General features: G+C 65.8%; 48 protein-coding genes (2 of these 48 running past the window's edge). 27 read left to right on the top strand and 21 right to left on the bottom strand.

What is annotated here, in order from left to right:
• The 11 genes from D2V04_RS14350 to D2V04_RS14295 all read left to right on the top strand — a co-directional run.
• A protein-coding gene (locus D2V04_RS14350) for a LysR family transcriptional regulator (protein WP_119514412.1) crosses the window boundary here: on the top strand, nt 1-369 show its end. It extends 537 nt beyond the left edge of the window; only the last 369 of its 906 coding nucleotides appear in the window; the start codon falls outside the window, past its left edge; its stop codon occupies nt 367-369.
• A 148-nt stretch (nt 370-517) separates the two neighbouring features.
• A complete protein-coding gene (locus D2V04_RS14345) occupies nt 518-1,528 on the top strand; it encodes a Rieske 2Fe-2S domain-containing protein (RefSeq protein WP_182849767.1) in 1,011 nt (336 codons plus the stop codon).
• A gap of 62 nt (nt 1,529-1,590) precedes the next feature.
• Nucleotides 1,591-2,391 carry an acetoacetate decarboxylase family protein gene (locus D2V04_RS14340; RefSeq protein WP_119514410.1) on the top strand — a complete coding sequence of 267 codons (801 nt, stop codon included), beginning with the start codon at nt 1,591-1,593 and terminating at the stop codon, nt 2,389-2,391.
• A complete protein-coding gene (locus tag D2V04_RS14335) occupies nt 2,391-3,260 on the top strand; it encodes an SDR family NAD(P)-dependent oxidoreductase (RefSeq protein WP_119514409.1) in 870 nt (289 codons plus the stop codon). Before D2V04_RS14340 ends, D2V04_RS14335 begins: the two co-directional genes overlap by 1 nt.
• Nucleotides 3,254-4,603 (top strand): MFS transporter, encoded by a 1,350-nt coding sequence (locus D2V04_RS14330; protein ID WP_119514408.1) that lies wholly within the window; start codon nt 3,254-3,256, stop codon nt 4,601-4,603. The genes D2V04_RS14335 and D2V04_RS14330 overlap by 7 nt, the downstream gene beginning before the upstream one ends.
• 132 nt (nt 4,604-4,735) lie before the next feature.
• On the top strand, nt 4,736-5,485 hold the full coding sequence (locus D2V04_RS14325) for a cytochrome c oxidase assembly protein (RefSeq protein WP_119514407.1): 750 nt from the start codon (nt 4,736-4,738) through the stop codon (nt 5,483-5,485).
• The gene (locus D2V04_RS14320; RefSeq protein WP_228766465.1) at nt 5,482-6,153 is read left to right on the top strand and encodes a cytochrome b; all 672 of its coding nucleotides are present in this window, start codon (nt 5,482-5,484) and stop codon (nt 6,151-6,153) included. The genes D2V04_RS14325 and D2V04_RS14320 overlap by 4 nt, the downstream gene beginning before the upstream one ends.
• Nucleotides 6,154-6,837: 684 nt before the next feature.
• Nucleotides 6,838-7,188: a c-type cytochrome gene (locus tag D2V04_RS14310; RefSeq protein WP_407672113.1), complete on the top strand. Its 351-nt coding sequence runs from the start codon at nt 6,838-6,840 to the stop codon at nt 7,186-7,188.
• On the top strand, nt 7,181-8,215 hold the full coding sequence (locus D2V04_RS14305) for a cytochrome c oxidase subunit II (protein ID WP_119514405.1): 1,035 nt from the start codon (nt 7,181-7,183) through the stop codon (nt 8,213-8,215). Before D2V04_RS14310 ends, D2V04_RS14305 begins: the two co-directional genes overlap by 8 nt.
• Nucleotides 8,212-10,758, top strand: coding sequence for a cbb3-type cytochrome c oxidase subunit I (locus D2V04_RS14300; RefSeq protein WP_119514404.1), 2,547 nt, complete (start codon nt 8,212-8,214; stop codon nt 10,756-10,758). The genes D2V04_RS14305 and D2V04_RS14300 overlap by 4 nt, the downstream gene beginning before the upstream one ends.
• Complete coding sequence (locus tag D2V04_RS14295) at nt 10,755-11,033, top strand: hypothetical protein (protein WP_119514403.1); 279 nt, start codon at nt 10,755-10,757, stop codon at nt 11,031-11,033. The genes D2V04_RS14300 and D2V04_RS14295 overlap by 4 nt, the downstream gene beginning before the upstream one ends.
• On the opposite strand, the gene D2V04_RS14290 is transcribed toward D2V04_RS14295, so the two are convergent.
• The 12 genes from D2V04_RS14290 to D2V04_RS14240 form a co-directional block, all read right to left on the bottom strand.
• Entirely contained in the window at nt 11,030-12,064 is a 1,035-nt protein-coding gene (locus D2V04_RS14290) for a sodium:calcium antiporter (RefSeq protein ID WP_119514402.1), read from the bottom strand. The genes D2V04_RS14295 and D2V04_RS14290 overlap by 4 nt on opposite strands.
• Nucleotides 12,065-12,102: 38 nt before the next feature.
• The gene (locus tag D2V04_RS17990; RefSeq protein ID WP_182849811.1) at nt 12,103-12,279 is read right to left on the bottom strand and encodes a hypothetical protein; all 177 of its coding nucleotides are present in this window, start codon (nt 12,277-12,279) and stop codon (nt 12,103-12,105) included.
• Between the two features lie 135 nt (nt 12,280-12,414).
• Complete coding sequence (locus D2V04_RS14285; RefSeq protein ID WP_119514401.1) at nt 12,415-12,864, bottom strand: DUF421 domain-containing protein; 450 nt, start codon at nt 12,862-12,864, stop codon at nt 12,415-12,417.
• Nucleotides 12,865-12,873: 9 nt separating this feature from the next.
• Nucleotides 12,874-13,374 carry a hypothetical protein gene (locus tag D2V04_RS14280; RefSeq protein WP_119514400.1) on the bottom strand — a complete coding sequence of 167 codons (501 nt, stop codon included), beginning with the start codon at nt 13,372-13,374 and terminating at the stop codon, nt 12,874-12,876.
• A 26-nt stretch (nt 13,375-13,400) separates the two neighbouring features.
• Nucleotides 13,401-13,898 carry a hemerythrin domain-containing protein gene (locus D2V04_RS14275; RefSeq protein ID WP_119514399.1) on the bottom strand — a complete coding sequence of 166 codons (498 nt, stop codon included), beginning with the start codon at nt 13,896-13,898 and terminating at the stop codon, nt 13,401-13,403.
• 256 nt (nt 13,899-14,154) lie between these two features.
• On the bottom strand, nt 14,155-16,560 hold the full coding sequence (locus D2V04_RS14270) for a membrane-bound PQQ-dependent dehydrogenase, glucose/quinate/shikimate family (protein WP_119514398.1): 2,406 nt from the start codon (nt 16,558-16,560) through the stop codon (nt 14,155-14,157).
• Nucleotides 16,561-16,715: 155 nt separating this feature from the next.
• Nucleotides 16,716-17,132, bottom strand: coding sequence for a CBS domain-containing protein (locus tag D2V04_RS14265; protein ID WP_119514397.1), 417 nt, complete (start codon nt 17,130-17,132; stop codon nt 16,716-16,718).
• 189 nt (nt 17,133-17,321) lie between these two features.
• Nucleotides 17,322-18,509, bottom strand: coding sequence for a zinc-dependent alcohol dehydrogenase (locus D2V04_RS14260; RefSeq protein ID WP_119514396.1), 1,188 nt, complete (start codon nt 18,507-18,509; stop codon nt 17,322-17,324).
• Nucleotides 18,509-19,165, bottom strand: a complete 657-nt coding sequence (locus tag D2V04_RS14255; protein WP_119514395.1) for an SRPBCC family protein — start codon at nt 19,163-19,165, stop codon at nt 18,509-18,511. The genes D2V04_RS14260 and D2V04_RS14255 overlap by 1 nt, the downstream gene beginning before the upstream one ends.
• Before the next feature lie 166 nt (nt 19,166-19,331).
• Complete coding sequence (locus tag D2V04_RS14250) at nt 19,332-20,060, bottom strand: Crp/Fnr family transcriptional regulator (RefSeq protein WP_119514394.1); 729 nt, start codon at nt 20,058-20,060, stop codon at nt 19,332-19,334.
• The gene (locus D2V04_RS14245) at nt 20,054-20,428 is read right to left on the bottom strand and encodes a response regulator (RefSeq protein ID WP_182849766.1); all 375 of its coding nucleotides are present in this window, start codon (nt 20,426-20,428) and stop codon (nt 20,054-20,056) included. The genes D2V04_RS14250 and D2V04_RS14245 overlap by 7 nt, the downstream gene beginning before the upstream one ends.
• The gene (locus tag D2V04_RS14240; RefSeq protein WP_182849765.1) at nt 20,421-21,650 is read right to left on the bottom strand and encodes a sensor histidine kinase; all 1,230 of its coding nucleotides are present in this window, start codon (nt 21,648-21,650) and stop codon (nt 20,421-20,423) included. Before D2V04_RS14240 ends, D2V04_RS14245 begins: the two co-directional genes overlap by 8 nt.
• A gap of 250 nt (nt 21,651-21,900) precedes the next feature.
• On the opposite strand from D2V04_RS14240, the gene D2V04_RS14235 reads away from it, so the two are divergent.
• On the top strand, nt 21,901-22,518 hold the full coding sequence (locus D2V04_RS14235; protein WP_119514391.1) for a response regulator: 618 nt from the start codon (nt 21,901-21,903) through the stop codon (nt 22,516-22,518).
• Here D2V04_RS14235 and D2V04_RS14230 read toward each other — a convergent pair.
• Nucleotides 22,504-24,756, bottom strand: coding sequence for a sensor histidine kinase (locus D2V04_RS14230; RefSeq protein ID WP_182849764.1), 2,253 nt, complete (start codon nt 24,754-24,756; stop codon nt 22,504-22,506). The genes D2V04_RS14235 and D2V04_RS14230 overlap by 15 nt on opposite strands.
• 259 nt (nt 24,757-25,015) lie before the next feature.
• Here D2V04_RS14230 and D2V04_RS14225 point away from each other — a divergent pair, with 259 nt between their 5' ends.
• On the top strand, nt 25,016-31,771 hold the full coding sequence (locus D2V04_RS14225; protein ID WP_119514389.1) for an autotransporter domain-containing protein: 6,756 nt from the start codon (nt 25,016-25,018) through the stop codon (nt 31,769-31,771).
• A 75-nt stretch (nt 31,772-31,846) separates the two neighbouring features.
• On the opposite strand, the gene D2V04_RS14220 is transcribed toward D2V04_RS14225, so the two are convergent.
• The 3 genes from D2V04_RS14220 to D2V04_RS14210 are packed head-to-tail and all read right to left on the bottom strand — an operon-like array spanning nt 31,847 to nt 35,179.
• Nucleotides 31,847-33,016, bottom strand: coding sequence for an acyl-CoA dehydrogenase family protein (locus tag D2V04_RS14220; protein WP_119514388.1), 1,170 nt, complete (start codon nt 33,014-33,016; stop codon nt 31,847-31,849).
• Between the two features lie 13 nt (nt 33,017-33,029).
• The gene (locus D2V04_RS14215) at nt 33,030-33,899 is read right to left on the bottom strand and encodes an alpha/beta fold hydrolase (RefSeq protein ID WP_119514387.1); all 870 of its coding nucleotides are present in this window, start codon (nt 33,897-33,899) and stop codon (nt 33,030-33,032) included.
• 11 nt (nt 33,900-33,910) lie between these two features.
• On the bottom strand, nt 33,911-35,179 hold the full coding sequence (locus tag D2V04_RS14210; RefSeq protein WP_119514386.1) for an acetyl-CoA C-acetyltransferase: 1,269 nt from the start codon (nt 35,177-35,179) through the stop codon (nt 33,911-33,913).
• Nucleotides 35,180-35,283: 104 nt separating this feature from the next.
• On the opposite strand from D2V04_RS14210, the gene D2V04_RS14205 reads away from it, so the two are divergent.
• The 3 genes from D2V04_RS14205 to D2V04_RS14195 are packed head-to-tail and all read left to right on the top strand — an operon-like array spanning nt 35,284 to nt 38,386.
• Nucleotides 35,284-36,045, top strand: a complete 762-nt coding sequence (locus D2V04_RS14205) for a crotonase/enoyl-CoA hydratase family protein (RefSeq protein WP_119514385.1) — start codon at nt 35,284-35,286, stop codon at nt 36,043-36,045.
• On the top strand, nt 36,045-37,196 hold the full coding sequence (locus D2V04_RS14200; RefSeq protein ID WP_119514384.1) for a CaiB/BaiF CoA transferase family protein: 1,152 nt from the start codon (nt 36,045-36,047) through the stop codon (nt 37,194-37,196). Before D2V04_RS14205 ends, D2V04_RS14200 begins: the two co-directional genes overlap by 1 nt.
• 26 nt (nt 37,197-37,222) lie before the next feature.
• The gene (locus D2V04_RS14195; RefSeq protein WP_119514383.1) at nt 37,223-38,386 is read left to right on the top strand and encodes an acyl-CoA dehydrogenase family protein; all 1,164 of its coding nucleotides are present in this window, start codon (nt 37,223-37,225) and stop codon (nt 38,384-38,386) included.
• Between the two features lie 12 nt (nt 38,387-38,398).
• Here D2V04_RS14195 and ribB read toward each other — a convergent pair whose 3' ends face one another.
• Both ribB and D2V04_RS14185 read right to left on the bottom strand, forming a co-directional pair.
• Nucleotides 38,399-39,694: a 3,4-dihydroxy-2-butanone-4-phosphate synthase gene (gene ribB / locus D2V04_RS14190; RefSeq protein WP_119514382.1), complete on the bottom strand. Its 1,296-nt coding sequence runs from the start codon at nt 39,692-39,694 to the stop codon at nt 38,399-38,401.
• A 71-nt stretch (nt 39,695-39,765) separates the two neighbouring features.
• On the bottom strand, nt 39,766-40,533 hold the full coding sequence (locus D2V04_RS14185) for a Crp/Fnr family transcriptional regulator (RefSeq protein ID WP_119514381.1): 768 nt from the start codon (nt 40,531-40,533) through the stop codon (nt 39,766-39,768).
• Nucleotides 40,534-40,650: 117 nt separating this feature from the next.
• Between D2V04_RS14185 and D2V04_RS14180 the strand changes: the two genes are divergently transcribed.
• On the top strand, nt 40,651-41,325 hold the full coding sequence (locus D2V04_RS14180) for a response regulator transcription factor (protein WP_228766464.1): 675 nt from the start codon (nt 40,651-40,653) through the stop codon (nt 41,323-41,325).
• 61 nt (nt 41,326-41,386) lie between these two features.
• Here D2V04_RS14180 and D2V04_RS14175 read toward each other — a convergent pair whose 3' ends face one another.
• Both D2V04_RS14175 and D2V04_RS14170 read right to left on the bottom strand, forming a co-directional pair.
• On the bottom strand, nt 41,387-44,062 hold the full coding sequence (locus tag D2V04_RS14175) for a TonB-dependent receptor domain-containing protein (RefSeq protein WP_119514380.1): 2,676 nt from the start codon (nt 44,060-44,062) through the stop codon (nt 41,387-41,389).
• A gap of 113 nt (nt 44,063-44,175) precedes the next feature.
• A complete protein-coding gene (locus D2V04_RS14170) occupies nt 44,176-45,729 on the bottom strand; it encodes a hypothetical protein (protein ID WP_228766508.1) in 1,554 nt (517 codons plus the stop codon).
• A gap of 275 nt (nt 45,730-46,004) precedes the next feature.
• Between D2V04_RS14170 and D2V04_RS14165 the strand changes: the two genes are divergently transcribed.
• From D2V04_RS14165 to D2V04_RS14120, 10 genes are all read left to right on the top strand, one after another.
• Nucleotides 46,005-46,364, top strand: coding sequence for a hypothetical protein (locus tag D2V04_RS14165; RefSeq protein WP_147391832.1), 360 nt, complete (start codon nt 46,005-46,007; stop codon nt 46,362-46,364).
• Between the two features lie 169 nt (nt 46,365-46,533).
• Nucleotides 46,534-47,148, top strand: a complete 615-nt coding sequence (locus tag D2V04_RS14160) for a lytic transglycosylase domain-containing protein (RefSeq protein ID WP_228766463.1) — start codon at nt 46,534-46,536, stop codon at nt 47,146-47,148.
• Nucleotides 47,149-47,151: 3 nt separating this feature from the next.
• On the top strand, nt 47,152-47,454 hold the full coding sequence (locus tag D2V04_RS14155; protein ID WP_119514377.1) for a TrbC/VirB2 family protein: 303 nt from the start codon (nt 47,152-47,154) through the stop codon (nt 47,452-47,454).
• Between the two features lies 1 nt (nt 47,455).
• The gene (locus D2V04_RS14150; protein WP_119514376.1) at nt 47,456-47,740 is read left to right on the top strand and encodes a type IV secretion system protein VirB3; all 285 of its coding nucleotides are present in this window, start codon (nt 47,456-47,458) and stop codon (nt 47,738-47,740) included.
• A 25-nt stretch (nt 47,741-47,765) separates the two neighbouring features.
• Nucleotides 47,766-50,195 carry a VirB4 family type IV secretion/conjugal transfer ATPase gene (locus tag D2V04_RS14145; protein WP_119514375.1) on the top strand — a complete coding sequence of 810 codons (2,430 nt, stop codon included), beginning with the start codon at nt 47,766-47,768 and terminating at the stop codon, nt 50,193-50,195.
• Nucleotides 50,192-51,361: a type IV secretion system protein gene (locus D2V04_RS14140; protein WP_119514374.1), complete on the top strand. Its 1,170-nt coding sequence runs from the start codon at nt 50,192-50,194 to the stop codon at nt 51,359-51,361. Before D2V04_RS14145 ends, D2V04_RS14140 begins: the two co-directional genes overlap by 4 nt.
• Nucleotides 51,358-52,131, top strand: coding sequence for a TrbG/VirB9 family P-type conjugative transfer protein (locus D2V04_RS14135; protein WP_119514373.1), 774 nt, complete (start codon nt 51,358-51,360; stop codon nt 52,129-52,131). The genes D2V04_RS14140 and D2V04_RS14135 overlap by 4 nt, the downstream gene beginning before the upstream one ends.
• A complete protein-coding gene (locus D2V04_RS14130) occupies nt 52,131-53,249 on the top strand; it encodes a TrbI/VirB10 family protein (protein WP_228766462.1) in 1,119 nt (372 codons plus the stop codon). Before D2V04_RS14135 ends, D2V04_RS14130 begins: the two co-directional genes overlap by 1 nt.
• Before the next feature lie 9 nt (nt 53,250-53,258).
• The gene (gene virB11, locus D2V04_RS14125) at nt 53,259-54,263 is read left to right on the top strand and encodes a P-type DNA transfer ATPase VirB11 (RefSeq protein ID WP_119514372.1); all 1,005 of its coding nucleotides are present in this window, start codon (nt 53,259-53,261) and stop codon (nt 54,261-54,263) included.
• Between the two features lie 259 nt (nt 54,264-54,522).
• The gene (locus D2V04_RS14120; protein ID WP_119514371.1) at nt 54,523-57,444 is read left to right on the top strand and encodes a TonB-dependent receptor; all 2,922 of its coding nucleotides are present in this window, start codon (nt 54,523-54,525) and stop codon (nt 57,442-57,444) included.
• 58 nt (nt 57,445-57,502) lie between these two features.
• On the opposite strand, the gene D2V04_RS14115 is transcribed toward D2V04_RS14120, so the two are convergent.
• Nucleotides 57,503-57,671, bottom strand: the end of a protein-coding gene (locus tag D2V04_RS14115) for a queuosine precursor transporter (RefSeq protein WP_119514370.1). The gene runs 578 nt beyond the window's last position; only the last 169 of its 747 coding nucleotides appear in the window; its start codon lies beyond the right edge, outside the window; its stop codon occupies nt 57,503-57,505.

The raw sequence follows: 57,671 nt of genomic DNA, 5'->3' as shown, positions 1-57,671 counted from the left end.
AAACCGGCCGATCTGCGCAATCACGACTGCCTGACCGACCTCACCGCCACCATGCGGTTCAACGACGATGTCGAGGTCAAGGTCTCGCCGCGCTGGCGCAGCAACAGCGGGATCTCGCTGCGCAGCGCGGTGCGGCAGGGCATCGGCATAGCCAGCCTGCCGATCTCGATCATGCGGCAAGGCCTGGCCGACGGGACGGTGCTCGCGCTGGAGGAGGATTGGGCCTATTTCGATCGCGAGTGTTGGGTCGTTTACTCGCCAGGGATCATGGCCGCCTCGACCCGCGCCTTCATCGATTTCCTCGTGCGTTACGTGAACCGCGAGAAGGTCCGCCCGTCGCTCGCGGCCAAGCTGGCGGCGCGTTACTAAGCGGTTCGCGATTGTCCGCTCACATGCACGAAGAGTGCGCGACCGAAGCCTTCCGCACCGGACCCCAGCGGTTATTCTGCCATCCAACGAACAGACAGGTGTGTTCGCCGGGCGGGCGAGCAACGCCGGAGAAGAGAGGATAGTGATCGTGCCCCAGGTGGAACGTTTCCCCATGCCCATCCCGTTCGGCTGGTTCTGCGTGGGCTATTCGTCGGACCTTGCCGTAGGCGACGTGAAGCCGCTCCGTTATTTCGGCCGCGATCTGGTGCTGTTCCGCAACGAGCAGGGCGAGGCCGGCCTGCTCGACGCCTACTGTCCGCACCTCGGCGCGCATCTCGGTTATGGCGGGCGGGTCGAAGGCGATTCCATCCGCTGCCCGTTCCATGCCTGGCAGTTCCGGCCCGACGGATTCTGTTCGAAGATTCCCTATGCCAAAGCCTTCCCGCCGCGCGCGAAGCGTGAGCCGCTGGCGCAATCCTATCCCGTCACCGAAAATTCCGGTGTGATCTGGGCGTGGTACCACCCCGACGACGTCGCACCCGAGTTCGACGTGCTCGACTATCCCGAATTCGTGGACCCGGAATGGGCCGCGCCGACCAAGCGCGAATGGCGCTTCGCCAGCAATCCGCAGGAGATCGCCGAGAACGGCGTCGATGTCGCCCACTTCGCCTACGTTCACTCGATGGACGCGGTGCCCGAGGGCGAAACCAAGTACGAAGGCGTGCGCCGCCATTCGTTCGTGCACGGCCACCGCACGATCCCGTTGCCTTCGGGCGAGGTCAAGGAAGTGCCGTACTCGGTGGAGACCGTGCAGAACGGCGCAGGGCAGAAGTTCACCCGCCTCAAGGGCCTGGTTGAGTTGAGCCTGCTGGTTCTCGCCACCCCGGTCGAGGCCGACGACGTCGAACTGCGCTTCTGCTTCACGCACCCCAAAGTCGAGCCCGGCTCGATGGAGGAGAAGGTGGTGCAGGAAGCGATCGCCAACACCTGCGGCCAGAAGGGCGTCGAAGGCGACATTCCGATCTGGGAGCACAAGATCCACCGCGCGCAGCCCTACCTGTGCGACGGCGACGGCCCGATCCTGCGTTTCCGCCGGTACTTCGAGCAGTTCTATGCCGAGGGTCCGGAAGGCGGCCGGCTGAGCGTCGCTGCCGAATAGGCACGGCGCGGCCGGGTGCGGCCAGAAATTTCGAACAGAACGAACGAGAGAGGAGAAGTCTTATGTCCAGGCTCCGCTATGTCGAGGGTCCGAGCGATAACCGTGGGGCGGGCATGCTGCGCAACACTGTCTACGGCGTCCGCGCGACCTACGAGACCGACCGCGAGGTGATCGACGCCCTGCTGCCGCGCCCGCTCGAAGCGCTCGAGCGACCGGAGATCTGGCTGCAGATGGTCCACGTCGCGATGCACCGGAGCGAGGACGAGACGATCGAGATCGGTGCGCTCACCGCGACCGTTCCCTGCACGCACGAGGGCGCTCCGGGCGCCTACTGCTTCCACATGGCGATGGAGGGCGAAAGCGTCGTCACTTCGGGCCGCGAACGCTACGGCGAGCCGAAGAAGATCGCCGAGACCCATTTCGAGCGCGACGGCGACCGCATCCGCGCGACCTGCACGCGCCACGGCATCCCCTATTTCGAGATCGAGGGCGCGATCGGCGACAAGATCGACGAGCCGCTCGAGTTCGAGGAGCACATCTTCTGCTACAAGGGGCTGCCCTCGATCAGCACGCCGGACGAGTTCGACGGCGACGTGTTCCTCACGCGCCTGAACTGGCAGCGCAAATACACCGACCGCCGCGCGATGAACGGCACGATCACCCTGCGCGAGTCGCCGTGGGATCCGCTCGCCGACATTCCGGTCCGCAAGCTCCTCGACATGCAGTACGTCGAAGGCGGCACGGCCACCGGCGGTCAGCTCTTGCGCACGGTGCCGGGCGAGTGGATCGCGCCGCACTGGGTCGGCCGGATGGACGATCCGCGCAACGCCGGCATCGAACTCGGCCAGCGAAAGGCGGCCTGATGCAGGATTTCTCGGGCCGCGTCGCGGTCGTTACCGGCGGAGCCAGCGGCGTCGGCAAGTGCCTCTGCACGCAGCTTGCTGAGCAGGGCGCGCATGTCGTGATCGTCGACATCGATCCCGGGCGGATCGAGGCGACGCGCAGCGCGATCGAGGGTGCCGGCAGCGGCCGCGTGCTCGGCATGGCCTGCGACGTGACCCGCGAGGAGGACGTGCGCGCGCTGGCGGAAAAGGTCTTCGCGGAGTTTCCGACCGTCCACCTGCTGTTCAACAACGCAGGAGTCGGTCTGGGCGAGGCGGCCAAGAAGATGTGGGACATTCCCATGAGCGACTGGCGCTGGGGACTCGACGTCAATGTCCTCGGCGTGGTCCACGGGATCGCCGCCTTCGTGCCGCGGATGCTCGCCGCCGGAGAGGAAGGGGTGGTGATCAACACCTCGTCCACCAACGGCGGGCTCCGTTCGCTGCCCAACACACCGATCTACGCGGCGACCAAGGCGGCGGTGACGAGCATTTCCGAAGTGCTGCACCAGCAATTGCTGCGCGAAGGCGGCAAGCTGCGGGCCGCGATCTTGTTCCCGGGACCGCATACGGTGAACACCGGAATTCTTGCGTCTGGCGAAGTGCGACCGGCGCAGTATGTCGACAATGAAGATCAGAAGAAGGTCGCCTACCGCACGATGGACGATTTGCTGAAAACGACCGGTCTGCAGATGAAGCTGACCGAGCCGGAGGAAGTTGCCGAATTCGCCCTCGCTGGCGTCCGGTCGGGACGCTTCTGGCTGATCCCGGACAATCCGGACGGCGACAAGATGATCGCCGTCCGGACCGAGCAGATCCTTGCTCGGCAGGACCCGCCTTCCGCATGGTAGCCGCGTCACCAACGCTATCGGCAGGGGATGGCGCCGCTCCGCATCGGGGCGGCGCTTTCCGCTGGCTGGTGGTCGCGATCCTGTTCGTCGGCTATTGCTTCAGCGCGATCGACGCGCGCGTGCTGACGCTGATGGTCGAGCCGATCCAGAGAGATCTCGGCCTGTCCGACTTCGAGATGGGGCTGCTGCAGGGCTTCGCCTTCTCGATCCTCTATTCCATGGCCGCGCTCCCCATCGGCCGCTACGTCGATCGTGCGAAGCGCCGTTCGATGCTGATCTTCTGGGGTGTGCTGTTCTGGTCGCTGATGACCGCGATGTGCGGCTTTGCGAGCAGCTTCGTCGGCCTGTTCATCGCCCGCGTCGGCGTGGGCGTGGGCGAGGCGACGCTGAGCCCGACCGCCTATTCGCTGATCAGCGATTATTTCGAACGCAAGCGGCGGGCGCTGGCGATCAGCTTCTATGCAATCGGCTATCCGATCGGTGGAGGGCTCGCGCTGCTGATCGGCGGCTGGCTGATCACCCACTTTACCGATCAGGGCGGGCTCATCCTGCCTCTGCTCGGCGATTTCGAGCCGTGGCAAGCAGTGTTCCTCTGCGTCGCCGCGCCGGGCGTGCTGATCGCGGCGGCAATGCTCCTGATCCGCGAGCCGCCACGCCAGGAACTGGCGAAGGAGCTGGCGCAACAGAGCACGCTGCGCGAGGGGTTCGACTACGTGATGCAGCGCAAGGTGCTGTTCGGCTCGTTGATCGGCTCGCTCGGACTGATCGCGCTGCTTGCCATCGGTACAGCGCTGTGGTTCCCGACGTTCCTCATCCGCACTTACAGCATGAGCCCCGGCGACGTGGGTATCTACTACGGCGGAGTCATGCTGGTGTTCGGCACTGTGGGCACGCTGTTCGGCGGGTGGCTCTCCGGGCGATTGATGCATTCGGGACGGGCCGACGCGAACATGCGCATCGTCCTGTTCTCGACGCTTCTGAAGGGCTTTCCCCTGATCCTGGCGCCGCTGATGCCGAGCGCAACGCTCGCGCTGGCGATGATGGCGCTGGGAACGCTGATCGGACAGGCCTCGCAAGGAGTGATGCTGGCCGCGATCCAGGACGTGACGCCGAACCAGCTTCGCGGGCAGGTCACGGCGATTGCGCTGCTGGCGGTCAACCTGCTCGGCATGGGTCTGGGCGCGAGCGTCATCGCGGCGATCACCGACTTCGGCTTCGGCGACCAGGGCGCGCTGCGCTACTCGATCGCGATCACCGGCGCCGTCACGCTGCCGCTGATCCTGATCATGCTGGTTGCGGCGCTGCCGCACTACCGCCGCGCGGTGGAGCAGCTCGCGAGCTGACCGCCCGATGACGGACTTCGACCGGGCTCGGCCTCGCGAGGGGCCGGGCCCGGCGCTGCCATCGGGATGTTTCGCGAAACCAGGTGCCGTGCCCGGCGTTGGGAGACGTATGAGGGCGGCGGTTGATCCTTGATGGCTGGCAGGGCGCAGATCTGGCTCACCTGGTGCGGCTCCGCGCCGGAACCTGCCGAACTCGCCTCGCGCTGGAACTGGGACCCGTGGCTGCTTGCCGCGATAGCGATTGCCGCGGCGGCGCACACCCTGCTCACCCCGCGAGACCGGACCCGGGACGCGGCCTTCGCCGGTCTCGTACTAGCGGTTCTTGTGCTTTTCGTTTCGCCGTTCTGCGCGCTGAGCGCGGCGCTGTTTACCGCGCGGGTAGTGCATCATCTGGCGCTCGTGTTCGTGGCCGCGCCCCTGGTCGTGATCCTGTGGGGCGGAACCTTGCTGCGCTTGTCGGGATCGTTGGCTATCTGGACGGCCATTCAGGCGCTGGTGTTTTGGGCGTGGCATGCGCCTGCGCTCTACGCCGGGGCGCTTTCGCATGATGGCCTGTTCTGGGCGATGCAGCTCTCGATCACCCTCTCCTCGGCCGTCTGGTGGGCCAAGCTGATGCGGGCGCCCGCCGCCGGTGCGGTCGCCAGCCTGCTGGTGGCAATGGTCCTGATGGGGCTGCTCGGCGCGCTGCTGACGTTCGTGCCGCGGCCTATCTACGAACCGCACCTCCTGACCACGCAGCCCTGGGGCTTCACCTCGCTGGAGGACCAGCAGATCGGAGGTGTGGTGATGTGGGCCCCGGGATCGCTGATCTACCTGCTGGCGGCGATGGCGATCCTGTTCCGCAGGCTGTTTCGCATGCCCACTGTGGAGTCCCTTCGGTGAGGGAGACCATCGCCGAGTGGGCGGAGGACTATCGCGGCCGCGGCCGCTACACGCCCGTCGGAGTCGCCTTCCACTGGGTCATGGCGGCGGTGGTCATATTCCAGCTCGTCTCCGGCTGGATGATGCAGCGCTATCCGGTCGGCGCCGACAAGATCGAGGCTTACCGGCTGCACAGCGAGATCGGGCTGACGCTGCTGTTGCTGGGCGCGCTGCGGCTTCTCTGGCGGCTCATGGTGCCGGGCCCGATCAATGCAGCCGACAAGATGGGCTGGAAGACCTCGATGGCCCACGCCCTGCACATCATCTTCTACGCCTTGTTCGTGATCCTGCCGCTGACCGGATGGATCATGTGGTCGTCGATCGATCCGCCGATGCCGCTCAGGCTGGCCGGGCTGGTCGAGGTGCCGCCGATGCCCTTTGCGGACCTGACGCCCGAATGGCGCCTATGGCTGCTCGACTGGTCGGAGGACGCCCATGCGGCCGGTGTGATCCTGCTGACGTTGCTGATCCCGGTGCACGCGGTCGCGGCGGTCAAGCACCATTTCTGGGATCGTGACGATGTTCTAGAAGGGATGCTGCCCGAGGTTCCCGACGATGCGTCGCATCCGGCAGGCGCGCAGCACACGCCGCCACAGCTCGAAGTTCCCGTTCGTGCAAAAGGCGACTGACCTCGCCCATCGCTCCCTGGGGATCGCCGTAGCGACGGCCGCTGCGCCAGGCGCGCAACTGGCTCTCGTTATAGGCCGCCGTTTGCCAGGCGAGCGGCGGCCCGGCAGCACCCGCGCCTGCGAGATCGCGGCCGTGGCACGCGGTGCAGGCCGGCAGGTCGCGGGAGGGATCGCCCGAGAAGACGAGTTGCCGCGCAGCGGCAGTGCAGGCTTGCCTGTTCGCGGCAGCGCCGGGCGGCGGCTCCATTTCGGCATAATAGCTCGCGACGGCATTGCGCGCATCCCACGAAAGGCGTGCGGCGATTGCCTCCATTTCCGGGTGCCGGCGCTGGCCTGCCTCGTAGAGCTCGAGTTGGCGGACGAAATAGCCCGGGTCGAGCCCGGCCAGCTGAGGCGTCAGCTCGCCGTCGCCTTCTCCTTCCATTCCGTGGCAGACGATGCAGGCGTTGGCGGCGCCGGCATCGCCGCCGGACAGGGCGATCAGTTCGCCGCTCTGCTCGAAAGGATTGGCGACGGGCGCCGTGTCGGTGCAGCCCGTGGAGAGCATTGTCGCGGCCATTGCGAAGGTCGTGTTCTTCACTCTCCCCATCGTGGGCAGGAACCGGCGCCGGGCGTGAACGGTTCCCCAGTCTGATGGGGGAGCGCGATGCAACGATCGGATCTCGTCGAGTATGGCAAATCGCAGTGGCGACTTTGCTGACGGTGGTCGCGTGCAAGCCGCCGCCCGATGACCGAACGTCGCTGTCCGCCGACGCCGCCGAACGCGGCAGGGCGGTGATCGAGCGCGTCTCGTGCGGGTCCTGCCACGTGATGCCCGGCATCGACTGGCCGCAAGGGCGTGCCGGGCCTTCGCTGGAGGGATTCGACGATGTCGGTCTGATCGCCGGCGCACTGCCCAACACGCCCGGCAATCTGGCGGCCTTCGTCCGCGATGCGCCGGCCGCGAAGCCGGGCTCGACCATGCCGGCGATGCCGATCACGGCCGCCGAGGCACAGGATGTTGCGGCCTATCTCTATGGAATGAACGATGAATAAGGGCGCAGCGTCCGGCATCATGGAGGCGCTGTGGGGCTGGCCGCCGCCCGTGCTCGACCCGGCGGGGCCCTATGCGAGCAGTATCACGACGCTGGCCTGGGCGCTGTTCGCCATGGGGGTGCTGGTCACCGGGATCGTGATCGCCGCGCTCTACGTCGCGATCAAGGGGCCGGAGCGCTGGCGGGAGAAACTGGGTGGCGAGAAGGCCGTGTGGATCGGCGGGATCGCCTTTCCGGCCGTGGTCCTCACCGGCCTGCTGATCTGGGGGCTGGCGCTCACCGCATCGCTGACCGAGCCGATCACCGGCCGCGAAGCCCGCGTGCGGGTCACGGGCGAGCTATGGTGGTTCCGCGTAGAGTATCTCGACCCCGCAGGCCGCGTGATCGTGCGCGACGCAAACGAGTTGCATCTGCCGCTGGATCGGCCCGTGGTGCTCGAACTGCGCTCGGCGGACGTGGTTCACAGCCTCTGGATACCGCATCTTTCGGGCAAGATGGACATGGTGCCGGGGCGGATCAATCAACTGCGGGTCGAAGCGAGCCGGACCGGCAGGTTCGGCGGCGTCTGCGCGGAATATTGCGGCGGACCCCACGCGCTGATGGGGTTCGTAACCCAGGTCCATGAAGCAGCGGACTATGATCGCTGGCTGGCGGCCCACGCGGCGCGGCAGGCGGAATCGGTCTCGCCCGGCATGGTGCCGGGAGCACCGGCCGATGTCCCGCGCGACCCCGCCGCGCCCCAGCGCTACGACCCCGCCCAGGGGTGGAGGCTGTTCCGCGATACCGGCTGCGCCGCCTGCCACCGCATCGCCGGCACCGAGGCGAACGGCCTCGCCGGCCCCGACCTCACCCACGTCGGCAGCCGGCTGAGCCTGGGCGCCGGCATCCTACCCAATCATCGCGGTACGATGATCGGGTGGATTGCCGACAGCCAATCGATCAAACCCGGCAACCGCATGCCGAGCTACGACCGGCTCTCCGCCGAGGAACTCGGCCATATCGCCGCTTTCCTGGAAGCGCAGAAGTGAGCGAAACCGGCTTCGACCACGCGCTCTACGACCGCTTTCCCACCTCCGGTCCGCGGCCGGAGGGGGAACTGGAAAAGCTGGAGAAAGCCTGGCGCGTTCCGCCGGGGTGGGGCCTGCTGACTGAGGTCAACAACAACTACGTCGGCTTCTGGTACGTCTCGGTCGCGTTCCTGTTCTTCGTCCTCGCCGGGATTCTCGCGCTGATCATGCGCGTGCAACTCGCCGCGCCGCTGCAGGACATCGTGCCGATGGAGACCTACAACCAGGTCTTCACCATGCACGGCACGGTGATGATGTTCCTCTTTGCGGTGCCGATGGTGGAGGCCATCGGCGTGCTGCTGCTGCCGCAGATGCTGGGCGCTCGCGACTTGCCGTTCCCGCGCCTGTCCGCCTTCGCCTTCTGGGCCTATGCGATCGGCGGGATCTCGTTCTTCCTCTCGCTGTTCGTCGGCCTCGCGCCCGACGGCGGCTGGTTCATGTACCCGCCGCTGACCTCGATCGCATTCTCCCCAGGTATCAACGCCGACTTCTGGCTGCTCGGGATCGGCTTCATCGAGATTTCGGCCATCGCCGGCGCGATCGAGATCATCGTCGGCGTGCTGCGCACCCGCGCGCCCGGGATGACGCTCGACCGCATGCCGATGTTCGCCTGGGCCATGCTGGTTTTCGCCTTCATGATCATCCTCGCGTTCCCGTCGGTGATCCTGTGCACTCTGCTGCTCGAGCTGGAGCGGGCGTTCAACTGGCCGTTCTTCGATCCCACGCGGGGCGGCGATCCGCTGCTGTGGCAGCACCTGTTCTGGTTCTTCGGCCACCCGGAGGTCTACATCATCTTCCTGCCCGCCGCCGGGCTGATGAGCATGATGGCGACCACCGTCGTGCGGAAGAGTCTCGTCGGCTACCGGCTCAACGCGCTGGCGCTGGTGGCGACGGGTTTCATCAGCTTCGGCGTATGGGCGCACCACATGTTCGCGACCGGCATGCCGCGGGTCGCGACCGGGTATTTCTCCGCGGCCTCGATGGCGGTCAGCCTGCCGGCGGGCATCCAGGTGTTCTGCTGGATCGCCACGCTTGCGAGCGGACGCATCCGCTGGAACACCGTCTCGCTATTCGTGATCGGCAGCGTGCTCGTCTTCACCATGGGCGGGCTGACCGGCGTGATGGTGGCGATGGTTCCGTTCGACTGGCAGGCGCACGACACCTACTTCATCGTCGCGCATCTCCATTACGTGCTGATAGGCGGGATGGTGTTTCCGATGTTCGCCGCCTTCTATCACTGGGCCGGGCTGACGAGCCGGAACGCGCTTTCGGAGCGGGTCGGGAAGTGGGTCTTCGGCTTGATGTTCGCGGGCATTCACATCGCGTTCCTGCCGATGCACCTGACCGGCCTGATGGGGATGCCGCGGCGCGTCTACACCTATCTGCCGGACCGCGGGTTCGACGTGCTGAACCTTATTTCGACCGTCGGCGCCTTCGTGATGGCCGCAGGCGTCGCGCTGTTCGTCTTCGATCTCGCGCGCCGCTTCCGCTTCACGGTCGATAAGGATGCCGGCAACGTCTACGATGCCGGCACGATCGACTGGCTGCCGACGGGCCTCTACTCGGTCCGGTCGATCCCGGTGATCCGCACCCGCGAACCGCTGTGGGACAATCCGGAGATCTGCCGCGACGTGGAGGAGGGGCGCTACTTCCTTCCCGGCACCGCGACCGGTCTGCGGGAGACGATCATTACCTCGCCCGCCAATGCCGAGCCCGAATACCTCCAGATCATGCCGGGGCCGTCGCCCTGGCCGGTCGCCTCGGCGGCGTTTACCGCGGGCTTCTTCCTGTCGCTGACCGTGCAGGCCTATGCGTTCGGCTTTGCCTGCGGTGCCGTCGCCGTCTTCGCGACGCTGCGCTGGCTGTGGGAAACCGACCGTCCGGTGCGAAAGCGGATGGCCGATATCGGCGCCGGCATCGAAGTGCCGATCCAGATCCCGGGCCCGAAGAGCCATGGCTGGTGGGCGCTGAATTCGCTCATGGCGGTGATCGGGATGATCGCGCTGATGGCGAGCTTCGCCTATCTCTACCTCTACGGCATTCACCCCGACGTGTGGATCGCCCCGCCATCGCTGGCGACCACCGGGGCGATCGTCGCCCTGCTTCTGCTGGCACTGGCCGCCGCATGGGGCGGACGGCACGTGCTGGCCCGGCATGAGGAGGGCACGTTCGCCGGCCAGATGCCCTGGCTGCTGGCCGGCGCCAGTGCACTGCTTGCGGGTGCGGCCTGCTGGCTCGACATCGAGACATGGAACGCCGCCGGCCTCGCGCCCACGAATAGCGGGCAGGGTGCGACCGTATTCGCGATGATAGCGCTTCAGGGCGGCGTGATCTTCGTTGGCGCGATCATGGCCCTCTATCTCGGCCTGCGGAGCGGGCGCGGCCTGCTGAGGCCACCGGTCAACACGACGATGGACATCGTCTCCCGCTTCCTTGCCTTCGCCGCGCTGCAGGGTTTGGGCTTTGCCGTCCTCACACGGCTGGCACCGGGGCTGGCGGGATGAGCGAGTTCGACAACCGCACCGACTGGATCGCCGTCGTCGCCGCGCTGGTGATCTGGACCGGGCAGTTCATGGCGAAATGGGCCGCCAGCGTGATCTTCCCCGATGCTGCGCCCGGCCGTGTGATCGGACTGCTGTTTTCGCTCGCGGGCCTGGCCGCACTTGCCTGGCTGTGGCGCGTGCGCAAGGTCCGCTCCTTGTGGACGACGGCGGGGCTGGCGATCGCCATCGCCGCCCTGGCCACCGTGTTCGACACCCTCCCGCCGCTGTTCGGCTAAAGGGTGGAGAGCAACCCCAGGCCCAGGGCGAACAGCAGGATCACCGCCGCGGAATCGTAACCCATCTTCAGCACCGTGCGGTCGCGATGTTCGAGCAGGCCGACCAGGAAGATGCCGATCAGCGCGGCACCGAGCAGCGCCGAGACGACCTCGAACGCGCCTAGTTCGTTGATAATCGGCCCACCGGCGAACAATGCATCGCCGAGCAGGATCAGCGACAGGTTGACGAAGTTGGTGCCGAGCACCTGACCAAACGCCATCTCGGGCCGATGGAGCCGCAGGGCGGTGAGAATGGTCGCCAGTTCGGGGGTTGATGTCGCGAGCCCGATCAAGGCGAAGCCGACCAGCGCGCTCGCGATGCCGGTCTGTTCGGCGATCGCATCTCCCGTCTGCGACAGGGCGTAACCTGCGGCGAAGATCAGGCTGCCGTCGATGGCGACCCGCAGCCACAGCGCGGGTGTAGCGACCGGGGTATCTTCCGCGTCTTTCGTCCCGCGCTCGATCTCGTCCGTCTCGATCCTCCACGGGGAGCGTGCATCGTAACCGGTCGCCAGCCGGAAGCAGCCGATGCTCAATGCGCAGATCGCCAGCGCGCCCACACCTACCCCGAAAACCTCGAGGTCGCCGATCGTGATCGCGAGCGCGACCGCGATCAGCACGAGCATGCACAAGGTCGCCATCATCATCGTCGAGGGCCGGGCGACTATGCCGGTCACGGCGGGGCGGCCGAGCCATGCGTCCGCAACCGCGAGAAGAACCACGTTGATCGCCGCGCTGCCGAGAAGGTTGTTCGCGGCGAGCGCCGGGTTCCCCATCACGGAGGCGGTCGCGACATTCGCCACTTCGGGCAGCGAGGTGATGCCACCGAGCAGCAGCATCCCGACGAAGACCCGGTCGATCCGCAGCCGCGCGGCGAGAGTCTCGAGATTGCGAGTCAGCCGGACTCCGGCGAACCAGACGACGATTCCGGCCGTGACGAATATCGCGGCGTTGGCCCAGGGCGGGTTGGAGACGGCGTCTGTCAGCGGCATCGCATGCGAAGGGAACCGGCCGCCGGAGCGGCGCCCCCTTAGAGAATGGGTTTCCCGCCGGTGACCCCGACCAGTTCCGCGGGTTGTCCGGCTCGGCCCGGAAGCGCGTCCTCACCGAAGGTCTTCACCTGCTCGACCGGCATCGTCGAGGGGATGTCCTGCTGGTGAGCCGGCAGCGGAGGCATGACGGTTTCGGGCGGTGCGGTCTGGTTCATGGACAAGGTCCTCGATCGACTTCTGCCGGACAGCGAGAGCGGGCTGCGCCCTTTCGATCGAGGCGCAGCCTCGGCTTCCGAAACGAGGCTTCGGAGCGCTCGTTCCTGAAAGACCGCAGTCCCGAGCGCGTCCGATCAGGCGCCGGGGCGGGGGATGATCGTAATGCCCGCGTCGTTCTCGAGCACGGCGTGCTTGATCTGGTCGAGCCGTTCCAGTCCATGCTGCGCACGCGCGGCCACCATGACGTCCGAGGTATCCATGCGGGTCTTCTTCAACGCGCGTTCGTCGATCTGACCGTCGTGGATCAGGAACGTCGGCCGGCCGTCGATCAGCCTGGAAACCGAAGGCGACCACCGCTTGAGATATGAGAGGCCGACGTCCAGCATGAACAGCGTGACGATCAGGATCACGGCGTTGGTGATCGAGAAATCGTCTCCGAGCAGGGCCTGCTGGGTCGTCTCCGCGACGATCAGCAGAAGCACGAAGTCGAACGGCGTCGCCTGAGCCATGGTGCGGCGCCCCGTTGCCCGGATGATAACCACCAGCAGCAGATAGATCGCAACGCCTCTGATTACGCTGTCCATGCACCTCTCCTAAGGCAGGACCGCAATGGGCAGATCGGCAGTCCGGGCACCGTTCACTTCGAAACGGCCCATGTGCGAGGAAAGCAGGATCCGGCTCGGGCGAATGGAAAAGACGATGCTACGCTGGCCCGGCTCGGCCGAGGAATCGAAAGTATATCGATGGCCCTCCGCCGTCGCCGTGACCGAAGACGGGCGCGGGCTTACCGCTTCGACGGCGAAGATCTCGGCGAACTTCGCAGGGAGGAGAATTTCCAGTCCGTTCGGTGCCGGCTGATCGACCTTGACGGCCAGGTGATCCGTCGCCGACCAGCGGCCGACCCGCGGGATATCCAGCTCTGCCGCTCCTGCCGCAACATGCTGGCGCGACAATGCCCCTCCGCTGCCGGTCAGGCCGAGCAGCGCGACGAGCACCAGCGCCAGCATGATCACCCACAAGATGCGGCTGATAAACCAATGCCGTTCCTGAAGCCTGCGGTCGACGTCAATGTCGATGGAGGATGTGGAACTCATCTCCCGCCTCCCGAGGCAGCCGAGGCCTAGAAAGTGGTGGCTTTGGCCGGAGGCAGGCCGCTCGTCTCCGCCTGGGCCTTGAGTTCCTTCTTGCGGGCCAGCAACTGCTCTCCGAGGGCATTGAGATCCACGTCGGCGGCGCGCGCCTGCTGGAACATGTTGTCCTGCATTTTCTCTTCTTCGCGCACGTGATGCTCGATCTGCTCTTTCAGCACCGAAACCTTGGCGTCGTAGAAGTCCTCGTTCGGGCTGCCTTCGGCGATCTCGTTGACGAGCACCTTGGCGTCGTCATGCTCGACATAGGCTTCCTTGAGCAGGCTCTCCTCGATCTTGCCCTTGAGGGCGGGATAGAAGATTTCCTCCTCGATCATCGTGTGGATCTTCAGCTCGTTGCAGATCGTCTGCGCGATTTCCCTCTTGCGATCGATGCCGGAGGATTTCTCGTATTTCGAAAACAGGCCCTCCACCTCGCGGTGATCTGCCTGCAGGATGTGGGTTGCGTCGGTATCGGTTTTGGTGGCCATGTTTGTGCTCCTCGGCACGCAGACGTTCGTGCACGGCTCGTCGTTCCTCCCGAAAATTGACGAGGCTGCGAAGCGTGGCTTCCGCGCGACCATTCGTGGGCGGAATAAACCCACATCAAAGCGCGCTGGCCGATGGGGCGACCGCGGGTACGCTCTCCCGGCGCAAGATCACGGCTGAAGATGGTTCGCGGTTCGCGAGCCGACGAAAAACAGGGCAAAGGATGCTCCGCCCATACCGGTCAGCAGGCAGGCACTCTTACTCGGCCGGCAGGGCGTAGGCGATCAGTTCGTCGCCGATCGGCGTCTCCATGAAGTGGTGGCCGCCCGCCATGACGACGACATATTGCCGCCCGTTCGCTTCGTAGGTGATCGGCGTCGCCTGGCCGCCGGCAGGCAACACGTCCTGCCACAGCGTCTCTCCGGTGCGCATGTCGATCGCGCGGAATAGGTTGTCGGTCGTCGCGGCGATGAAGATCAGGCCGCCGGCCGTGACCACGCTGCCGCCGTTGTTCGGCGTGCCGATCTCGAACGGCATCATAGAGGGGATGCCGAACGGCCCGTTGCGGCGCGCCGAACCTAGCGGGCGATCCCAGATCGTCTCGCCGGTGCGCAGATCGATCGCGCGGATGCCGCCGTAGGGCGGCTCCTTGCACAGCAGGCCCGTGAACGGCAGACGCCAGCCGGCGTTGACGTCGATCGCGTAGGGCGCGCCCATTTGCGGATCGCCGGCACCTTCGGAGCCGCCACCCATGTCCCCGCCGCGCGCTGCACCGCGGGGCGCCCAGCCTTTCTCGTTTGCCTCCTCGCGCGGGACGAGGCGGTTATAGTTCGGCATATCGTTGTAGTTGGCCACGATCACGCCCCTGCTGGGGTCGATCGCAATCCCGCCCCAGTCGGAACCGCCATTGTAGCCGGGGTACTGGACCCAGCGCTGATCGGCGGTCGGCGGGGTGTACATGCCCTTGTACGACGCGCGCCGGAACTGGATGCGGCAGACCATCTGGTCGATCGGCGACATGCCCCACATGTCGCGCTCGTCGAGTTCCGGCCGCGCAAGCGTGTGGAACAGCGAATAGGGCTGGGTCGGCGACCTCTGTTCCGGCTCGACCCCGCCCTGCGGCACCGGGCGTTCCTCCACAGCCGTCAGCAGATTGCCGTTGCGGCGGTCGAGGACATAGATGTCGCCCTGCTTGCTTGCCAGGACCACTGCGGGGACGCCCCCGGGCAGGTCGATCAGCGTCGGCTGCGAGCCGAGATCGTAGTCCCACACGTCCTTGTGCACGGTCTGGAAGTGCCAGGCGGGACGGCCTGTTTCGGCGTCGAGCGCCACCAGCGAGGTCGCGTATTCGTTCTCGGCGGGCAGACGGTCGCTGCTCCAGTAGTCGCCTGCGGAGTTGCCCATCGGCAGGTAGACCAGCCCCAATTCCTCGTCGGCAGCGGCCATGGTCCACATGTTCGGCGTCCCGCGGGTGTAGGTTTCTCCGTCCTCGGGGCCGCCCTGGCGGTCCGGTGCGGTCATGTCCCACGCCCAGGCGAGTTCGCCGGTCACGGCATCGAAGGCCTGGATCACGCCCGACGGGGCGTCGAGCTTCTGCCCGTCGAGCACCTGATGCCCGGTGACGATATTGCCGCGAACGACCACCGGCGGGGAGGTGATCGAGACCATGCCCGGCACCACCGGGCCCATGCCCTCGGTAATGCTGACCGAACCGTTGGTGCCGAAATCCCGGCAGGGCCGTCCGGTCTCCGCATCCACGGCGATCAGGCGCGCGTCGAGCGTGCCTTCGATGATCCGCCGTGCGCAGGGGGCGTCGGCGTCTGCGGCGGCAACTTCGTGGTAGGCCACGCCGCGGCAGGCGGCGGTGTAGGGAATCCACTCGTCCGATACTTGCGGATCGTAGCGCCACCGCTCGTCCCCGGTTGCCGGGTCGAGTGCGATCAGAATGTTCTTGGCGGAGCAGAGGTAGAGCGTGTCGCCGATCTTGAGCGGGGTGGTCTCGGCGCCGTAGCTGTTGTCCTTCATGTCGTCCGGGAGGTCCCGCGTATGCGCGACCCACGCCCGCTCGAGCTGGCCGACGTTGTCCGGCGTGATCTGGGCCAACCGCGAATAGCGCTGGGCGCCCTGCGTCCCGCCATAGGCGGTCCAGTCGCCGCCGGGCGCAGTGAAGGTGCCGCCCGCGGCGTAGTTCGCGGCAGGCAGCTCCTGGACGGGGGAGGAGGGCCCGTTCTGCGCGACGAGGTATGTGCCCACGGCCATGACCGCGATGAACGCGGCGGCCACTCCGAGCGCCCCCGGCCAGCCCAGGGGGCGCCTGCGCATCAATGGAGCGACGAGAAGGACGAGAACCATCAACACCGCAGGCCCCACCACGCGGGGCACGAGCGCCCAGATATCCGAACCGGATTCCCAGAAGGCCCAGATTACCGTCCCGACGAAAAGCAAGGCGTAGAGCCACACGCCCAGGACATTGCGCAGGCCGATCAGGGCGCCGCTGGCGATGAGGGCGATGCCTGCGATCAGGTAATACGGCGAACCGCCCAGAGAGACGAGCCAGATGCCGCCTGCAGCCAGCACCAAGCCGATAAGGGCGAGCACGATGCCGAGTACGAGCGCCGCCCACCCTCCGCGCCGCTCAGTGGAAATGTTCTCGTTCGCATCCATGGATCTTCCCCCGGCCAGCGTCGCGGTGTGCCCGGATTTCCGGAGAGCACCCGCGGTGAAAATGGCTTCGACCGAGGCAGAGTTCCCCGCGCGGGGATAAAATCTCCTGATATATGTTAGTTCGACTGCCTTTTCGGATCAGCGCCGGGCCGGCGTCAGGCCGCGATAACCTCGATGTGGCCGCCGATTTCCTCGGCGCAGGCGGAGTGCGCGCGGCGGATCTGATCGGCGGTGATCATGCCGACGACCCGGTCCTGGGCGTCGAGCAGCGGGATCGTGTCGAGTTTTGCATCGACCATCGCCAGCAGGATGCTCTCGGGATCGTCGTCCACGCGGCAGAACAGCGCGGGGGCGGTCATGAATTCGCGGACGCGGGTCAGCCATCCGTCCAGACCCTCCGCAACCATGCGGATCACGATGTCGCGATCACTGATGGTGCCGACGAACCTGCCGTCCTGCGTTACGGGAAGGACTCTGGCGCCGGTATCCCGCATCATCCGGGCGGCCGCCTCCAGCGTGTCGAGATGTCTGAGGCAGGGCACGCCCTGCGCCGCGGCCGGGTAAGGTCTCATCGGATGCTCCTCTTTCGAGGAGGTATTTGAAACTCCGGCAAAAACCTTGCACTAAACTGCCTCAAGTTAACGGAAGAAATCCGACGAGGGGTGCCTGGTGAACGATGGATCGCCCGTATGGACGGTACTTTGCCACGTCGAGGCCGATCTCGCTCAACCACCAGACCTTCGAGTCTGTCGACCTCGCGCTCACTGCTGTGTTTCTATGCCCGGTTTCAGCACGACCTTGGTCCAGGTGTTCTGCTCCTCGCGAAAGCAGCGATAGCCACGCGGCGCTTCCTCGAGGGGAAGCCTGTAGCTGATGAGGAACGTGGTATCGAGCACCCCTTCCTCGATCATCGCGAGCAGCCGATCGGTGTAGCGCTGCACATGCGTCTGACCGGCGCGGACCGTGATGCCCTTCTCCATCAGCGCGCCGAGCGGGAACTTGTCGGTCATCCCGCCATAGACGCCGGGTACCGAAAGGCGTCCGCCGGGGCGGACCGCGAGCAGCGCCTGCTTGAACACGCTCGCCCGGTCGGCGCCGATGCCGACCTTCTGCTTCACCACGTCGAGCATGTTGTCGATCGCGAACCCGTGGGCTTCCATGCCGACCGCGTCGATCGCAGCATCGACCCCGATGCCGCCGGTCATTTCGAGCAGCGCCTCGCGCACGTGCGTTTCGCGGAAGTTGATGGTTTCCGCACCGAGCTTGTGTGCAAGCTCCAGACGGTGCGGATAGTGATCGATGGCGATGACCCGCGCGGCGCCCATCGCCAGCGCGGACCGGACCGCGAACAGGCCCACCGGGCCGCAGCCCCATACGGCGACGGTATCGTCCGGCTGGATTTCCGCATTCTCCGCCGCCATCCACCCGGTGGGAAGGATGTCGGAGAGGAACAGGACCTTGTCGTCCTCGAGATGGTCGGGAACCACGATCGGGCCGACGTCGGAGAACGGCACGCGGACGTATTCGGCCTGCCCGCCCGAGTAACCTCCGGTCATGTGCGAGTATCCGAACAGGCCCGCCATCGGATGGCCGTAGAGCATGGCCGAGGCGTCCTGTTTTTCGACCGGGTTGGAGTTCTCGCACGCCGAATACTGCTCGATCCGGCAGTGGAAGCAGCCGCCGCAGCTAATCGTGAACGGCACCACCACGCGCTGCCCTTTCTGCAAGGTGCTTGCGGGGCCCGTCTCGACGACTTCGCCCATGAACTCATGGCCCAGGATATCGCCCGCCATCATGCCGGGAATCACACCGTCGTAGAGGTGGAGGTCCGAACCGCAGATTGCCGTGCTCGACACCTTGATGATCGCATCGCGCGGATTGACGATCTCGGGATCATCGACCGTCTCCACCCGCACGTCCTTGGTGCCGTGCCATGTCAGCGCTCGCATCAGGCATTCTCCATCTGAGCCGCACGCGCCGCGTCCTTACGGCGCGCCGAGGTGGCGATTTCGCCGGTTTCCATCAGCATCTTGAAACGCTTGAGATCGTGCCGCGCCTGCACCTCGGGCTCGCGCCGGAACAGCTTGGCGGCCGCGCGCCCTGCCTCTCCCATCGGAGGGACATAGGCGATGATCAGGCCGACCCGCGTGCCGCGCTCGCCAGGCGCATCCTCGAACGTCACCCGGCCCTCGGTGTCGATGTCGGACCCTTCGACCGAGCGCCACGCGATGAGCTCGCCGTCCACTTCCCGCGCAATACGGGTCTCGACCTCGACCGACTGGCCTGCAGGGGCGCGAATGGTCCAGACCGAATGCCCCTCCGCACCAGCGGGCGAGACGTCGACCAGGTTCTCCATGAACCGTGCGAGATTGGTGAAGTCTCGCCAATACGCGAAAAGCTCGGCGCGGGGGCGGGCGATCGTCACGCTTCGGCCGACGACCTCGTAACGGCCGAAGTCGCGCCGGGCGGTGAAGCCGGGGGCGTCGTCGGCCGGATGGTCCCGATGCCGCCGCCTGTTCTGCTGCTTGGCCGCGAGAGCGATCGCTCCTGCCGCGAGCGCAATGCCGGCGGCAAGCGCGCCGTGGGTTCGTCCGTGTGAAGTCATCGCCTGGATTCCCGCTGTTTCTCTGGGGCATCAACGGGCGCAGCGGGTTTCGTATCTCGCACTTGGGCCGGTTTCGTCCCGTGCTGAGAACGCTCTGTCTAAACTATTGAATATTATGCGTAAATTATAACATGAGTTAAGGCATCGGCCTCCCGGCCTGTGACCTTCAGCCTCCATCCTCTCGTTGGAGACGATTACGCCTGCGGCCCAGACTCCGGGCCAGTCCGGCGGGATCGTGCAGCGTCACGCGGCCGCTGCGCCATGAAAGATCGCCGCTCTTGCGGCAGGCCTGCAGCGTGCGGTTCAGGTGAACCGGCGTGAGCCCCAGCGCATCGGCGAAGCACTCCTGCGTCAGCGGCATCGCAAACGTGTTGCCCTCCGCCTCGCCCGACCGCTGGAGCCGTTCGAGAAGCTCGAGCAGCAGGTCGCACACACGCTCGCGTGCATCCATGCGCCCGAGCCGGGTGACGTTGTCGATCAACTGCAGGCGGTGTGCCAATCGTTCCTTCTCGTATGCCAGCGAGAGGCTGGAGCCGGGCTCGGCTTCCGGCGCCGTGCACAGGACGACGTTGTCCAGCGCGACCTGCGAGGTCAGCGCACGGTCCTGACAACTCAAGCTCCGGCCGAAGAGTTCGCCTGCCAGGGTGAAGCCCACGATCTGCCGGCGGCCGTCGGGCAGGATGCGCTGGTGCGCAACCCAGCCGCGCAGCAGCAAGGTCGGCTTGGCCGGTTCGGCGCCTTCGCGAACGATCTCGGTCCGTGCAGGGAAATAGCGTGTCTCGGACGCAGCGTCCGCGATCTTGCGCAAGTCCGTTTCGGTCAGCCGGGCAAGCGCGCCGAGGTGGCGCACGGCCGCCTGTTCCGGCTGCGAGATGGCGTAGGATCGGCTCAGCATGGGACGCTCCGGATCATGGCGTGAAGCGCGGAGATAAGCTCCTTGTCGCCCGCGGGCTTGGTGAGCCGCGGTTGCGAGAGGTAGGGCTCGGGCAGATGCCAGCCGTCGTACCCCGTCACGAACAGCACCGGAACCTGCTTCTCCAGCAGACGGTCGGCCAGACGGTAGGATGTCTTGCTGCCCAGTTCGATGTCGAGAATGGCTGCGTCCGGCGCCTGGTCCGTCAGTGTCTCATTGGCGACTGCCACGCTTGCTACCGGGCCGATCACGACCATCTGATCGCGCTGCAGTGCCCGCGTCAGGTCGGCGGCTATGAAGTAGTCGTCCTCGACCACCAGTATTCGTTTGCCCTCGAGCCCGTTACGCATCGGGCGCCTCCATGGCGGCCGCGGTCCCGCGGGTCTCGATGGGCGTGGAAATGAAGCATCGCACGCCTCCGCCATGAATATCGAGCCGGGTCTCGGCTCCCAGGCGGTAAGGAAGTGCCTTTTCGATCAGTTCTTTACCGAATCCGTCTCGCTGTCCCACCACTGGCACGATCGGTACTCCTGTTTCGATCCAACTTAGCTTCAAGATCGGGCGTGCGCGTTTATCCATCTCAACCGACCAACGAATATCGAGCGTCGCGCCCGGCACTCTGAGCGCGCCGAACTTGATGGCGTTCATCGTCAATTCGTGAATGGCGAGGCCGATGTTCTCGGCGGCGACGGTATCGATCTGGACCGGCGGGCCATCGATGATCAGCGTGGCGCCGTCGCCTTGCCCCACGCCAAGAAGTTCGTCGCGGATCATGACCTCGAGATCGACCAGGCCCGACGGGCTTTGCGCGACGATCACCTGCGTCCGCGCCAGCGCATCGAGCCGGCCCTTGAAGTGCATGGACGCTTCTTCGATGTTCGCGCTCGTATCCACGGTTCGCGAGAACACGTAGCGGACGATCGAGAGCATGTTGCGCACGCGGTGCTGGAGTTCGGCCACCAGCACTCTCTGGCGTTCCATCGACTGGCGCGCGGCCTGTGCAAAGCTGTGCTGCCGCTCCTCGCGGGAGATCGCATCCAGCCGGTGCGCGGCGCTCGCAAAGCGGGAGAGCGAGCCCATCAGGCGCAGGTCCTCGTTGTCGAACGCGCGCCGTTCGTCGTGGGACAGCAGCCAGACGATGCCGACGGGCTGCGCGTCATGGTGGAACGGGATCAGCAGGGCCTGGTGCACCCACGCGCCGTCCTCGCCCTCCGAATAATAGGGGCCAGGCTGTTCGAGCAGCAACGGCCGGTTCTGGACGATCGCGCGGTCGCAGGACTGCGTATCGAGCGACGGAGCCCCACGCATCCGGCGCCATGTCCCCGCGAGCGCGATTTCACGAAACTCCCTCGCACCGTCGCCTTCCGCGACGACACTGACGCCTGCCGAGTGGGCCAGATCCGAGCCGACGAGCAGATCGCACAATTCCTGCGGCATGCACTCCGGCCGATCGGCCAGCGCCGATGCGAGCAGCGCAAGAAGTTCGGCTTCCAGCCTGTAGTCCGGCGGCCGAGATGAGCGGCACTTCAGCGACTCGATCGTTCGATCAGCACCGAGGTCCGCAGGTTCCACACTCGGCGTCATGTCAAAACAAATGACAACCCGGCGATGAAGTTCCCCGCACGCGGGATGAACTGTTGGGCGACCTCCGCCGGATCTACTTCAATGAATTATAACAAATATTATAGTCATCATCGTACACGCGTTTCCGACATCGCAGCGTCGGCAGGCGGTGCGGGCAAAGCCCAAGAATTATTGGGGCTTGCGCCCCGCGCGGCTTACGAGGCAGATCGCTTGGGTTTGTCTCACACCGGATGCCGCGATGACCACCAAGCACAGGATTCTCATCGTCGACGACCATCCGATCACGCAGAGTGGTCTGCGCCTGCTGTTCTCGCGATACGAAAAGTACGAGATCGCCGAGGCGCTCGACCGCGGCGCCACTGCCAACGCCTTCATTCAGTCGCAGCCGGTCGACATCGTCATCCTCGATCTCAACATGCCCGACGTGCGCGGGGTGAACGTCCTCGCGGAGATCGTCGGCTCGCGCGACATGACGGTGATCATCCTGACCGGCGAAAGCCAGTTCCAGGAGATCGACTATGCGCTGAAGCTCGGCGCGCGCGGGGTGGTGAGCAAGGCCGATCCGCCGGAGGAGATCATCGCCGCTTGCGAGGCGGCGCTCGCCGGCGAGGTCTACATCTCCCCGCAGATGCGGGAGGGGCTCAGCCGCCTGGCTGAACCGCCGGTCGCGCTCTCCTCACGCCAGATGGCGATCCTGCACTATCTGGCGGAAGGGGAAAGCAACAAGGAGATCTCCTATCGGCTGTCGATCGCGCAGCCGACGGTCTCGTTTCACATCGCCGAACTGCGCCGCAAGCTCGACGTTTCCAACAATCGCAAGATCGTGGAGCGCGCGCAGGAGCTAAACCTCCTCTGACACCGCCGCGAGAGCCGGGTGCTCGCGCATCTCGCAGCACAGCGGCTTGATCAGCATCATGCCGACGGTCTCGCTGAGCCGCCCGCGCGTGACGGTCGTATCGTCGTACGTTGCCGCCGCGATCCGGGCCTTGGCCACCCCGCCTGCCTTGAGCTCGGCCCGGAAAGCCTCCCGCCGGTCGAAGTCGAGCACGTGCCAGCCCGGTAGCGCGTCGCCGAGTTCGCTCGCGGTGCATGGCGTGACGGCCGCCTGCGCGCAGGGCAAGGCGATCTGGAGCCTCGTGCCCGACGGACCCGACGAGACGATCTCCAGAGAGCCCGAAAGGCGCTCGATCAGCCGCTTGGCCGAGCGGAAGCCGGAGCCGGTGCCGTTCCCGGCACCTTCTTCGCGTGTGCGGGGAACGGTATCGTCCGTAAGCTGCCGGAGCATGGCGTCCGTCATACCCACGCCGGTATCGCCGATCCCGATGATCGCGCGCGCGCCATCGATCCGCAGCGAAACCGTCGCCCCGCCGGCTTCGGTATAGTGGTAGCTGTTGCTCAGCAGGTTCGCGAGCGCCCGCATGAGCATAGGGCGATCGGACACGATGATCGCGTGGTCCTCCACCTCTGCCGTCAAGGTCAGGCTCTTGCCCGCGAAGAGCGTCCGGAACATCATCATCAACGGCTCGATCAACGCCTGCCCCTTGAATGCGCTGAGCGCGATGAAGCCCGACTCGTTACCCACGATCGCGGCGCCGGAGATCGTCGTGGAGGCGATCTCGCTCAGGTAGTTGGACGAGCTTTGCAGGATCTCGGCCAGCTCCCGGTGGGTCTCCGTCTCATCGCTGCGCTTGAGCACGTCGATCGCGCTGTTGAGCGCGAGGATGACCTGCCGGCTGTCGTGGCCCGAGGCGTGGAGCAGCGCATTCTGGCTGTTCACGGTCGCGAGCGCGAAGGCCTTTTCTTCCGCCAGCTGCTTCGCGCGTTCGCTGATCGCCAGCCGCTCGGCCATCGAGCGGGCGTAGTTCGCGTCCGCCTCCTGCTGGGCCGCCCGGATCTTCTTCAGATTGAGCCCCAGCGCCAGCGTGACCATGATGGATTCGAACAGACCGACGGGACCGGCGAGGTGCCAGTTGACCGGCAGCCAGGCGAACACGCCCATCGAGGCGATCGCGGCATAGATGATGAACAGCGCGAGGCTGCCCCAGCCGACCAGCAGCGGCCACAACTGGCGTCCGATCTGGCGCATCGCGGCAAACCCGAGGAACGGCAGGAACAGGGCGACGGCGACGGTGATGAACCAGGTGCCGATGTGCAGCACCTCGCGAAAGGCCTGATCGTAGAGCACGAGGCCCGACTGGAGCACGATCACCGCGAGGCCCGCCGCGATCAAGGTCTTGAGGACGAGGTCGCGCCGCGGGAACGTCTCGGCCGTGCGCACGAAGCTGCGGGCGAACTGCGCCATCGCCACTGCGAAGGCGCACTTGATCGAATCCTCGATCGCGATGCCCAGCAGCGGCGCGTCGGGCAGGAAGAAGATCGTGAAATAGCCTTCCGAGTGGATCGTATTGAATGCGAAGAACACCTCCGCGACGGCCAGCCAGACGAACTCGCGGTGGCCCGTGATCGAGAAGAACATGAAGTTGAGGAAGATCAGCACGGCGACGCCGAGGACCACCCCGGACACCATTGCGATGTTCACGCGCCGATCCTTGAAGAATGTGCCGTAGGTCTCGATCCTCAGTGGCATGTAGGTCGAGTTCTCGGACAGGAAATCGATCAGGATCGTCTTCTCCTGTCCGGGCTCGAGCGCCAGTTCGGTGCTGAAGGCCTGATAGGTCCGCAGGTTCTCGCGCGCGGCTTCGGGGTCGGTGCCGTCGACCACCAGTTCGAGCTGGCCGTCGTTCACTTCATAGAGGTGGAAGTGGCTTAGCGACCCGCGCCCGGTGGTGAGGACCCAGCTTCCGGTCACCTCGCTGGCATTGCGGACCTTCATGGCCACCGCGGTGCGGTCCCCCGGTGGGCCGAAGTGAACGCCGCGCCCCTGGATCCGGTGGGTCGCGGCGGCGAGAACCTGGGCCGGAGGCACCGCGGCGATATCGCCCACGTCTCTGGTGTAGCGGACGTAGGGCGCCACGGCCGGAGCATCCTCGCCGGCGTGCAGATTGATCGCCGGAAGATGCTCCTGCGCCGCGACTCCCGGCCCCCACAGCGCGGCCAGCAGCATCAGCGCCGTGGCGACGGCCCAGAGCCTCATCGGATGAAACGCCCCCCGTTTCGGATCCTCGTCATTGTGCATGTCGTGGCTCCCCCCAGAACCCCCCGAATCACCCTAAAATTCATTGGGTAGACGACAACTGTTTGGGTGAATTAACTCACGCAGACAAATTTTAACGGGCCGGCGTCTGTCGGCCGGGGGCGCAACGAACAGAGCGGACACGATGGCGGAGCGCGCAGGAGCGCGCTTCGGACGGCGTTTCTGCGCACGCGTAGTGAATTCAGGGGGAATTGTTGTCATGACGAAATTATCCAAGTCGCACCTTCTGGCAACCAGTGCGGTCGCCGGTCTCGCCATGCTGCAACTAACGCCCTCTGCGCAGGCGCAGGATTCGTTCGGGGTTCATAACGATCAGCCGGAGAAGCTGGTCGTGACCGTCGAAGCGGGAGAGACCGTCGAGGGCGAGGATATCGGCATCTACGCCGACAACGGCCCGGTCGAGGTGGAGAACGACGGTACGATCCGCGGCAACGGGCCGAGCCAGGGCGGCGCGGGGACGCGGCCAAGTGGCGGGATCGTCATCGCGCAACCGAACTCGACGGTACACAACAACGGTGAAATTTCCGGCGCGGCGAACGGCGTCGTGACCAGCCAGTTCTTCGGCGAAGACGAAAATGACGACGCTCTGCCGCCGCAGTCACTGGCCGAAAACACCTCGGTCACGAACGCGGGCGTGATCCGGGGTGAAGCCGGGACCGGCGTGGGGCTCGTTGGTGGCGGCACGGTGGTCAACAACGGCACCATTCAGGGCTTCAACGGTGGTGAGCAGCAGGCTCAGGGCGTGGGGGTCGCGCTGGCCGAATTCCCCGACGCGACCCGCGATGACGTCACCGGTATCGGGTCGGTCACCAATGCACAGGGCGGGGTGATCGAAGGCGAATTCTTCGGCATCGTGGTCGCCGGAGGCGGTACGATCGACAACGCCGGAGCGATCCGCAGCACGGGCGGGCAGAACCCGAACTTCCCCGGCCAGAGCCCCTTCGCGGTCGTCATGACGGCGAATTCGGCGCAGACCGGCCGCGTCGCAACGCTGAACAACAGCGGCACAGTCGAGGGGGCGCTGCTCGGCGTCCTCGCCAATGCCTCGCTCGAGAGCGCGACGATCAACAACAGCGGTGTGATCCATGCCGGGGCGACTGCGGTATTCGGAGGCTCGGCTGGCGATCTCGTGGTCAACAACGCCGCCGGCGGCCAAATTACTTCGAACGGCTTCGTCACCATCAATTCGGCCAATGGAACGTTGACGGTCGACAATGCCGGGCTGATCCGCAGCGACGGCAATGCCGCGATCACGATCGCGACCCCGGATGCACAGATATCCAATAGCGGCACGATCCAGGGCAACACGCACGGCATCGTCACGGGCCTCTCGCAGCTTCCGGGCGAGACCGAGCCGACGCATCGCGCCGTCGGTACCGACGTGGTGAATTCGGGCTCGATCATCGGCATGAACAACGATGCCGTTCGCCTCGTTGGCGGCGGAACAGTGGTCAACAGCGGTGTCATCCAGGGCGTGAATGCAGCGGCCGGCGGCACCGACGGGGTTTCAATGTTCGCTGCCGAGGGGCAGGACCTCGCGGCTTACGAGGCAAGCGTCACGAACGCCGAAGGGGGGCAGATCATCGGGGATCGGTCGGGCGTCGCCCTTTCGTCGGGCGGAGCGATCGACAATGCCGGGGAGATCACCGGGACTTGGGCTGGAGCTCTGATCCAGAACGGACTCGACGAAGACGGTGTCGACGGCACCGTCGCCAACAGCGGGACGATCAGCAGCGACGCGGGCGAAGGCATTATCGGGTTCGGCCGCATCGACACCTTCGCCGTGACCAACAGCGGCACCGTCGCGGGCGGCGGCAGCGATGGCGTTTACGCCAATACCTACGAAGCGGGCGAGGTCGTGATCGACAACGCCGCCGACGGGCTGATCACCGGTGCCGGCTCCGGCGTGCAGGTGGATGCCGGCCAGCTTACGCTGACCAATGCCGGCACGATCCGCGGCGAAGGGCGGGGCGACGGCGTCAACACGGCGCCCGACGGCGGCGTGGCGGTGTCCGGCACATCGGCCACCATCACCAACAGCGGCGATATTTCCGGCGCGCAGTTCGGTGTCGTGACTTATCCGGTCTACGACCCGGAAACCGATACGCTGACCGGCACGATCGCCGACACCACCATCGTCAACAGCGGCACGATCACCGGCGAGAACGACGACGGCGTGCGCCTGGCGGGTGGCGGAACGATCACCAACTCCGGCACGATCCAGGGCCTGGCGCAGAACGCGTTCGGCGGGACCGACGGGGTCTCGATCTTCGCGCACAACGATCAGGACCTCGCGACATATTCGGGCACGCTGATCAACGAGGAAGGCGGCGTGATTTCGGGCGTCCGCTCCGGCGCTGCGCTGTCGAGCGGCGGCACGGTGACGAACGCGGGCACGATCACCGGCGAAGAGCAGGGCGTGTTCATCCAGGGCAACGCGCTCGACGGGGTGGAGCGCGAAGGGCAGGTCGCGACGCTGACCAACAGCGGCACGATCAGCGGCACCGGCGACTTCGGCGGCACCGGCCAGGGCGGCCACGGCGTCAGCTTCGGCAGCAATCTCGACACGGCGACGCTGACCAACAGCGGCACGATCACCAGCGCCTTCGCCGAGGGCGTCAGCCAGGGCTCGCTCGGCGACCTCACGATCACCAACCAGGAAGGCGGCGTGATCGAGGGCGCCACTTCCGGCATCTATAGCGGTTCCGACGGTACGGTGGCGGTCGTCAATGCCGGAACGATCCGCGGCAACGGCGCCTACGACGGCTTCGATGCGCCGCCGGACGCGGGCGTGACCATCGCCACCAGAGAATCGAGCGTGACGAACAGCGGCACGATCTCCGGCGCCGGTGCGGGTATCACCACGGCTTATCTTTTTGATGCGGACATTGGCGATATCGTCGGCCTCGCGGTCGGCACGCAGGTGACCAACAGCGGCACGATCCTGGGCGAAAGCAACGATGGCGTGCGCCTGATCGGCGGCGGCACCGTCACCAACAGCGGCACGATCACCGGCGAGGGCGCGCCGTTCGCCGACGGTATCTCGATGTACGCCTTCGCCGATCAGGCGAAGGAGGAGTTCAGCGCTGCCGTCGTCAATCAGGAGGGCGGCGAGGTCGATGGCGAGCGCTTCGGTGTGATTTTCTCCGGCGGTGGGTCGGTGGAGAATGCCGGGACGATCGCCGGCGTTGCGGGCGGCATCTTCCTTCAGGGCACCGCGCTCGACAGCGAAGAAGACCGCAGCGACCTGACAGCGACCGTCGTCAACAGCGGCACGATCGAAGGCACCGGCGAATTCGGCGGCACCTATACCAACGGCTTCGGTGTCGGCTTCGGCAGCGATCTCGCTGCCGCGACGCTGACCAACTCCGGCACGATCACCAGCGCCTTCGCCGAAGGCGTGATGCAGGGATCGACCGGCGCTCTCACGATCACCAACGAGGCGAGCGGGACGATCGAGGGTGCGACCTCCGGCATCTATGGCGGTTCGGAAGGCACGATGACGGTCGTCAATGCCGGCACGATCCGCGGCAACGGCGCCTACGACGGCTTCGACGCGCCGCCGGATGCGGGCATCACGATCGCCACCAAGGAATCGAGCGTGACGAACAGCGGCACGATCTCCGGCGCCGGTGCGGGCATCACCACGGCTTACGTTTTCGATGAGGCGATCAACGAACTTATCGGCGCCGCCGTCGGGACACAGGTGACCAACAGCGGCACGATCCTGGGCGAAAGCAACGACGGCGTGCGCCTGATCGGCGGCGGCACTGTCGCCAACAGCGGCACGATCACCGGCGAGGGCAGCGATCTTTCCGACGGCGTGTCGATGTTCCGCTTTGAAGGGCAGTCGGCCGACGGCTATGCAGCGGTCCTGACCAACGCCGCGGATGGCGCGGTCAACGGCGCCCGCTTCGGCGCGATCCTTTCGGGTGGCGGCACGATCGAGAATGCCGGCACGATCACCGGCGAAGGCGCGGGCGGCGTGCTCATCCAGCCGCAGGGCATCGAAGGCGAGACCGGCATAACCGGGACGATCGCCAACAGCGGCACGATTGCCGGCACCAGCGGCTACGGGGCGGTGATCCTGGTCACCGACACGGGGACGCTCACCAATAGCGGCACGATCTCGGGGGCAACGTTCGGTGCGGTCGTCGAAGCGGCCGAAAGCCCGACCGAAGCGACGCGGGTCGCCACGCTGACGAACAGCGGCACGATCTCGGGCGCGGGCGATTTCGGCGTCGCAGTGGCCGGCTTCTTCGACGAAGCGACCGTCGCCAACAGCGGCACCATCACCGGCGCGAGCCATGGCCTGATCCTCGGCAACCTGGGCAAGGCGGCGTTGACGAACACGGGGACGATCTCGGGCGGCGAGCTGGGCGTCTGGGGCGACGGCAGCGGTCCGGTCGTCCTCGACAATGCCGGCACGATCAGCGGCGGAAGCGGCGTCGCGGTCCTGCTCGGCGGCTTCGACGACAGCGTCACCTTGCGGACCGGCAGCGCGATCTCGGGTGTGGTCGACGCCGGCGAGGGCATCGACAGCATGGTGCTCGACGGCGAGGTTCTCGAACTGACCGAAGAGCAGCAGCTCGGCGCCTCCATCGGCTTCGAAAGCCTCGCGGTCTCTTCCGGCTACTGGACGACCACCGGCATGGTGGGCGAATTTGCCACCGTCACGATCGGCGAGGCGGGCTCGCTGCAGGTCAACGAAGTCGACCTTGGCGAGGACGGCTTCAGCTCACCGATCCTCACCTCGGCGGTGACCACCACTGGCCTGCTCGTGCTGAACTTCAGCGAGGACGATCTGGTCTCCGAACTGGACACGCTGACGATCGACGGCACCGGCGGGCTCGAGCTGATCGGCGAGGCGGTGTTCACCGTCGATACCGACACGCTGACCTACACCGGCGGCACGACCATCTCGAACGGCGGCCTCGTCCTCACCGGCACGCTGCAGGGCGACGTCACGACGGCGGGCGACGGCTTCTTCGAACTCGGCGCGGGCGGCACGGAGGGCACGTTCAGCGGCGATATCGTCAACGACGGCCGGTTCGTGTTCAACCGCTCCGACGATTACGACTTCCTCGGCGCCTTCTCCGGCTCGGGCGTGCTCGACAAGCACGGGGCGGGGGTCCTCACCTTCGAGGGGGACTACGCATTCCAGGGCGTCACCAACATCTTCGGCGGCGCGGTGCGGATTGGCGGGATCATCGATCCCGGCACCGACTTCAACCTCGGCAGCGGCGGCACCCTCGACATCACGGGCAACGACCAGACGGTCGGCGGCCTCGAAGGCGAGGACGAAGCTACGGTCGAGCTGGGCGAGCAGACGCTCACGGTCGATCAGGAGGAGAACACCGAATTCGCCGGCACGATCGGCGGCCTCGGCGGGATCGTCAAGCAGGGCGACGGGATCCTCAACCTCACGGGCAACAGCACCTACACCGGACCCACGGAAGTCAACGGCGGCAAGCTGGCGGTCAACGGCTCGATCGTCTCGAACGTGACGGTCAACGCCGGCGGCACGCTGGGCGGCAATGGGTCGGTCGGCGACACCACCGTCGGCGGGCAGGGCACGCTGGCGCCGGGCAACTCGATCGGCAGGCTGACGGTCGCCGGCGACCTGAACTTCGCCGCCGGCTCGATCTACGAAGTCGAGGTCAATGCCGCGGGCGAGGCCGACCGGGTCGATGCCACCGGCGAGGTGACGATCGCCAGCACGGCGGGCGTCGCGGTCCTCGCCGAAGAGGGTAACTACGCTCCGCGCACGGACTACGTCATCCTGACCGGCGCGGAAGGGATCACCGGCACCTTCGGTTCGGTGACCACCGACCTCGCGTTCCTCGATCCGCTGCTCCGCTACGGCGCGAACGAAGTCACGCTCTCGCTCTACCGCAACGATGTCGACTTCGCGGACGTCGCGGCGAACGCCAACCAGGTGGGCGTGGCCGGCGCGGTCCAGGCGCTCGGTATCGACAACCCGCTGTTCGAAGCGGTGCTGATGCAGAACGCGGCCACCGCCAGCGCCACCTTCGGCGACCTGTCGGGCGAGATCAACGCCAGCACGCTTGCCGGCCTGACCGACGACAGCCGCCACCTGCGGGGCGCCCTGCTGGGCATGGCCGCACCCGAGGCCGCCGGCACCTTCATCTGGGGCTCGGCCTTCGGCGGCTGGGGCGACTTCGACGCCAGCACGGACAGCTTCGGCATGGAGACCGATCACAAGGGCCTCGTGGCCGGCGTCGGCTTCGGCGGCGAGCGTTTCGCGGTCGCACTCTCGGGCGGCATCGGCGGATCGGACTTCAACCGCGACGGACGCAGCGATGCGGCGAGTGTCGACAGCAAGTACCTCGCCGCCCACGCCACCGTCGGCGCGGCGGGCGGTTTCCACGGCGCGGCCGGCATCGCCTACGCCTGGCACGAAGTGGAGACCACCCGGTCCGTCACCGGCGCTCCGCTGAGCCAGACGCTGACTTCGGATCGCGACGCGACCACGCTGCAGGTGTTCGGCGAACTCGGCTACGACCTGATGGCGGGCACCACCGCGATCACGCCGTTCGCCCGCCTGGCCCACGTCAGCACCGAGAGCGACGCCTTCGCCGAGACCGGCGGCAGTGCCGCGCTCGAAGTGGCCAAGGCCGATCAGGAGACGACCTTCCTCAGCCTGGGTGCCAAAGCCCGCTTCAACGCCGGCCAGCAGGGCTTCCAGCCCTATTTCTCGGCGGCGTGGAACCATGCCTTCGGCGACCGCGCGGCGCAGCTGTCCTCGCAGTTCGCCGCGGGCGGGCCGGTGTTCTCGGTCGTCGGCACGGCGATCCCCAAGGACTCGGCCGAAGTCGAGGCGGGCTTCGACTACACCTCGGGCGCCTTCACCATCGGTGCGGCCTACTCCGGAACGCTCGCTTCGGACCGCACCAGCCACGGTGCGCGGGTGACGGCCCGGTTCGTCTTCTGACGATCTGAACCCTGGACGGCGGAAGGGCCGGGGCGGCAGTGCCGCTCCGGCCTTTTTCGTGCGCCGTCTGACCGGTCAGTAGCTGCGCGGCATGCCGAGCACGTGCTCGGCGAGGTAGGAAAGGATGAGGTTGGTCGAGATCGGCGCCACCTGGTAGAGCCGCGTCTCGCGGAACTTGCGCTCCACGTCATACTCTTCCGCAAAGCCGAACCCGCCGTGCGTCTGGATGCAGGCATTGCCCGCCTCGACCGAGGCGTCGGCCGCGAGCATCTTGGCCATGTTCGCTTCCGCGCCCATCGGCTTGCCCGCTTCGTAGAGCCGCGCCGCCTCGCGCACCATCAGCTCGGCCGCGCGCATGTTGGCGTAGGCGCGGGCGATCGGGAAGGATACGCCCTGGTTCGCCCCGATCGGACGGCCGAAGACCTGCCGTTCCTTCGCATAGTCGCTCGCCCTGGCGAGGAACCACTTGGCATCGCCGACGCATTCGGCGGCGATTAGCGTCCGCTCCGCATTCATGCCCGAAAGGATGTAGCGGAAGCCCTTGCCTTCCTCCCCCACCAGCGCGCTCGCAGGGATGCGCATGTTGTCGAAGAACACCTCGGTCGTCGCGTGGTTCATCATCGTGCGGATCGGGCGGATCGTCAGCGACTTGCCCGCAACCTCGCGCATGTCGACGATGAAGGTGGAAAGGCCATCGGTCTTCTTCGCCACCTGCTCGCGCGGGGTCGTGCGCGCGAGCAGCAGCATCAGGTCCGAGTGCTCCGCGCGGCTTGTCCAGATCTTCTGTCCATTGATGACGTATTCGTCCCCCTCGCGCACGGCCGTGGTGCGCAGCGCGGTCGTGTCGGTGCCGCTGGTCGGCTCGGTGACGCCGAACGCCTGGAGGCGCAGCTCGCCGCTGGCAATCCGGGGCAGGTATTCGCGCTTCTGTTCCTCCGACCCGTGCCGCAGGATCGTGCCCATGATGTACATCTGCGCGTGGCAGGCGCCGCCGTTGCATCCTTCCGCCTGGATCGTCTCGAGGATCGCTGCCGCCGCGGACAGGCCGAGGCCGGAGCCGCCGTATTCCTCGGGGATCAGGACCGAGAGATAGCCCGCCTCGGTCAACGCGCGCACGAACGCGGTCGGATATTCGCGCGCCGCGTCGAGCTTGCGCCAGTATTCGCCGGGAAACTGCGCACAGAGCCGCCGCACGCCTTCGCGGATCTCGGGAAAGTCCTCTGTGTCGTAAGGGCTGAGGTTCATGATGCTCCGCCGCTCAGAGGAATTCGCGCAGTTCCGCCAGGAAGTCGTCGAAACGGTCGTGGTGAACCCAGTGGCCGGCGTTGTCGTAGTCGGTCACGGTGGCGGTGCGGAAATGCGCGAGGCGGCCGTCCTTCGCCGGGTTCGATGCCCAGCTGTCGTTGCCGTAGATCAGCCGCGTCGGGCACTCGATCCGGTTCCACAGCGCTTCCATCTGGCGATAGGTCATGTCCTCCGGCGGCCAGGCGTGGACGTGCGGGTCGAACTTCCAGCTGAACGTGCCGTCCTCGTTGCGCATCACCGCGTGCTGGGTGAGGTGGAGCGCCTGTTCCGCGGAAAGGTAGCTGTTCGCTTCGTGCATGCGGCTCAACGCATCCTCGAACGTGGCATAGCGGCGCGGCTGGCGCGCGGCCGCCTCGCGCTTCTTCTCGAAATAGTCGCCCCAGATCTTCTCCGGCCCCATCGCCTCGCGCTCCGCCTGCCGTTCGGGGGAGGAACCGAGCCCCTCGATCGCAACGAGCTTGCGCACTTTGTCGGGATAGAGGCCGGCGAAGCGCAGCGCGACGTTGCCGCCCAGCGAGTGGGCCACGATCGTGACGGGCGCCAGATCGTTGAGCAGCACCAACTGCAGCAGGTCGAAGACGTAGCCCATCACCTGGTAATGGCCGGTGCGGCTCCATCCGCTGTCGCCGTGGCCGCGCAGATCGGGGCAGATCACGTGCCAGTCGTCGCGTAGCGCCTTCGCGGTCCAGTCCCAGCTCCGGCAGTGGTCGCGCCCGCCGTGGAGCAGGATCAGCGGCGGAGCCTCGGGATTGCCCCAGTCGGCGTAATGCAGCTTGGTGCGCTGCGAGATATAGCTGCGCGAGACGGGGCCGATCAGGTCCATGTGCGCCCCCCTCAGTCCACGAAGTCTTCGACGCGCTCGATCACGATCGCCGGTGCCATACCGCCCGCCGCGCACATCGTCACCAGCGCATAGCGCCCGCCGGTGCGTTCGAGCTCGTCGAGCGCGGTGCCGATCAGGATCGATCCGGTCGCGCCGATCGGGTGCCCCAGTGCGATCGCGCCGCCGTTCACGTTCACCTTGTCCTCGGGAAGGTCGAGGTCGCGGATGAACTTCGCGGCGACGACGGCGAAGGCCTCGTTGATCTCCCACAGGTCGATGTCGTCCTTGGTCAGGCCGGCCTTCGCGAGCACCTTCTTCGCCGCCGGAACCGGGGCGTTGAGCATCAGCGTCGGGTCGTCGCCCTGATTGGCGGTGGCGACGATCCGCGCGCGCGGCTTGAGGCCGTGGCTCTGCGCATAGTCCTTGCTCGCCAGCAGCACGGCCGCCGCGCCATCGACCACGCCGGAGCTGTTGCCTGCATGGTGGAAGTGCTTGATCTCGAGGTCGGGGTACTTCTGCGTGACCAGCCCGGCAAACGTCGTGCCCTTGTCGTCGAGCGGCGTGTTGGCGATCTTCGCGAAGCTGGGCTGAAGCTCCGCAAGCCCTTCCTCCGTCGTCTGCGGACGCGGGAATTCTTCGCGGTCGAGCACGACATTGCCCTGATCGTCCACCACTGGGACGAGCGACTTGTCGAACCGGCCTTCCTCGATCGCGCGCGCGGCGTTCTTCTGGCTGCGCAGCGCGAGTGCGTCGAGCTCCTCGCGGGTGAAGCCCTCGATCGTCGCGATCGCGTCGCCGCACACCCCCTGGTGGCTCTGCGGGTGTACCTGACGCAGGCGCTCGTTGCCCGAACCCATGCCCAGCGGCATGAGGCCGGCCTGCATTTCCTCCTGCGTGGAGGAGGCGGTATAGCTCATCATCTCGGTCCCGCCGGCGACGACGAGATCGGCCATGCCGCTCATCACCTGCGCCGCGGCGAGGTTCACGCTGGTGATCCCGCCGCCGCAGAAGCGGTCGAGCGTCATGCCCGAACTCGTGATGTCGTAGCCGGCGTCGAGCGCCGCCATCCGGCCCAGGTCGCCGCCCTGCTTGCCCTTCTGCGTGCTGGTCGACCAGATCACGTCGTCGACGTCTTTCGTGTCGAGCGAATTGCGCTCCGCAATGGCCTTGAGCACCGTCGCGGCGAGGTGCTGCGGGTGCATGTGCGCGAGCGCGCCCTTGCCCACCTTGCCGATACCCCGCGGGGTCCGCACCGCGTCGATGATGTAGGCCTCGCCCATTGCAGCAATCCTTCCGTTCGTTTTCCGTAAATCAGTTGACGCATGCGTAAAGCTTGGCCAGCAAGGGCACAAGAACAGTTTCGATAAGAAATGGAGTGGATGGGATGAGCGAGGAGCTGCTGACAGAGGTGCGCGACGGCGTGCTGATCGTCACGATCAACCGCCCCGAAGCGAAGAACGCCATGAACAAGGCGGGGGCCGAGGGGATCGCGGCGGCGATGGACCGGCTCGACGCGGAAGACGATCTGCGGGTCGGCATCCTCACCGGGGCGGGCGGCACGTTCTGCTCGGGGATGGACCTCAAGGGCTTCCTGCGCGGCGAATCGCCGATGATCGAAGGGCGCGGTTTCGGGGGCGTGGTCCAGGCGCCGCCGAAGAAGCCGCTGATCGCCGCGGTCGAGGGCTATGCGCTTGCCGGCGGGCTCGAGCTGATGATCGCCTGCGACCTGGTCGTGGCGAGCAGCCAGTCGAAGTTCGGCATTCCCGAAGTGAAGCGCGGCCTCGTCGCGGGGGCGGGGGGCGTGATGATGCTGCCCGACCAGATCCCGGAACGGATCGCGATGGAACTGGCGCTGACCGGCGATTTCATCGACGCCGCGCGCGCTTACGAGCTCGGCCTGATCAACCGCGTGGTCGAAGGCTCCGCGCTCGACGGCGCGCTCGAACTGGCGGGCCGGATCGCGGAGAACGGCCCGCTCGCGGTGCGCCTGTCCAAGCAGATCATCCGCGAATCGCGCGCCTGGCCGATGGACGAGCGCTACGATCGCCAGGCGCCGATGATCGGGCAGGTCTTCGTCAGCGAGGATGCGCGCGAGGGCGCCGCCGCCTTCGCCGAGAAGCGCAAGCCGAACTGGACAGGCAAGTAATGGCCGGAGGGCCGCTCGCCGGACTGCGTATCGTCGAATTCGCCGGGATCGGACCGGGTCCGTTCTGCGGCATGATGCTTGCCGACCACGGCGCCGAAGTGGTCCGCATCGACCGCGCGAGCGGCGGGCGCGGCGGGTCCCAGCCGGTGGCGACGGGCGATGTGCTGGCCCGCGGGCGCAAGTCGATCGCGCTGAACCTCAAGACGGCTGAGGGCGTGGGGCTCGCGCGCAGGCTCTGTGCCAGCGCGGACGGAATTATCGAAGGCTTCCGGCCCGGTGTGATGGAGCGGCTCGGGCTCGGGCCCGAGGTGCTGCTGCAGGACAATCCGAAGCTCGTCTATGGCCGCATGACCGGGTGGGGGCAGACCGGCCCCTATGCTCCCTACGCCGGGCACGACATCAACTACATCGCGCTCGCCGGCGCGCTGGCCCACTACGGGCGCGCGGGCGGCAAGCCGACCCCGCCGATCAACATGGTCGGCGACTTCGGCGGCGGGGGGATGATGCTCGCCTTCGGCATGGTCTCCGCGCTGCTCAACGTCGCCCGCGGCGGGGAAGGGCAGGTGATCGACGCCGCGATGACCGACGGCACCGCGGTGCTCATGGCCATGATCCACGGCATGAAGAACATGGGCGTCTGGTCGGAAGATCTCGGCGCCAACATGCTCGATACCGGCGCGCACTTCTACGACACCTACGAGACCGGCGACGGCAAGTTCGTCTCGATCGGCAGCATCGAGCCGCAGTTCTATGCCGAGCTGCGCCGTCTCCTCGGGCTGGAGGACGACCGCGACTTCGACGCCCAGCACGACCGCGCGAAGTGGGGCATGCTCAAGGACAAGCTCGCCGCGCTGTTCAGGACCAGGACCCGCGACGAATGGGACGCGCTGCTGGAACACACCGACGTCTGCTACGCCCCGGTCCTGACCATGAGCGAGGCGGCAAACCATCCCCACAACGTCACACGCGCAACCTTTCTAAAGATCGACAACGATCTCCAGCCCGCCCCCGCCCCCCGCTATTCGGCAACGACCACCGATATTCCCGCCTCCGCCCCGATGCCCGGCGACGACAGCGATGCGATCCTCGCCGCGCTGGGTATGGACGAGGCCGAGATTGCCGCCCTGCGCGAAGCGGGCACGGTCGCCTGACAGAACAACCGGAGAGGAACGCTTTCATGCCCGTTATCGATGTCCCCGACCCCGAGTTCATGCAGGACGAGGAGATCGCCGTCTTCCGGGATGCGGTCGGCAAGTTCTTCGAACAGCACGCACCGGAAAAGCGAGTCGAGAAGTGGCGCGAGGACGGCATGGTCGAGCGCGAGTTCTGGACCGAAGCGGGTGCGGCTGGCCTTCTCGGCATGACCGTGCCGACCGAGTACGGCGGCCACGGCGGCGATTTCCGGCATGACCTGGTCGTGCTCGACCAACAGGCGGAGAAGGGCGTCGACGGCTTCGCCAGCTCGCTCCACAACGTCATCATCCTCCCGTACATCGTCCGCCACGGGACCGAGGAGCAGAAGAAGCGCTGGCTGCCGCGACTCGTCTCGGGCGAGCTGATCTCTGCGATCGCGATGACCGAGCCCGGCGTCGGGTCCGATCTCCAGAACGTCGCCACGACGGCGGTGAAGGACGGCAACGGCTACCGCCTCAACGGCGCCAAGACCTTCATCTCCAGCGGGCAACTCGCCAACTTCATCGTCGTCGTCGCCAAGACGAATCCGAACGAACGGGCCAAGGGCATCAGCCTGATGTGCCTGGAGACCGAGGGAGCGGACGGCTTCCGCCGCGGCAAGAAGCTCGACAAGATCGGCATGGACGCGGCCGATACCAGCGAGCTGTTCTTCGACGATGTCTTCATCCCAGCCGAGAATGTGCTCGGTGGTCAGGAAGGGCGCGGCTTCTATCAGCTCATGGGGGAATTGCCGCAGGAGCGGCTGGTGATCGCGGTCGGCGCGATGAGCACGATCGAGAAGGCGCTCGACACGACGGTCGAGTACGTCAAGCAGCGCAAGGCTTTCGGGCAGACGATCTGGGATTTCCAGAACACCCAGTTCGTGCTCGCCGATCTCAAGGCGCGCGGCACCGCGGCGAAAGTCTTCCTCAACGACTGCATCGCCAAGCTGCTCAAGGGTGAGCTCGACGTCACCACGGCTTCGATCGCCAAGTACTGGCTGACGGAGCTGCAGGGGGAGGTCGTCGACAAGTGCCTCCAGCTCCACGGCGGCTGGGGTTACATCAACGAATACCCGATCGCGAAGATGTTCCGCGACAGCCGCGTCACGCGGATCTTCGGCGGCTCGAACGAGATCATGAAGATGCTGATCGCCCGCTCCATGTAAGCGGGCGGCTGGTCAGTCTTCGAACGGGCGATTGCCCACGATCGACAGGCCGTAGCCTTCGAGCGCCACCAGCGAGTGGTGCGAGTTGCTCAGCAGCTCCATGTCGTGCACGCCGAGTTCGGCCAGGATCTGCGCGCCTACGCCGTAGTCGCGGAATTCCTCGATATCCTGCTCGATCGGTTCGCCGCGGTGCAGGCGGGTGATCGCCGTCATGTCCTTGCCCGCCGACTTGTTGATCACCACGATCACGCCGGCGCCTTCTCCGGCGATAATCTCCATCGACTTCTGCAGCAGGCCTCCGCGGGGCGAATCCTCGCCGAAGATGTCGGCGAACGGGTTGAGCAGGTGCATGCGCACGAGCGTCGGCTTGCCCGGGTCGATCCGGCCGAGGACGAGAGCCAGCGTGTCGTCGCCGGTCGCCTTGTTGTGGAAGCTGATCGCGTTCCACGCGCCGCCGAAGCGGCTGGCGAAGCGGGTCTCGGCGCGCTTCTCGACCATGTGATCGTGCTTGCGGCGATAGGCGATGAGGTCGCGAATGGTGCCGACCTTCAGATCGTGCCGACGGGCGAAGGCGATTAGATCGTCGAGCCGCGCCATCGTCCCATCGTCGTTCATGATCTCGCAGATCACGCCCGACGGATTGAGTCCTGCGAGCCGCGAGATATCGACCGCCGCCTCGGTATGACCTGCCCGGACCAGCACACCGCCTTCGCGCGCCACGAGCGGGAAGACATGCCCTGGGGTGACGATGTCATCGGGGCCGTGCGAAGCGTCGATAGCAACGCTGATCGTGCGCGCACGGTCGCCTGCGCTGATTCCGGTAGTGACCCCCTCACGCGCCTCGATCGACGTGGTGAAGGCGGTTTCGTGCCGCGTACGATTGTTGCGGCTCATCGGTTCGAGGCGCAGTTGGTCGCAGCGCGCCTTGGTCATCGACAGGCAGATCAGGCCCTTGCCGTGCGTCGCCATGAAGTTGATCGCAGCCGGCGTGGCCATCTGGGCGGGAATCACCAGGTCACCCTCGTTCTCGCGGTCCTCGTCGTCGACCAGCACGAACATGCGCCCGTTGCGCGCCTCGTCGATGATCTCCTCGATCGTGGCGAGTACCGGGCGGTCGTCGTTTTCCTTGAGGAACGCGGCGAGCTTGGCCAGCGTATCTGCCGTCGGGTTCCAGCCCTCGTCGCTGCATTCACGCAGGGTGTTGGCGTGTAGTCCCGCCGCACGCGCGATACCGGCGCGCGACATCTTGCCCGCATCGACCAGGGCTTGGATTTTCTGCTTGATGGCTGCTGTGCTGAGTTCGGTCATACGCCGTACTTAAACAGCAGCATGTGATTTCGCAATAGCGCATCACATTAAAATGTGAACTCCGTCTCGGTCTAATCCTGCGGGTCCAGCAAATTGCCGATGTACAGTGCTCCTGGACCATAGAGGTAGGTCGGATCGAAGTCACCGTGTTCTTCCAGCTTGGCGCGATCGGCGAACGTCAGTGTCCCGCGCCGAAAATCGGCCACTCCGAGCCGGCGTAGCTCTCCGATCGCACGGTTCATGTGTACCGCAGTGGTCCCGCTCATATCCGCCAGATCGGTCTGGGTAAGGGGGGAGCGGAAGCCGTCCATCCTGGAAAGGCCAACCATATCGAGACGGTGCCAGATTTCCGCCAGCAGATGCGCGACGCGGCGGTTGGCCTTGAGCTGCTCGAGCTTGAGCAGCCATTGCCGATGGAGGGCAGCGTCGAGCAGCGTGGAGAACCAGAGCACGCGCGACAGATGCGGTTCGGTCGCCATGAGCTCGATGAGGCGCTCGTGCATCACCGTGCCGACTCTCGCAGGCCCGATCGTCACCAAGTCGTGATCGAGGCGTTTCAGGGCGAAGGCGTGAAGGTCGACGAAGTCGCCCGGCACTTGCATCCCGACGATGTAGCGCCGGTCGTTCTCATGAATCGCCCGCACGATGAAGCCGTCGATCAGCATGGTGCTGCGTTCGCAAACCTCGCCGCGCGTCAGGAGGCGATGTCCATCGTCGTACTCGCGCACGTCGATGATCGAACTCTCGAGAACGTCCTTCTCGCGATCCGACATCGCCTGACGCAAGCGCCCCAGCAGAAACCGGCCGGTTAGGGGATAGCGCTCAAGTTCACTTTTCATTGTTTACGACTACGCGCCGCCACTGGCGCGGTTCCGACGCTGCGTCCTCGACATTCCTCTGTCACCAACCCGTCACAAGCGCGGGGCAAGCCGACAGTGACAAGGGGACCTGCCGCTGTGGACGCGATCAACATTTTCCTGACCGACGAGCTCGCCGAGACGCTCGAAGGTTTTGAGCAGGCCGGCACACGGTTCGACTTTGCGCGCTTATATCCAGATGGGCCGCGACAGCTCGTCGAGGGGCCGATCTGGGCGTTCGTCGACTGGGTGATGGACGATCTCGCCGGGCTCGAGATGTGCCGCCGCCTGCGCGCCGACCCCCGAACGGCCGCCGCGCACGTCACGATGGTGCTCGAGAGCGACGATATGGAGGACCGCCGGCGTGCGCTGCGGGCCGGGGCCGACGATTACATGATTGGTCCCCTCGACCGGATGTCCGTGCTCGACCGCGTGCTCGCGCTCCACTCGCATCAGCGCAAGCGGCATCACGCGCAGCGTATCGATCTGGGCGATCTGACGATCGACCTGGCCGCACAACAGGCGCGCTGGAGCGGCAAGCCGATCTCGCTGCGGCCCAATGAACTCCGCCTGCTGCGTTTCTTTGCCGAGAACCCGAACCAGGTCCTCTCGCGCGCGGAGCTCATCGCGGGACTTGGCAAGGTGGACCCGCCGATCGACGAGCGCACGGTGGACGTGTGGATCGGTCGACTGCGCCGGGCGCTCAAGACCGCCGGGGCCGACAGCCTGCTGCGCACGGTTCGCTCGCTCGGCTACGTGCTCGACGCACCCTGATCGAAAAAGAAACGGGCCGCGCGAAGGCGGCCCGTCAGTAGGGTGGACTGAGAAGTCGCCGTCAGAATTCGGTCGAGAGCGACAGCGCGAAGCTCTGTCCGACCTGGTAGCTGTTGATCTCGATGCGGTTGGTGCCGTTCGACTGATATTCCAGGTGATCGCGGCCGAAGATGTTGCGCGCCTCCAGCTTCAGCTCGATCGGGCGGCGGAACAGATCGAATTCCTGCCGATAGACGAAGTCCACCCGAAGGCCCGGATCCTCGACGATATCGGGCAGGCTCGAAGTGCCGCGCGCCGTCACACGCTCGCTGGCGTAGGAGAGAAGGAAGGTGAACTGCTGCAGGCGGTCGAGATCCTCGATGCCGAGTTGCAGGTTGACCAGATGGTCCGACTGACCGGTCAGCGGTACACCGTCGCGGAAGAAGTCGGTCGCCGGCCGTTCGCCGCTCGGGAACACCCAGGTCACGTCGCCCGGCGACACTTTGATTTCCGACTGGGTGTAGGTGTAGTTCGCCACGGCAATCGCGCGCTTGGTGTCGAACCAGCCCCCCCATCCGACGAGGTCGTGATTGTACTGAAGCTCTACTTCCGCGCCATAGAGCTGCGCCTTGGGCGCGTTGGCGAAGCCGCTGACCTGCACATTGTCGGAGAAGGCGGAGAACACCTCGATCGGATTCTCGATGTCCTTGTAGAACCCCGCCACCGACGCGCGGCTGCCGTTGCCGAAGTAGTATTCGAGCCGGCCTTCCAGGTTGATCAGCTCGCTGTCGATCAGCATCGGGTTGCCGTTGTACTGACGATTTGTTTCCGGATCGTAGTAGGTCTGGAAGATCAGCTCGCGGAACTGTGGCCGCGCGATGGTCTTCGAGGCGCTGATCCGGGCCTGCAGCGCATCGGTCACTTCCCAGGTCAGTGTACCCGCGGGAAGGTAGTAATCGTTCCGCAGCAGCGTCGAGCTTCCCGAGTTGATCGGCGTGGCGAACACCTCGACCGGATCCACACTCTGCTTCGCATCCTCGTAGCGGACGCCGAGGTCGAGGGTGACACCTTCCAGCGGATTGATGCGCGATTGGATATAACCCGCCTGGATCTCGAGCCCGGCCCGGAAAGCGGGGTCGGACTGTGTCGTTTCGATCAAGCCGATGCCATAGTAATCGATCACCGCGTCGCCCAGCAGCAGGTCGGGCCGCAGCGCGCCGACGGCATCCTCGAAGCCGGTGTCGGCGTCGAACAGGAACTCGCGCCGTTCCGAGTAGCGGCTGGTGTCCGTGTAGGCGTAGCCGGCCGTCAGGCGCAGCCAGTCGGTGATCGGATAACCGACATCGATCCCGCCGTACCACAGGTCTTCCTTGAGCTGGGAGAAGGCCACCGACCCGCTACCGCGCTGGCGATCGAGCACGTTGACGAACAGGTCCCCAAGCGGGTCGTTCTGGTTGTTCGTCCGCACGTACGTGAAGCTGTACTCGTAAGGCGCCTCGCGTTGCGTCTGCGCGTAACCGCCGCGCAGATCGATGTCGAGGTTGCCGAATTCCAGCTCGGCCACGAGCTGGCTGTTGATGAGCTGGCGCTCGTACCAGGCCGTGTCCTGCTGGAACTCGGTGTCGCCGTCCTGAAAGTCCTCACCCAGCGCAAGGCGCGACTGCTTCAGGCTGTCGCGGATGTAGAGGTTGGTCCAGCGGAAGGTGTGGTCGCCGACCTCCAGGCCGAAACCCAGAAGCCCGTTTACCAGCATGCGATTGTCGGTGACGAAGTCGCGGAAATCGGTGTTCAGGTCGAGATCGGCGTTTCGCGCGGTCTGCGAAATGATCGAGCGGTTGCGCCACTTGTTGCTGATCCCGGCCGTCGCGATCACACCGAACTGCCCGTCGGCGAAGACGGGGAAGGACGTGCCGGCGGTCAGACCGGCGGACCAGTTGACCGGCAGCGAGTCGATCCTCTGAGTGAGGACCAGGTTCGGATTACCGAGCTGCTTCGCGATCCTTTGCTGATCGACCTCGAGATCGGTCATCCGGAGGCCGCTGTCGAAGAATTCCTGCAGGGCAGGGGGCGTATCGCGCGTGCCGTCGTCGAAGCCGAACCAGTCGAAATCCGAACCGTAGTGGTCGATGCCGCCCGAGAAGGTCGTCTGTTCGTCGCCGCTGATCCCGGCGCTGATCTCGAAGAAGCTTTCGTCGGGGATAGCGCGGGTGGTGAGATTGATTACACCGCCGCCGAACTCACCCGGGAAATTCGCCGAATAGGTCTTCTGCACGAGGCTGGAGGCGACCACATCGGTGGGAAAGATGTCGAGCGGCACCACACGGCTAAGCGGCTGCGGGCTGGGCAGCGGCAGTCCGTTGAGGAGAGCGAGCGAATAGCGATCACCCAGGCCGCGTACATAGACGAAGCCCTGCCCCTGAACCGAGAGGCCCGTCACGCGGCCGAGTGCGCCGGCAATGTCGCCTTCGCCCGTACGCGCGATCTGCTCGCTGGTGAGAACCGAGACGACCTGCGTCGAACTGCGGGTGACGTCCTGCCTGCGGCGGCCGGTGACGATGATCTCGCCTCCGCCGCCCGGAATGGAGATTTCCGCTTCCTGTTCGGTGGTCGCGGTGTCCTGTTCGTCCTGCGAATCAGAGGGGGCACCCTCTGCGCCAGTTTCTGGCGTACCGACCGTTCCCTGCGCGAATGCGGCGCCGGGAAACGTGAGCGCTGTGGTGAGCAGGAGCAGCCCCGCCAACTGCTTGCCGGTGGACATGGTGGAAGACCCCCTTCGTCTCGAAAAATCGGAGAAAATGCTGCGAGCCCGAGGCCCTGAAAAAGGTGGGAGGCGGCCTGCCAAACGCAGGTCGCCTCCCCCTCTATTGCTCGTTACGACGAGTAGATCGGCAGCGAGGTGCAATCGCCGACGTTGTCGCCGAAGTCGGCCGTTGCCGAGTTGCAGGTCCAGCCCGCGTACCAGGTGTCCGAAGCGTCGCGGACGGCGCCGATGTATTCGACATTGTCGAAGAAGCTCGACAGCGCGGTCGGATCGAAGGCCGCAATGGCGCTCTCGTTCGAACCGTTGATGAAAAGCCCGGTCAGCGTGCTGGTGTAACCGGCGTTGTTGTTCGAGCCGGCTTCGAAGATGCCCTGCGTCTGAGCCGCGGTCACGCTGCCTCCGTCGCGGAAAGCGGTCGCGCAGTCCATGACGAAGGAGTTAAACACTGGCGGACCTGCATCGTTGGCGCTGGTGGCCGCGATCGTTTCGGCGTCGTCGATGCGAAGGCACGGCGTGCCGTTCGTTGCATCGACAAGGATCGAATTCACAATCGCGTAGTCGGCACCGCCGCGGATACGGATCGCCTGCTCACGGGTCGCGCCATTATAGACGAAAGTGGCGTTGGAGATCCGTGTGTTCTGGCGCGGAAGGTTCCCGATCAGCGTGTTGGTCGAGTCCGCCTCGATGATCGTGTCGCCCGCGTTCGGACGGCTGGCAACGATTACATACTGGAGGCTTGCTTGAACGCCGGTATCGGTGTCGAGCGCGTCGTCTTCAGCGCCTACAACGACGAGGTTCTTGACGTTGGCATGACCGCCGAAGAACTCGACGCCATCATCGGAGCTGTTGTAGCTCATAATGTGGCTCAGCTCGGTGCCGGTGCCGGTGCCGCCGGTCGTCAGCGACTGCAACTCGTTGTTACCCGACAATACGAAACCTGAATAGCGGATTTGGACATACTGCATGATGCCTGAGCTGTCGTCGTCCGTTTCTCCGCCAAAACGTGCCGGGTCCGCGGCACCTTCAACTTGGCGTTCGCAATTGATCGTACCGGGCGCGGCGTTGGGCGCAACACAATCTGTGACCGGCGCACGTCCGGCAAGGACGACACCACCCCACTGGCCGGAGGAGTTCTCGTCGTTCAGGCCGAGCACGTTGTCGCGGCTGGTGAAGACGATCGGCATTTCAGCAGTCCCGACCGCATTGATCTGATTGCCGCGGTTGACCATCAGGAATGACGAGCCGCTGGCGTATAGCGTCACGCCTGGCTCGATGGTGAGAGTGACACTGGGCTCGTCTTCGATGGGGACGGGGCCGCCATCGGTGCCCACGTCGACACGGCCGTTGAGCCTGTAGAGCAGGCCTTGGACGTAAGGCAGGGTCGATGAGGCGGTGACGCGCGCCGGCAACGCACAGACGCGATATTCACCGGTTGGTCCGGTGATCGTACCTTCGTCGATGAGGCCAGGGGTGGCCGCGATCGTCGGGCAACCGGCGGCCGGCGACACGGTGGACGGCGGCGGGGGTGGTGGGGGCGGTGGCGGCGGGGACGTCGGCGGGTTGACGATGACATTGCCGCCCGTGCCAGGTGAGCTGATTTCGTCGGCGCCGCAGCCGGTCAGAATGACCAGGCCGCAGCCGAGCATGATGGAGCGTTGAAGCATTTTCACAGCGAGCGGTCCCCTCAAAAAACCGAAGAATCGACAGATGCGAAATCGAAATCGCGACTCGCGAGGTAGGACCGGCCCGTGACAGTTTCTTTGCAAAAAATACTATTAGTTATATGACAATGGTATGACCTATATGAGACAAACAAGACATTGGTGTCGAAAGTTCGAAAGTGTATTTGTTACATAACAGTGACATTGTTTCATTTATGTTGCAGGTCGCATTTGTGTGTGAGAAATTCGCACTGTTACGAAGCATTGGGAGAAGAGAAATGAACGTTCTAGCTGGAGCCGTAGCGCTCATGCTGGCTCAGGGAGGGGCCGCGCTGGACGTCGCCTCGGAGGAACTCATCGCGGAGCGCAACGAAGTTGCGATCGAGCGGATCGAAGCCAATGATCGGCTCGACCGTGACGATCCCGCCCGCCTCATCAACCTTGGAATCGCGCACGCGCGCGAGGGTCGGGTGCAGGAGGCGCGCCAGATGTTCCGCAAGGTTGCCGGCAGCGATGCAGCCATGCGGCTCGAACTCACAGGTGGCGAGTGGGTCGATTCACGCGATCTCGCGCGCCGAGCGCTGCGGATGCTCGACCGGGGAGAGTTTGCGAACCACAGCCGGATGACGATGCGCTAATGCGGCGCCTCTCCGGAGGCGGAGTAGTCGCGGCTTTTTCACCGTCCGCCGGGTGATCCCGGTAGCGTTGGCCGGGTATGGACCCGGTTCTCCCCGTCCGACCATGCGTCCAACTTGCTGTCACCAGCTTGTCATGTAGTGTGCGCAAGGAGGTCGGACGGAGGGTTCGATGATTCTCAAGTGGCTGCCCTGCCTAGCGCTTGCGACGGGCATGGCCTTGATGGCAGTGCCGGCGCAGGCGGACGTCATGGAAATCGGCGCTGATGGCGCGCGCTGGGTCGCGGGCGCTCAGGCGTCTGCAGCGGCCGAGACCGACGTAATCGAACTTTCTGCAAACTACGCCATACCCATGCAGGCCGTGGCCATGCCTTCGCAGCATGCGTCCATCGTGCCCGACCTCTATGCCGCCAAAGTGCAGGAGCTCGCCCGCCGGTTCGATCTCAGCCCCGCGCTGATCGAGGCGCTGGTGTGGCAGGAGAGCCGCTGGCGCGCGAACGCGGTCTCGCCTGTGGGCGCCCGGGGCCTCGCCCAACTCATGCCGGCCACGGCGCGCGAGCTCGGCGTCGACCCGGCCGATCCGTTTGCCAATCTCGAGGGTGGCGCACGCTACTTGCGCGCGCAGCTCGACCGTTTCGGCGGCGATCTGGAGAAGGCGCTCGCCGCCTATAACGCCGGGCCGGGGCGGGTTGAGCGCGCCGGCGGCGTGCCCGAGATTCGAGAGACCAAGACTTATGTCGCGGCTATCATGGGCCGCCTTTCCAACCATTCCCGCGAGGTTCAGTAACACATGCGTTCGATCGTCCGTCTTTTGGCCCTGGCCGCACTTTCCGCTCCTACAGCCGCTTACGCGCAGGCCGTCGCCGATCCGCAGGGGTCGGGCCCGATCGTCGCTGCACTCGGCTGGCTGCAAGGAACGCTGCTGGGCAATGTCGCGACGGCCGTCGCAGTCATGGCAGTTGCGGCGGTCGGGTTCCTCATGCTGACCGGGCGCATGAACTGGCGCTTCGGTGCGACGGTGATCATCGGCTGCTTCATCCTGTTCGGCGCGGCCTCGATCGTCGCGGGCATCCAGCAGGCGGCAGGGGGCTGAGGTGGATCAGCTCGTCCGCCATCCCGTGCACCGCGCGCTGACGCGGCCGCAGATGTTCGCGGGGGTGACGTACAACTTCTTCATCATCAACGCGGCGGTGACGACCGAGCTGTTCCTGATCACGGGCAGCTTCCTCGCGCTGCCCGCGGCGCTCGTCATTCACGGCATCGGCTATTTCGCGTGCCTGCGCGAGCCGCGCGTGTTCGACTTGTGGATCACCAAGGTTTCGAAGTGTCCGCGGGTGAAGAACTGGAAGCGCTGGGGCTGCAACAGCTACGCCGCGTGACGGACCTGGAAGGGGTCGAGAGATTATGAGCAAGTGGATCGGAGCCGCAGCCTGGAGCGCGAGGGAAACTCGCGCCGGCGACCGGCTGCCCTACGCCGGTCTGATCGATGCGAACACGATGCTGCTGCGCGACGGATCGGTCATGGCCGCGATCCAGGTGCCCGGCCTCCTGTTCGAGACCGAGGACAGCGATGCGCTGAACGCGCACGCCGCCACGCGCGAGGTCATGCTGCGTTCGACGCTCGATGCACGGTTCGTGATGTATCACCACGTCATCCGGCGTCGGGTGGAGATCGAGCTTGAGGCGGAGTTCGACGATACGCTGAGCCGGCATATCGATGCGCGGTGGAAGGAGCGGCTCGGTTCGGGCGCGCTGTTCGTCAACGACCAGTTCGTCACGCTGATCCGGCGGCCAGCCAGGGGGAAGGCCGGGCTCGCCGAACGCGCGGCGCGCTTGTGGAACCGCCGCGGCCGCAAGGAGATCGAGGCCGATCCCAAGGACATCCGTTCGCTCAAGGCGGCGGTGACCGGGCTCGTCGCCGCGCTCCAGTCCTACGGCGCCGCGGTTCTCGGCGACTACGAGGGGCCGCAGGGCAAGGCCAACAACGAACTGCTGGAGCTGCTCTCCGCGCTCTACAACGGCGAGATGCGCCCCGTGCGCCGCCCGCATGAGGACAGTGATGTTGGCCAGATGCTGCCCTATCGCCGTGCGAGCTTCGGGCTCGATGCGATGGAACTGCGCGGCTCTGGCGAACCCGATTTCGCCGCGCTGCTGAGCCTCAAGGACTATCCCGATGCGACCTCGCCCGGCCTGCTCGATGGGCTCCTGCGGCTGCCGTACGAGATGGTCGTTTCCGAAAGCTACGCGCCGGCCGAGCGGCAGACCGCGCGCGAGCGGATGGATCTGGCGCTGCGCCGCTTGCGCTCCGCCGATGAGGAAGCCGCTGCCGAACGCGCCGACATGCTTACCGCTCGCGACGCACTGGGCAACGGCGCGGTTGGCTTCGGGGATCATCACCTGACCGTGCTCGTTCGCGAGCGCAACCTCGGTCGGCTGGACGAGGCGACCGCCGCCTGCGCCGCCGCGCTTGCCGACACCGGCGCGATCGCGGTGCGCGAGGACACCAATCTCGAACCGGCCTTCTGGGCGCAGTTCCCCGGCAACGAGCAATATATTGTGCGCCGCGCGATGATCTCCTCGGCCAATATGGCGAGCTTCGGCAGTCTCCACGGCATGGCGCTGGGGCAGGCGCAGGGCAATCACTGGGGCGAGGCGGTGACGCTGCTGCAGACCACCAGCTCGACCCCGTTCTTCTTCAACTTCCACCATGGCGACCTGGGTAACTTCTCGGTCATCGGTCCCTCGGGTTCGGGCAAGACGGTGGTGATGAACTTCCTCGCCGCTCAGGCGCAGAAGTTCAAACCGCGCACGATCCTGTTCGACAAGGATCGCGGCGCCGAGCTGTTCGTGCGCGGGATCGGCGGGCGCTACGACCGGATCAGCGCGGGGGAACCGACCGGCTTCAACCCGCTCGCGCTGCCCGACACGGCGGTGAACCGCGCCTTCCTGCGCGACTGGCTCGGGGTGCTGCTCAATGCCGAGGGGCCGGAGGAGCTGGCGACGGTCAGTCAGGCCGTCGACGCCGCTTATGGCAACGACAGTTCGCTGCGCCGCTTGCGGCATTTCAAGGAATTGCTTTCAGGCGCCCGGCGTCCGGAGGCGGGCGATTTGGCCGACCGGCTTTCCGCCTGGATCGGGCAGGGCGAGCATGGCTGGCTGTTCGACAATGCCGAAGACCGGCTCGATCTGTCGAACCGCGTGCTTGGCTTCGACATGACCGCGCTGCTGGAAAATCCCAAGCTGCGCACGCCGGTCATGATGTACCTCTTCCACCGGATCGAGGAGCGGCTCGATGGTCAGCCGACGATGATCCTGATCGACGAGGGGTGGAAGGCGCTCGACGATGCGGTCTTCGCCGCGCGTATTCGCGACTGGCTCAAGACTCTGCGCAAGCGCAACGCGCTGGTCGGTTTCGCAACCCAGAGCGCGCGCGACGCGCTCGAGAGCCGCATCTCGACCGCACTGGTCGAACAGACGGCGACGATGGTCTTCATGCCCAACTCCCGCGCGCGGCCGGAGGACTACTGCGACGGCTTCGGCCTCACCCAGCACGAACTGGCCGTCATCCGCAGCCTGCCCGCGCACAGCCGCTGCTTCCTCGTCCGCCAGCCCGATGCCAGCGTGGTGGTGCGCCTCGACCTCTCCAATGCGCCCGAGGTGCTGACCATTCTGTCCGGCCGCGAAAGCTCGGTTCGTCGGCTCGATCTGCTCCGCGCCGCAGTCGGTGACAATCCCGCCGAATGGTATCCCGCTCTCACCGGACATGGTTGGCCGGCGGCAATCAACGACCAAGGGGAGGGCGACGTGGTGCCCTTCCGCCAGGCCGCCGAATGAGCGCCGCCTGCCAGGCGGCCGCCGCCGAGGTGGGCAACGGCGTCGCAGCGGCACTGCGGGCGGTCGACTGCACGGCCGGCGAATTCACTGCGCAGGCGTTCGGCCGCCTCTTTGCTCCCGGCGGTGCGCTCACCCCGGTGCTGACCATTGCGCTGACGCTGTTCGTCGCGTTCTTCGCAATCTCTCTTCTGCTCGGCCGCTCGAACATCGGGGTTCGTTCGGTAACCCCGCGCATGATCACGCTCGGCCTGGTGGTCACCTTCGCGACGAGCTGGGTGGCGTATCAGAGCGTCGTATGGAACCTCGCGCTCTCCGCCCCGGACTGGCTCGCAAGCGTGCTTGGCGGAACGGACGGCTCGGCAACGCAGGTTTTCGCCCAGAAGATCGACATCGTCTTCCTCGCCGTTCAGGAGGCGACCAAGGGGCAGGAGGACGTCGGCGCATTCTCGCCGACCGGCATCCTGTGGCTTGGCGCGATGCTGTTCCTGCTCGGGACCGTGGGCGTGCTGGTGACGGCGCGGATCGGGCTGGCCGTGCTCGTCGCGCTGGGGCCGATCTTCGTCGTCATGGCCTTGTTCAACGGGACGCGCGGACTCTTCACCGGCTGGCTCAAGGGCGTGGTCCTGCTCGCGCTGACGCCGCTTTTTGCGGTGCTCGGCGGGGGCGTCATGCTCGAACTCGCAGTCCCGATCCTAGCGGCCCTCTCGGCGACGCCGGGCATGGTCGATCCGCAGGCGGCGGTCGCTTTCTTCATGATCGGCGCGGTGCACGTGGCCCTGATGGCCATGGCGCTCAAAGTGGCGGGGACCATGGTGGGTGGCTGGCGTGTGTTCGGCCTCGTGCGGAACGACGAGGATCGCCAGGCCGAGAGCAGCCGGACTTCCGCGCCCCCGGCTGCACGGCCTGCTGCCGTGACCGCGCAGAGCCCGGCGGCTTCGTCCGGCGCAGCGCAGCGCCGCATTGCAGTGAGCGCGGTTACCCCGGGCATGGCCGCGAACGACATCGGCCCCGGTGCGCAGAGCTCCACGCGCCGCGACACCCGCATTGTCTCGGCCACGCAAGGCGGTTCGCAAGTGCAGCCGCTCAGTTCCTCGACTTCGCGCACGAGCGGCATCGGCAGCCGCTTTCGTGCGCCGCAGAAACGAATATCGGAGACCTTGAAATGAACCGCGTGGTCTTTCCTGCGCTCGCTCTTGCTCTCGTTGCGACCCCCGCTGCGGCGGACGATCCTCGCTTGGTCGAACGGGTTTATCAGCCCGCCCAAGTCGTGACGATCGAAGGCCGCACCAAAGTCCAGGCGACGATCCAGTTTGGCGAGGATGAGGCGATAGAGAACGTCGCGATCGGCGATTCCGAAGCCTGGCAAGTGACGCCGAACAAGCGCGCCGATCTCCTGTTCGTGAAGCCGCTGGCGCCCACCGCCGCGACCAACATGACGGTGGTAACCACCAAGCGCACATACCTGTTCGATCTCGTCGCGAGCCCGCGGGCCAAGCCGCTCTACGTTCTCAAATTCACCTATCCTGACGAGCCGAAGGAAGAGGAGCCGAAGCTGGCCCAGACGCCGAACGCGGTCGAGGTAGCGGCGGCGACCGACCCTTACGCGGTTGTCGATCCGGCGGAGCTTAACTTCGCATGGGCCGCTCAGGGCGACGCCGGCCTACTGCCGACTCGCACTTACGATGATGGCGAGGCGACTTTCCTTACCTGGCCCGCCGGACGTGCCGTTCCGGCGATCCTGGTCAAGAACCACGAAGGGACGGAAGGCCCGGTGAACTTCACCGTGCGCGGCGACACGATCGTGGTCGACGGCGTGCCGCGCGAGATCGTCCTTCGCGCCGGGGATGACAGCGCCGTCCTCACCAACACGGGGCCCGAGCGGCCCATGGCGGAGCGCGCGCAAGCCGCGCTCGCCCGGGCAGGGGAGAAACGATAATGCGCCTCGCCATGCGTCTGCCGACCCGCAAGAGCGGGGACAGTGCCAGCGACGTCGATCCGCGCGAGCAGGAATCGGCCGAGGTCATCGATCTCGCAAGCCGCAACGCCTTCCCTGCGGTAACCCAGCGCAAGGGCAAGTCGGACACGCTCGGTCTCGCCGCCGGTGTTGCGATCGTGGCCCTGCTCGGCGCTGCGACCTTTATCGGGATGGATTCGACCCGCTTGGGAGAGCCGGAGGGCATAGGCGGGGCGCAGGCTCCCCAGGCGCCGGCCGCGCCGCAACCCGTGCCGACAGCTGCCACACCCGCGCCGGCCCCGGTCGGACTTGCGCAGCCCGATCCGGCGCCGGCCCCAGTCCTTGCGGCGGATCCCGGCGCCTCGCCCGCGCCGATGGGCAATCCCTACGCCAGTCCGACCGTCGTGTTCGATGCGAGCGCCGCGGCATCACCTGCGGTTGCCGCTGCGCCGGTCGGCACCGAAGGGACCGCGGCGGCAACGGGCAGTTCGGCCTCCGACTTCGCCAGCCGCATCGGCGGCGTCGGTGGTGCGCCCGCACAGGCCAAGGCGATGGTCAATCCGCAGACCACCGTCACGCAGGGCACGCTTATCCCCGCAGTCCTCGAAACCGCGATCAATACAGATGTCCCGGGTTATGTCCGCGCCGTGGTGAGCCAGGACGTGCGCAGTTTCGACGGCACGCGCGTGCTCGTCCCGCGCAGCAGTCGCCTGGTCGGGCAATACCAATCCGGACTGCAAGGCGGCCAGAAACGCGCCTATGTGATCTGGACGCGGCTGATCCGGCCCGATGGCGCGTCGGTCAACCTCGGCTCTCCAGCGATCGGATTCGATGGGACCACAGGCCTCGCCGGCGAAGTCGACAGCCATTTCTTCCGGCGTTTCGGTTCGGCGATGCTGCTCTCTGTCATCGGCGGTCTATCGGCCATCGGCAGCGGCGGTGCGTCGGTCATACTCGGGGGGGCCGGGCAATCGGCAGCGGGCGTTGCCGCGCAGCAGGACAGCCAGATCGGCCCGACGGTCCGCGTCCGCCAGGGCGAGCCGATCCGCGTGTTCACCGCGCGCGATCTCGACTTTTCGCAAGTCCCGGCTGTCAAATAAGGCACGGCGATGGTGGCCGACATCCGCTCGCTGAAATCCGAAGCCGACGGGGAGCGGAGCGTCTATCTGGACGCTTATCTCGCGCCGTTTCGCGAATGGCTCGATCGCGACACGGTGACCGAGATCCTCGTCAACCGCCCCGGCGAGGTGTGGATCGAGGACGCGGCCGCGCCCGGCATGCAGCGGATCGAGACGCCGCATATCGACGACATGCTGATCCAGCGCCTTGCCGAACAGGTGGCGCGCGTCAGCCATCAGGGCATCAATCGCGAGCATCCTCTGCTCGGCGCGACCCTGCCGGTCAGCGAATGGGGCGGTGCGCGCATCCAGTTCTGCGGGCCGCCTGCCGCGCGGCGCCACTGGGCGATGGCGATCCGTCGTCACCGCCGGCTCGACCTGCCGCTCGACGCTTACGACGCCGGTCCGCTCGCGCAGCCGAAGCAGCCATCCATGCCCGATGCTCAGGGAGAACCGATCGCCTTCCTGCGCGAGGCGATCCGGCAGCGAAACACGATCCTGATCTCCGGCGGCACGAGCACCGGCAAGACGACCTTCCTCAACGCCATGCTCGGCGAGATCCCGCGCCATGAGCGTGTGGTGCTGGTCGAGGACACGCCCGAACTGCGCCTGCCAGGCGAGAACGGCGTCGGCCTTGTCGCGGTCAAGGGCGAACTGGGCGAAGCCAAGGTGACCGCCAACGAACTGCTCCAGGCCGCGCTGCGCCTGCGGCCCGACCGGATCGTGCTCGGCGAACTGCGCGGCGCCGAGAGCGTCAGCTTCCTGCGCGCCATCAATACCGGCCATCCGGGCAGCTTCTCGACCATCCACGCCAATTCGCTGCGCGGGGCGCTCGAGCAATTGGCGCTGATGGTGATGCAGACCGGCATCGGGCTCACCCGGCCCGACACGATCGCTTATGCCGCCTCGGTGATCGATGTGATCGTGCAACTGGGCCGGAATGCAGACGGCAAACGCGGCATCACGCAGATCGCAAAAACCTCTTCTTTGCTGTGAGTCTTCGCGAATTCGGGTGAGCGTTAGTCTCCCGAGCGCAACAACAGTGAATAAATTTCACGAGGCTGCAGGCGGCGTGCAAGACCGTTTGACGTAGGGGAATGCTACGTTCTCTGCATCTCCCCGCGCAATCGTATTCGGAAATTTCCGGGTTGCCGACCGGCTCTACTGGGTAACCCTATTGCCAGAAGCGCGTATCGTGATTTACTTTCCTTGCAGTTCAAGTCGCATCAGACGACTGGACAAGAGGAGAGGACGAATGAGGGGCAAGGCCACCCTGCTTGCCGGCATTTGCGCCGGTGTGCTCGCATTTCCCGCTAACGCTCAGGAAACTGACACGGACGAGGGTGTCGCCGCTGCGACCGGCGGCCCCGTCATCGTCGTTACTGCCCAGCGCCAGAACCAGAGTCTTCAGGAAGTGCCGATCGCGGTCAGCGCGTTCACTGCCGAAGCGCTCGAGGCGCAGCAGATCGAGAACGCCAGCGACCTGCAACTGACGCTTCCGAACGTCTCGTTCACCAAGAGCAACTTCACGGGCGCCAGCTTCACCATCCGGGGGATCGGCGATCTGTGTGTCGGTGTGAGCTGCGATAGCGCGACGGCGATCCACACCAACGGCGCGCCCTTGTTCGGAACACGCCTGTTCGAGACCGAGTATTTCGACCTCGAGCGGGTCGAAGTGCTGCGCGGTCCGCAGGGCACCCTGTTCGGCCGCAACGCGACGTCGGGCGTGGTCAACGTCGTCACGGCTAAGCCCGATCTCTCGGGCATCGCGGCGGCGGCGGACCTCGAGTATGGCAACTACAACAGCATCAAGGCGAAGGGCATGATCAACCTGCCCATCGGCGATGTTCTGGGCGTGCGGATCGCGGGCTTCTATCTCAATCGCGACGGCTATACCCGCAACCTCTACGACGACAGCCGGATCGACGACCGCGACATGTACGCGGTTCGCGGCAGCCTGCGCTTCGAGCCGGGGCCGGACACCACGATCGATCTCATGGGATATTACTTCCGCGAGACCGACAATCGCCTGCGCATCCAGAAGCAGGCTTGTCAGCGCGATCCGACGGGTGTTCTGGGCTGTCTCAACGCCCGGCTCGACTTCGACAAGGCCAATGCGGACTCGACACTTGCCTCGGTACTGAGTTCGCGGGAGCTCTTTGCCATCCAGGGCATCCCGGCAGCCCTGGGGCTCGGCAGCATCTATCCCGACGACGGTGACGGCTACTCGAACTTCGATGAGCCCAACGATGTGCGCACGGTCCGCACCGCATTCACGCCCGAATATTTCGCCGACGAACTGCAGGTGCAGGCGCGTCTGGAGCAGCGCTTCGGCGATCTGAACCTATCGGTTGGCGGGATGTATCAGGAAACTTCGGTCGACTCCCGTCAGGACTATAATCTCGGCGTACTCGACCGGTCCGGTTACCTGACTGCGCTGAGCACACTGGCCTTCCTTGCGCAGAACGGTACCGGTGCCCCGGGGTCGAACGCTTACTTCGCACCCATCGCGGAGGCGCTGATCCCTAATGGGCCGACCGGTGAGCTGTGTACCTCCGACAATCGTCAGGGCAGTCAGGGCGCTTATGAAGGACATGCGCTCTGCGCGGACGTGCCGTTGGCGTTCGACCGTTCGAACGGCGATCAGAAATCATGGTCGGCGGAAGCCATATTGAGCAGCGATTTCGACGGGCCGTTCAACTTCCTGCTCGGTGGGATCTATGCCAACACCAGGGTCCTCGAGAACAGCTACTACGTGAACTCGTTCGGTCTCGATTACGCGACCGGCATTCTTGGCACCTTCTCGGCGCTGTTTGCGGAAGACGAAGAAGGCGATCCGGCGCCCCTACCCCCCTCCTATCTCGCAACATCGATGTACCGCAACAATACGCGAGATTTCGAACTCGACAGCTACGGCATTTTCGGCGAAGTCTACTTCGACATTAGCGATAGGCTGAAGTTCACCGGCGGGCTGCGCTACAACAACGACAAGAAGTCGATAGCCGCCCGCACCTCGCTCGCGAGCTTTCTCAACCCGTTCGGCAATGACGGCGACCCGTTCGATTCACCCTACGTAGGCTCATACGACGCCGATCCCGGCACGGATGGCAATCAGATCGTCCAGGAGCGGTCGGTTTCGTTCGACGAGATTACCGGTCGCGCCGTGCTCGACTTCCAGGCGACGCCGGACAATCTGTTCTATGCGTCCTATTCTCGTGGCTACAAGTCGGGCGGCATAAATCCCCCGCTGTCACCTGTGTTCGATGTGGACGAGAGTTTCGGCCCCGAATCCATCGACGCGTTCGAGATTGGGACGAAGAACACCTTCGCCAATGGTGCTTTGCAACTCAACGCGACCGCGTTCTACTACAAGTACAAGGACTTGCAGCTCAGCCGCATCGTTGCCCGCACGTCGGTCAACGACTCAATTGATGCCAACATCTGGGGCGTCGAGATAGAGGGAATCATACGCCCGAGCCCGCGGTGGCTGATCAACGCGACCTTCAGCTATCTCAATGCCGAGGTGGCAGGCGATCAGTTCTTCTCCAACCCGCGCGATCCGGGCGGCGGCGATCCGGACGCAGTAATCATCAAGGATATCTCGAATGGCTCGCTGTGCGCCGTCACCGGCCCGGCGCCGGGCGCCGCGGCGGCGTTCGTAACGACCGTCAATACCGGCCTCGGCCTGCGCGGCCCCGAGGCTTTCCCGTCCGACAGCGGGATTGCTTCGAGCGGAGCATTCGGCATTTGCGCACTGCTCGACGCCAATGCGCCGACGGGCTTCTCCGTCCTCAGCCCCGGCGTCCAGGTGAACATCAAGGGCAACAAGCTGCCTCAGGCACCGGAGATGAAGGCATCTGTCGGCGTGCAATATACCGCCGAGTTCGCCAACGGCATGACGCTCGTGCCGCGCTTCGATATTGCCCTGACCGGCGAGCAGTACGGCAATGTCTTCAACGGCAACGTCAATCGGATCGAGTCCTTCGTTCAGGCGAATGCGCAGATCCAACTCAACGGCCCGGACGAGCGTTGGTATGTGCGCGGGTTCATCCAGAACATCTTCGACAGTTCGTCGATGACGGGCCTTTATTTGACCGATGCCAGCTCGGGGAACTTCACCAACATCTTCACGCTCGATCCGCGTCGCTACGGCATCGCGGTCGGTGCCAGGTTCTGACCGCAACGACGGTTGGGGAGAGGGGAAGGGGCCGGACCTTGTGGTCCGGCCCCTTTTGCTATCCGCGCTGCGCCGTGCCAGCGAAGGGTGAGAAGTTCGTCCCGGTGTCGTAGATATCGATACCCTCGCGCCGCTTGAGCGCACCGACCACCAGGTAGGTGACCGGCGTCAGCAGCGCCTCCCACGCCGCCTTGATCAGCCACTGCGACAGCACGACCTGCCACAGC

Origin of the sequence: Pelagerythrobacter aerophilus, from assembly GCF_003581645.1 — a bacterium.
GTDB lineage: Bacteria > Pseudomonadota > Alphaproteobacteria > Sphingomonadales > Sphingomonadaceae > Pelagerythrobacter > Pelagerythrobacter aerophilus.
The sequence above is the reverse complement of the archived record's forward strand: the minus strand, read 5'-3'. Positions and strand labels throughout refer to the sequence as shown.

Bases quoted from the DNA above. Each gene is read 5' to 3' on its own strand.
- D2V04_RS14210 (WP_119514386.1), bottom strand. From the start codon at position 35,179: ATGGGCGAGGCCTACATCATCGACGCGGTGCGGACCCCGCGGGGTATC.
- D2V04_RS14170 (WP_228766508.1), bottom strand. From the start codon at position 45,729: ATGCTTCAACGCTCCATCATGCTCGGCTGCGGCCTGGTCATTCTGACC.
- D2V04_RS14155 (WP_119514377.1), top strand. From the start codon at position 47,152: ATGCGTTCGATCGTCCGTCTTTTGGCCCTGGCCGCACTTTCCGCTCCT.
- D2V04_RS14175 (WP_119514380.1), bottom strand. From the start codon at position 44,062: ATGTCCACCGGCAAGCAGTTGGCGGGGCTGCTCCTGCTCACCACAGCG.
- D2V04_RS14135 (WP_119514373.1), top strand. From the start codon at position 51,358: ATGAACCGCGTGGTCTTTCCTGCGCTCGCTCTTGCTCTCGTTGCGACC.
- D2V04_RS14160 (WP_228766463.1), top strand. From the start codon at position 46,534: ATGATTCTCAAGTGGCTGCCCTGCCTAGCGCTTGCGACGGGCATGGCC.
- D2V04_RS17990 (WP_182849811.1), bottom strand. From the start codon at position 12,279: ATGAACCAGACCGCACCGCCCGAAACCGTCATGCCTCCGCTGCCGGCT.
- D2V04_RS14290 (WP_119514402.1), bottom strand. From the start codon at position 12,064: ATGCCGCTGACAGACGCCGTCTCCAACCCGCCCTGGGCCAACGCCGCG.
- D2V04_RS14295 (WP_119514403.1), top strand. From the start codon at position 10,755: ATGAGCGAGTTCGACAACCGCACCGACTGGATCGCCGTCGTCGCCGCG.
- D2V04_RS14140 (WP_119514374.1), top strand. From the start codon at position 50,192: ATGAGCGCCGCCTGCCAGGCGGCCGCCGCCGAGGTGGGCAACGGCGTC.
- D2V04_RS14205 (WP_119514385.1), top strand. From the start codon at position 35,284: ATGAGCGAGGAGCTGCTGACAGAGGTGCGCGACGGCGTGCTGATCGTC.
- D2V04_RS14185 (WP_119514381.1), bottom strand. From the start codon at position 40,533: ATGAAAAGTGAACTTGAGCGCTATCCCCTAACCGGCCGGTTTCTGCTG.
- D2V04_RS14230 (WP_182849764.1), bottom strand. From the start codon at position 24,756: ATGAGGCTCTGGGCCGTCGCCACGGCGCTGATGCTGCTGGCCGCGCTG.
- D2V04_RS14275 (WP_119514399.1), bottom strand. From the start codon at position 13,898: ATGGCCACCAAAACCGATACCGACGCAACCCACATCCTGCAGGCAGAT.
- D2V04_RS14255 (WP_119514395.1), bottom strand. From the start codon at position 19,165: ATGACTTCACACGGACGAACCCACGGCGCGCTTGCCGCCGGCATTGCG.
- D2V04_RS14270 (WP_119514398.1), bottom strand. From the start codon at position 16,560: ATGGATGCGAACGAGAACATTTCCACTGAGCGGCGCGGAGGGTGGGCG.
- D2V04_RS14250 (WP_119514394.1), bottom strand. From the start codon at position 20,060: ATGCTGAGCCGATCCTACGCCATCTCGCAGCCGGAACAGGCGGCCGTG.
- D2V04_RS14280 (WP_119514400.1), bottom strand. From the start codon at position 13,374: ATGAGTTCCACATCCTCCATCGACATTGACGTCGACCGCAGGCTTCAG.
- D2V04_RS14335 (WP_119514409.1), top strand. From the start codon at position 2,391: ATGCAGGATTTCTCGGGCCGCGTCGCGGTCGTTACCGGCGGAGCCAGC.
- D2V04_RS14130 (WP_228766462.1), top strand. From the start codon at position 52,131: ATGCGCCTCGCCATGCGTCTGCCGACCCGCAAGAGCGGGGACAGTGCC.
- D2V04_RS14340 (WP_119514410.1), top strand. From the start codon at position 1,591: ATGTCCAGGCTCCGCTATGTCGAGGGTCCGAGCGATAACCGTGGGGCG.
- D2V04_RS14195 (WP_119514383.1), top strand. From the start codon at position 37,223: ATGCCCGTTATCGATGTCCCCGACCCCGAGTTCATGCAGGACGAGGAG.
- ribB (WP_119514382.1), bottom strand. From the start codon at position 39,694: ATGACCGAACTCAGCACAGCAGCCATCAAGCAGAAAATCCAAGCCCTG.
- virB11 (WP_119514372.1), top strand. From the start codon at position 53,259: ATGGTGGCCGACATCCGCTCGCTGAAATCCGAAGCCGACGGGGAGCGG.
- D2V04_RS14330 (WP_119514408.1), top strand. From the start codon at position 3,254: ATGGTAGCCGCGTCACCAACGCTATCGGCAGGGGATGGCGCCGCTCCG.
- D2V04_RS14245 (WP_182849766.1), bottom strand. From the start codon at position 20,428: ATGCGTAACGGGCTCGAGGGCAAACGAATACTGGTGGTCGAGGACGAC.
- D2V04_RS14165 (WP_147391832.1), top strand. From the start codon at position 46,005: ATGAACGTTCTAGCTGGAGCCGTAGCGCTCATGCTGGCTCAGGGAGGG.
- D2V04_RS14265 (WP_119514397.1), bottom strand. From the start codon at position 17,132: ATGAGACCTTACCCGGCCGCGGCGCAGGGCGTGCCCTGCCTCAGACAT.
- D2V04_RS14120 (WP_119514371.1), top strand. From the start codon at position 54,523: ATGAGGGGCAAGGCCACCCTGCTTGCCGGCATTTGCGCCGGTGTGCTC.
- D2V04_RS14260 (WP_119514396.1), bottom strand. From the start codon at position 18,509: ATGCGAGCGCTGACATGGCACGGCACCAAGGACGTGCGGGTGGAGACG.
- D2V04_RS14200 (WP_119514384.1), top strand. From the start codon at position 36,045: ATGGCCGGAGGGCCGCTCGCCGGACTGCGTATCGTCGAATTCGCCGGG.
- D2V04_RS14305 (WP_119514405.1), top strand. From the start codon at position 7,181: ATGAATAAGGGCGCAGCGTCCGGCATCATGGAGGCGCTGTGGGGCTGG.
- D2V04_RS14225 (WP_119514389.1), top strand. From the start codon at position 25,016: ATGACGAAATTATCCAAGTCGCACCTTCTGGCAACCAGTGCGGTCGCC.
- D2V04_RS14285 (WP_119514401.1), bottom strand. From the start codon at position 12,864: ATGGACAGCGTAATCAGAGGCGTTGCGATCTATCTGCTGCTGGTGGTT.
- D2V04_RS14215 (WP_119514387.1), bottom strand. From the start codon at position 33,899: ATGGACCTGATCGGCCCCGTCTCGCGCAGCTATATCTCGCAGCGCACC.
- D2V04_RS14325 (WP_119514407.1), top strand. From the start codon at position 4,736: ATGGCTGGCAGGGCGCAGATCTGGCTCACCTGGTGCGGCTCCGCGCCG.
- D2V04_RS14220 (WP_119514388.1), bottom strand. From the start codon at position 33,016: ATGAACCTCAGCCCTTACGACACAGAGGACTTTCCCGAGATCCGCGAA.
- D2V04_RS14145 (WP_119514375.1), top strand. From the start codon at position 47,766: ATGAGCAAGTGGATCGGAGCCGCAGCCTGGAGCGCGAGGGAAACTCGC.
- D2V04_RS14235 (WP_119514391.1), top strand. From the start codon at position 21,901: ATGACCACCAAGCACAGGATTCTCATCGTCGACGACCATCCGATCACG.